A 52,785-nucleotide genomic window follows, 5' to 3' on the forward strand; every position below is an offset into this window, starting at 1 on the left:
TCGATAGACGTGCGCGAACTGATGATCGAAAACCTGTCGATGATCCCCGGGATCGTCGTAACCGGCGTATCCGAGTCCGAAGGCGACGCACTCAGTCAGCTGAACTCGCTGCCGTGCGATATATTGATCGTTGATATCCAGCTGAAAAAAGGAAACGGCATCAATCTGCTGCGTCAGATCTCCGAAAAGAAAAAAGCAGCCAATGCGTTAAAGATCATTTGCAGCAACAATGCGACCGATGTCTTCCGTCGTGTCGGCATGCAATATGGCGTCAACCACTTCTATGACAAGACGTCGGAATTTCCGCAGCTATTCGAATTCCTTAAAGGCCTGAGTCTGGATCAGAGATGTAAAAATCCGGCCTGAATAGCCGGCCGAACGCACTTCCTTACCTTCAGTATTTGATCCTTCCCTGGCAAGCGCCGCCTCCCTGCGCTCTTCGCGTAGTGTTTTCTCCTGTACTGAACTTCCGTTTCGGTTTCACCTGACGATCAGTCGTTGCCTTCTTCCGTGGTTTCTTCCGTCTTTGCGGCCAGGTTGGCATCCGTCTTCGGTATCGTCACCACAATCGTCGTACCACTGCCCTGCGCACCTGACACCTTGACCGATCCGCCCAGATAGGCGGCGCGTTCACGCATGCCGCGCAAGCCGTGCGTCATCACGTTGGTCAGTCTTTCCGGTGCAATGCCGATGCCGTTGTCGCGGATCGTGAGCATGATTTCATCGTCGGTATCGTCGAGAATCACATCGACGCGCGTCGCCTGCGCATGCTTGGCGATGTTGTTCAGCGATTCCTGCACCATGCGGAACAGCGCGATATCGACACGTGGCGCATAGGACAACGCATCATCCGGCAGGCTTGCGTTGCAGGCCATGCCCGAATATTTTTCGAACTCCAGTGCCTGCTCGGCGATCGCCACCTTGATGCCGAACACGTCAAGCTTGTCCGGCCGCAAACCGTTCTGGATGCGGCGCGTGGCATCGGTAATTGAACTCAGCAACGCCTTGATCTTGAGTGAACGTTCAGTGAATCGCGGATCCGCCGGCATCTGCTGGAAGATCAGCGACAGATGCATGTTCAACGCCGTCAGTGCGGACCCCAGATCGTCATGCAATTCGCGTGCAATTGCGCGCTTTTCTTCCTCGCGCGTGGTTTCCAGGTGACCGATCAGTTCGCTGACTTCTGCCGTGCGTGCGGCCACCAGCGCTTCGAGTTGCGTCTCGTGCGCCTTCAGCGTGTCTTCCATGCGCTTGCGCTCGGTGATATCGGTGCTGATGCCGACCAGTCCCATGATCTCGCCTCGCGCATTCAACCACGGCGCCTTGGTCGAATGCAGCGTGCGCACACCGCCGGGGAAATTGACCGTTGTTTCAAACACGCGCGCCCTGCCGCTTTCGAGCACGCTCTGATCCTCCATGCTGACACGTTCGGCGTCGGTCGGATCGGGATACAGGTCTGCATTGCGGAAACCGAGGACCTCAGCGCGCGACTTGTCCAGCAGGCGCAGATTCGCGGGATTGGCAAACACCATGCGTCCTGCGGTGTCCTTGACGAAAATGGCGTCGGGCGTGTTGTCACTGACCGCGCGCAACAAGGCATTGCTTTCTGCCAGAGCCGCTTCGCCTTGCTGGCGTCCTTCATATTCACGGTTAAGCAGGCCGGCAGTGCGGCAGAACATGATGAACAGCAGCGAACTCGCCAGCAGAATCAGAAGCGGCGAAGTCTTGTCCGCATCGTACAGGCCGTACTGCACGCCCCATTTGACGAGGAAATCGAGAATCACGAGCAACAGCAAACTGTTCGGCAACAGGCGCCGCAACAACGGGCCTCCGGGCGATTTGCTGTTCCACAGACTCATCAGGCGATGCGATGGCCGCGCCGACAGAATGCCGAGTGCAATGATCAGGAAGATCACCGATGTAAACGGCATCATCGCCTGCGACGATGGCAAACCCTCGATGGAGATGACGTTGTACAGATGGCCGATCAGCGGGATGCCGGTGACGCCGACAAGAATGAAGGCGCCATATTCCGCCGGATAATGATCGCGCGCCGTACGGTAATCCAGGAACAGCAGGCAGAATCCCGCCAGCATGATGCTGAAAGCGGCAAGCGGCGGCATGTAACGGACATGGGTCTGCACGAACTCTACGGCGAATGCGGGCAATGACTGCAGGTCGATATCGAGATCGAGCAGATAGTGCGACAAGGTCGGCAACGCAATCGCAATTACCAGGCCCGCAAAGATGAAGGCCAAAACGTTCAGCGTGGTTTTCAACCCGCGACGCGAAACACGGAATGCACGCAGTGCCAGTGCGATGCCCACCAGCAGGAATGCCAGTCCGGCATTCGACTTCACGGGCAGAATGTCTGAAAGCCGGTAATCCAGTATCCAATATTGCTGATGCGCGTTGGCGATGGAAATCACGCCCACTGCGACGATAAAGACGGCAGCAAAAAGCGGTGCCAGCAGCACACGATATCCCAGGGATCGGATCATGAATTTGGACTCCGCGGAAGATGAAAATGGATCGCTGAACCGGTTCAACCATCTGGCAATGTGTGCATTACAGTGCCGACAATGCTGCCAGATGCGTCTATATTACACAACGCACATGGCCGTCATTGTCTGCTTTTTCATGCTGCATGCCTACCACCAATACACGCCTTGGCCTTGATATCGGTAGTCAGGAAGCCGTCTGGTTTTTGTCTGTACGACAGAACGTCGAAAACAAGCGTGCATGCCGTCCCGACATTTGTCTGGCCGCCATGCACGCAAAAGGAATCGTCAACCGTAACCGCAATCAGATATTGATTGAGTGAAATGGTTCCTGCCGACGCAAAGGAGAGAGAACCCGCTTCAGAAAATGAAGTAGATCAGAACCAGAACAAACAGGGGAACACCCAGTAGCCACGCAAGAAAATATTTGCCCATCATAATCTCCTCATAAAATTGCCGGGCCGATCGAATTGCGTTAATCGCCTGCGTCGACCTCGACAGAACTGAGCCTCATCGTAACAATCGGCCCGGCAACACGATATAGGAGCGCAACTGATATCGGTGTAGGAAAGCAGGCTGGTTGCGTAGCGGCAATAAACGCACGGGCATTAACGAGATCGACGGCAACTTTCGTCATGGAAAAGACTCTTTACGGATATGCCCGGACCGTGCATCTTTGGTCCATCCAGAAAAGCGGACGGCATCGTGCAATTCATTTCTTCCGATCGGCGCCATGCAGAATTTTCCATCCGCACCCGTTGAGCAATTTTCCGTCTGGCGACGCATGCGTATCGTGGCGACCTGTTCGGTCATGGAATGGTTTGCGCAACGCGGCGGCAGCAAAGGCGCGGCAGTTGCCTTCTACACGCTGTTCTCGATGGCGCCGATTCTGGTGCTGGCGATCGGGATTGCCGGCGCTGTCTTCGGCACGCAAGCGGCACGCGGAGAAATCTTCACCCAACTGCACAGCCTGGTCGGACCCGCCGGCGCACAGGCAATTCAGATGTTGCTCGCCAACGCGCACAGTCCCGACGTCGGCTTTGCGCCGACTCTGGTGGCGATTGGCGCACTGCTGATCGGTGCCACCACCATCTTCGCCGAACTGAAGGACAGCCTCGACCAGATATGGCATGTGCCGATGGCGCGGCAGAACGGCTGGCTCGATGTGCTGCGCGTGCGACTGCTTTCGTTCGGCCTTGTACTTGTACTCGCGTTCCTGCTGCTGGTATCGCTGGTGATCAGCGCAGGTCTCGCCGTGCTGGAACGTTACTGGGACGGCTTCTGGCAGGAGGCTGCATTTCTCCTGCAGCCTTTGTCGAACCTCGTGTCGTTTCTTGTGATCGCCAGCCTGTTCGCCGTTATCTACAAGATGCTGCCGCAGGTCAAACTATCCTGGCGCGATGTATCGATCGGCGCGCTGGGTACCGCTGCATTGTTCAGTCTCGGCGGCAGGTTCGCTGGTGGTGTTGCTGTTGTGGGTGTATTACTCGGCGCAGATTTTCTTTCTCGGCGCGAGCTTCACACGACAGTACGCATTGTGGTTCGGCACGTTGCGACATGACGAAGCAGCCCATAGATCGAACGGTTCACAACCGACCGGTTGACTGCGCAGCACGTGACCACATTGCCTGCATCACGCCTCCTTTTGTCTTTCACGACCTCTCTTCTTTTCTCACATGTAGTGTTTGCAATGACACGTAAATTATTTACACAAAAATAACTAATTATTTTTAAGTCTTTGATTTTTATAGACAAAAATCCTGGCCCTCGTATTGCATAACGATAGGCAGGCATTTTTGCCGCAATGAAAAACGACTTAAGGAGAATCTCATGAATTGGGACGTTATCGAAGGCAACTGGAAGCAGCTTAAAGGCAACGTCAGGGAACAGTGGGGCAAACTCACTGACGACCAGCTCGATACCATTGCCGGCAAGCGCGAACAGCTCTCGGGCAGGATTCAGGAAGCGTATGGCGTGAGCAAGGATGAGGCCGAAAAGCAGATTCGTTCGTTTGAAGAACGCAATCGCGACGACCCGCGTTTCTTGTGATCCGAATCTCTACTCAGATCAACCATAGTTCAGCAACACTTACCCGCATCATTTTCACCACAACAAAAAGGATATACATCATGAAAAAAGCACTCTCAATGATCGTCATCGCTTCGGCAAGCTTCGGCTTCATGACCGCTTCGCACGCTGCTTCTGCAGAGAGCAAGGCTTCGTACGACGCTGCCAAGAAAAGCGCCGACGCCGATTACAAGGCTGCACGCGAAAAATGCGACACGCTGAAAGACAATGCCAAGGACGTCTGCCAGGCAGAAGCCAAGGCCGCTCGTGTGAAAACCACGGCTGAAGCCGAAGCCGCATACAAAGGCACCGACAAGGCACACCAGGAGGCACGCAAGGACATTGCTGATGCCAACTATGAAGTCGCCAAGGAAAAATGTGACGATCTGAAAGGCAATGAAAAAGACGTCTGCCAGAAAGAAGCAAAAGCAGCCAAGGAATCCGCTATTGCTGATGCCAAGGCAGCCAAAAACGTTTCCGAAGCACGTCATGATGCAGCTGCAGACAAAAGAGATGCCAACACAGCCGTGCAAAAGGAAAAATGCGATGCACTGAGCGGTGAAGAGAAATCGCGTTGCATCGGCGCTGCCAACAACATGAAGCGCTAAGCAACACGATTAGCGTGCAGTTTTCACCTGCGGCGTTTTTCGGTACTCACCGCGACGTCTTCAGGTGAACATGCGGCCCCGGCGGATTTCTACCGGGGCCGCATGCATTTCCGATACCGATTTATTTATGCGTCGACATTTGTGCATCAACCAATGCACGGTAAAACGCACTACTGAATTTTCGTCATGAATCTATTGATCTGGATCGCCACCGGTATTGCACTGGGCGGCATCATCGGCTATTTCGCCACAAGTGATCGTCTTGAATATCTGTTGAATGTGGTTTCCGGCATTGTCGGCGCGGTATTGGGCGGTTGCGTGCTGGCGCCGATGTTCGGCACCGGCGCGATCGACATCAACAAGTTCAGCAGCGGAAAACTGATTGCCGCCATTGTCGGCGCATCGATCCTGCTGGCGCTCATCAATCTGGCACACGCGAAAAACGGAGTCGATCGTACTGACTGATCTGCATCAGCCCGGATGAATCATGTCCTTCGGCTGCACCCAGCGATCGAAGTCCTCGCTGCTGACCAGACCCAGCGCCAGTGCGGTTTCCTTCAGGTTGGCTCCCTCCTTGTGCGCCTCTTTCGCAATCCTTGCCGCATTGTCGTAACCGATATGCGGTGCCAGCGCCGTCACCAGCATTAACGAACGCGCCATCAGGTCATCGATGCGCTCACGGTTCGCGGCGATGCCATGCGCACAATGTTCATCGAAACTGTCGATGCCGTCCGCAAGCAGACGCACGCTCTGCAGGAAGTTATGCGCCATCAACGGCTTGAATACATTCAATTCGAAATTGCCGGACGCACCGCCGAAATTCAGTGCCACGTCGTTGCCGAAAACCTGGCAGCACAGCATCGTCACCGCTTCGCTCTGTGTCGGGTTGACCTTGCCCGGCATGATCGAACTGCCCGGCTCGTTTTCCGGAATGCTCAATTCGCCCAGGCCGGAACGCGGACCGGAAGCCAGCCAGCGCACATCATTGGCAATCTTCATCATCGCCGCAGCCAGCGTCTTCATTCCGCCGTGCACCGAAACCAGTGCGTCGTGCGCCGCCAGCGATGCAAACTTGTTGGTCGCGCTGCTGAAGGCAATGCCGGTTCGCTTCGATAATTCGGCTGCGATACGGGTGCCGAATTCCGGATGCGTATTCAAGCCGGTACCGACTGCCGTGCCGCCGGCCGCAAGTTCCTGCAATGGCGGCAGCAACGCGGCAATGCACATTTCGGCATGCGCAAGTTGTGCGACATAGCCGGAGAACTCCTGCCCCAGCGTCAACGGTGTTGCATCCTGCAGATGCGTGCGCCCGATCTTGACGATGTCTGCAAATTCTTCGGCCTTGCCGTGCAGGGTGCTGCGCAATTTTCTGATTGTCGGCAGCAAGCGATTGCTTACGCCAAATGCTGCAGCGACATAGATCGCCGTCGGGAAAATATCGTTCGAAGACTGGCCGAGATTGACGTCGTCATTCGGATGGATCAGACGCTTGCTGCCGCGCTCGCCGCCCATCAGCTCGGACGCACGATTCGCCAGCACTTCATTCATGTTCATGTTGCTCTGCGTACCGGAACCTGTTTGCCAGACTGCCAGCGGAAATTCCTGCGGATGCTTGCCGGCGATTACCTCGTCGGCCGCCGCAATGATGGCTTCCGCCTTTTTCTCGTCCAATCGTTTCAGATTGCGATTCACCACCGCCGCTGCACGCTTGACCTCCGCCAGCGCAACAATCAGCTCCGGCGGCATCTTCTCCGTCGAAATCCGGAAGTGCATCAGCGAACGTTGCGTCTGCGCTCCCCACAGGCGATCGTTATCGACCTCGATCGGTCCGAAAGTATCGCGTTCGGTGCGTACGGCCATGACTGTCTCCTCATGCGGTTTTTTGCACAAGATAGCAAACAATCTGCACCCATGCCGGAAGCGACGTTTTTCATGTCCGTCAACGCTTGTGAAGTGACAGCAAGTGCGACCGCATCGCTGAATTACAGAGACAAAAAAACCGGCGTTACGCCGGTTTTTTATTACGCAAATTACATAGAAACGTACAGCTTTTTAACCGCAACCTCTAACGCAACGCCAACATCGACTCCTGCAGTTTGAACACACTGACGACCTGCGCCAGATTGGCAGCCTGATCCTTCATCGAATCGGCCGCAGCCGCCGCTTCTTCAACCAGTGCAGCATTCTGCTGCGTGACCTGATCCATCTGCATGACTGCCTGATTGACCTGTTCGATGCCGGCGCTCTGTTCCTGACTGGCCGCCATGATTTCGCCCATGATATCGGTCACGTGTCTGACGCTGTCGACAAGTTCATTCATCGTGACGCCGGCTTCCTGAACCAGTTTGCTACCCGTATCGACTTTTTCGACCGAATCGCCGATCAGCGACTTGATTTCCTTCGCAGCAGCGGCCGAGCGCTGTGCGAGGTTGCGTACTTCGCTGGCGACAACGGCAAAGCCGCGCCCCTGTTCGCCGGCACGCGCCGCCTCGACTGCGGCATTCAACGCGAGAATGTTGGTCTGGAATGCAATGCCATCGATAACACCGATGATGTCGACGATCTTCTTCGACGAGTCGTTGATCGATCCCATCGTGACCACGACCTGGGAAACGACATTGCCGCCCTTGACCGCAACTTCGGAAGCCGACACGGCAAGCTGATTGGCCTGGCGTGCGTTGTCCGCATTCTGGCGGACGGTGGAAGTCAGTTCCTCCATCGACGACGCCGTTTCTTCCAGCGAACTTGCCTGTTCTTCGGTGCGGCTGGACAGATCCAGGTTACCGGTGGCGATCTGTGTCGATGCCGTCGCAATCGTTTGCGTACTGGTGCGGACCTCGGACACGATACGCACCAGACTTTCCGTCATTCTCTTCAATGCGTGCAGCAACTGGCCGATTTCGTCGGTGGAACGGATCGTGACGACATGCGTCAGATCGCCTTGTGCAACGCGTTCCGCCAGATTCAACGCCTCGCGCAACGAACGTCCGATACCGGTAATCAGCCAGATGCCGAAAGCGGCACCGATCAGCACACCAACAACAATTACCGAAATGGAACCGATGCGCACCTTGGCATAGCGCGACTGAGCGTTATCGTATTCACCTTTGGCAACCGTCAATTGCAGCTGCACCAGCGCTTTCATGTCCTGATGCGCTGCCGCATACGAACTGTTCATCGGACCGTGCAGAATATCCGATGCGGTTTTGACATCGCGTGCGCGCATGGCAGCGAGCGCCGGTTTCAATCCGGTGTTGACGAATCGGGTACGGCTCTCGATGAATTTCTCCGCCAGCGCCTTTTCGTCAGGCGTCAGGTAGGTGCCCATATAGACCTTCCACAGACCGCTGATGCTTTCTATGCGCTTGTCTATGTTGGCAACGGCGGCATCGAACTTCTGCGGATCATCCGTCAATGAAGAAGCGATCTCGATCTGATTCTGCTGCATCAGGATGTTGATATCACCCAGTTGCTGCAATGGCACCACACGATCTTCGTAGACGGTTTCCAGCGACGCATTGCTGGCGGAAAGGTTGATGAGTCCGAGTACGCCCATCGCAACAGAGAGCAGGCATAGAAAGCCAATGACGAAGATCAGGCGTGCCTTGATCGTAATGTTATTCAGCATGGAAGGTTCCGTATGAAGTTAAAAACGCTATCAGATCGGCAATGAGCGCTTGATCGATGCGACATGCCACACTGTCTTGTATCGACAGAAGGCGAACTTCCTTGAGAACATTTTCATTGCATGACGCATCGTCAATTTTGTTGTCAATTGACCGCACAATAACAGTGCAATGGCCATGTGAAAAAGACAGATCAACGTGATTGGATGATCGCCAGTCCGCTTAATTTTTCGACAGCGTGATCCAGGAACGCACGCAATTTGGGTGCCATGTGACGCGTGCCGGAGACAACCAGTTGCACCGGCAGCGGTGCAGGTTCGTATGCAGACAATAATCGCACCAGCGTGCCGTTCGCGAGGTCGTCGGCAACCTGATACGACAACGCACGCGTCAGGCCACGCCCCGCTTTTGCGGCGAGCAGCGCCGCGTCGATTTCGTTGACGATCAGACGCGGCGTCAGTTGCACCGGCCGCTCTTTTCCTTCATGTCGAAAACGCCATTCGAGGGCAGTCAATCTACCGGATGTAAAAATCACATCGTGCTGCGGCAGATCGGCCGGTGTTTTCGGCTTGCCGCGACGTGCAAGATAATCGGGACTGGCAACCAGCATCCGGCGTACCGAGCCGACACGACGCGCGACGAGTGTTGTGTCGGCCAGCGCACCAATTCGGAGCGCGACATCCAGACCTTCTTCGATCATGTCGAGATTGCGATCGCTTAACACCATCTCTACCTGCATCTCCGGATACAGATCGAGATAACTGTTCACGATCGGCGCCACGTGACGACGACCGAAAACCAGCGGCGCCGTCACGCGCAGACTGCCGCGCAATGGGGCATTTGCATCTTCGCGCACGGCGTTTTCGTAATCCGTCAGCACCTGGCGCGCCAGACCGGCCAGGCGCATGCCGGCTTCGGTCGCCGCCAGATGACGCGTCGTTCGCTCAACCAGCCGCGTACCGACGCGTTGTTCAAGCGACGACAGCAGGCGTGTTACCGCAGGCGGTGAGCGACGCAGCTTGCGGCTGGCACCGATCAGGCTGCCGGTATCGAGAATCGCGATAAAGACTTCCAGTTCGTCGAGACGATCCACAATTATTCCTTTTTATGAAATAGTGAATTGCATATTTACGTAATTTACTTCATTTACTGGAATATATACGATGAGGTCTGTTCTTCACAAAAAGGATTTTCGCCATGAATACCATCAAGCTGTACGGCACACCGCTCTCCGGCCACTGTCATCGCGTGTCGATGCTGCTCGACATGCTGCAACTCTCGTATGAATACATCGAGTCCGCCGGCGCACGCCAGACCCCGGAATTTCTGAAACTCAATCCGCTTGGCCAGGTTCCGGTTCTGACCGATGGCGATCTGGTGCTGTGCGACAGCAACGCGATTCTTGTTTATCTTGTCAAACGTTATGCGGCAGACAGTGCCTGGCTGTCCGCCGATACGGTGGAGGCTGCGCACATCCAACGCTGGCTGTCGATTGCCGCCGGCGAAGTGCGATACGGCCCGGCCAGTGCACGCATGACCAGCCTGTGGAAGCTGAAGGGTGAAGTCGATATCGAACTGGCATCGGCCATCGCCGCAAAATTGTTGCGTGTCATGAATGCGCATCTCGCCGATCGCAACTGGCTGGCTACTGCACAGCCGACCATAGCCGATCTCGCCTGCTATTCCTATATCGCTCACGCATCTGAAGGTCGTATCTCGCTGGAGCCGTATCCCGCCGTACGCGCCTGGCTGAAACGCGTGGAAGGCTTGCCGCAGTTTCGCCCAATGCCGACATCCGTCGTGCCATCCGCATCATGAGCACGCCTGCGGTCAAGCCTGCGCCATTTCATTCCGGCGAACTGCTGGCACAACAACTCGCTGGCGGCGGCCCGCGCGGATTTGCCATTCGCGACGCGATGCCGGATCAGCACCGCGATTTTTTTGCGATGCTGCGCTACATGCTGGTTGCCACACTGGACAATGATGGATGGCCGACAGCCGCCATTGTGACTGGACAACCTGGCTTCATATCATCTCCAGAAATCGATCAACTGTCGATCGGCAACGATGCCAATTGGCTGGAGGGCATCAAGCCCTTGCTGACGCAAGGAAAACCAGTGGGCATGCTTGGCATCGACTTGAGTAATCGTCGACGCAATCGTGTCAATGGCGTGATCGATCATATCGATGACGAGGGCATGCATCTGCGTGTCACCCAATCGTTTGGTAATTGTCCAAAGTACATACAAGTGCGCGAGGTCGAAGACGCAATCAATGCCACGTTGATCGAGAGACAGCCGTTTGTCTCGCTTGATAACAAGGCACACGCCATGATTGCCAATGCGGATACGCTTTTTGTTGCCACTGGTTCTGGTACTGACGTGATGGCGGAAGGCGGTATTGATATATCGCATAAAGGTGGCCGCCCCGGATTCATCCGGATCGACCATAACGTGTTGACGATTCCGGATTTTATCGGGAATCGGTATTTCAACACCCTCGGGAACATATTGATTGATCCACGCAGTGCAATCCTGATCGTAGATTTTGCCAGCGGTGATGTATTACACCTGCAAGGTCGAGCCGAAGTACTGTGGCATTCCGATGAAACGCAACAAATTATCGGTGCACAACGGCTATGGCGTTTTCATATAGAACGTGGCTGGCATGCTGAACGCGCAGTAGCACTGCATTGGCACCTGAAAGAATTTGCATCGACAACAGAAGCAACAGGAATCTGGACAAAAGCAAGCACAAATATTTGAACAATTAAAATAAAAGTTGACTTTGATTTCTGAATGATCTTTAATTTCTGTAACAACAGAAATTAAAGAAATCATGGAACTCAGCTCAACAATGCAAAAGTACGTGCTTCACTGGGGCGAAATGGGTACCCGTTGGGGTGTCAATCGCACCGTCGCGCAAATCCATGCATTACTCTTCCTCTCCAACGTTCCGCTGCCAGCCGAAGATATCGCCGATACACTTGGAGTTGCACGCTCTAATGTCAGCAACAGTCTGAAAGAACTGCAAAGCTGGAACCTGATTCGTATCACCCATCTGGCAGGTGACAGACGTGATCATTTCACCGCCCTGCAGGACGTGTGGGAAATCTTTCGCGTCATCATGGAAGAGCGAAAACGCCGCGAAATCGATCCCACCTTGACGGTGCTGCGTGAATGCATGATCGACGCCGAGAAAGACAAATCCCTGGAGGCTCCCACTCGTGCGCGCATGGAACAAGCGCTGGAGTTCATGGAAATGCTGACCGATACCTACGACGATTACAAGCACCTTTCTCCCGACACATTGAAACGATTCTTGAAGATGGGCGGTAAAGTTGCCCAACTCCTCGGATCGGACAACAAGGCGAAGAAATCATGAGCACTCCTGAATTAACACTTTTTTATGACGGGCAATGCCCGTTTTGTGCAGCAGAGATGAAACGCCTTCGTAGTTGGAATAAATCAGGAAAACTTGGTTTCGTCGATATCTCATTACCGCATTTCGATGTCACTTCCGTTGGCGTAACGATGGAAGCATTGAATCGTGAGTTGCACAGTCTGACCGTCGACGGCAAGCTCCTGGTCGGCATCGACAGCATGCTGGCCGCCTACACACTGGTGAATCGAAGCTGGCTTGTTTTCCCTCTCCGAATCAAACCATTACGTCCGCTACTGTCCACGCTATATCGTCAGTTTGCCCGCAACCGCTATCGTTTTTCGGCGCTGTTGGGCTACAAGCCAATTCCACGCTGCGAGAACGATGTATGCCGCCATACCGGAAATCCTTTTTTCGATAAATAGACAATCCGATGGAGACGGCAATGCATTCAATCAATGGAAGAACATGGGTTGTCAGATGGATGTATGCAGTGGCGATCGTTCATCTTCTGGTCGGATTCGCTTTACCGTGGATAGGAAACCTGCCGGTTTTCGACTCCTATCACCGCACAGTCGAAAACGTTTTCTGGACGAACGGTGCGCCTGAAAGTGCGCGCGCTCAACAAATCTGGTGGATCAGCCTGTTCGGGCCAACCATACAAGGATTGTCACTCTGGATGTGGGCGCTAATCTACATCGGCGATCGTCATTGCAGTCGCTTTGCATGGGGCTCGCTATTTATCGGCATTGCAGTTTGGGCACCGCAAGACATGTTAATTTCACTACGCGCAGATGCATGGATCCACGTATGGATCGATTGTTTTGCGTCCATGACGATGCTGCCGCCACTGCTTTGGCTATGGTGGCACGATCGTACCGAATAACCATCACTGCTTCTTCACAGGAGTTCCGCATGAAACAACAAGAAAAAAACGCATGTGTTTCAGAGGGTGAATTATTTCGCAAGATACTCGGCACGGAATGGCAAAAACTGCATCCGGATATTCGTACCCGATTTGTTAAGAATCCCGCACTTGGTAAACTTCTACAATACTCCGGCACCCTGCGCGAACTGACCTGCTCACGGATCGGCAAGCTGCTCGGTTTCATAACGATGCCGATGATCAAGGGTGCCTTGATTCCCTATTCCGACACACATTTCCGGTCGACATCGAGGTGTATTCCAAACCGGGCAGTCCCGCGATTTTCAAGCAGCGCATCTACCATCTGAATGGCCGAAAACCAATTCAGTTCACATCGTATATGCGTGAAAGCCGCAAAGGAGAGGTTCTGGAATATGTCGGCATGGGACTTGGCATGAAACTGCTGATATCGGTGGATGGCAGCGATCTTCACTTCGCCAGCTATGGATATTTCTGGGAAATTTTTGGGATACGCATTCCCTTGCTCGGCATTTTCACGCCAGGAAAAACCTTCCTCTGGCATCGCAATGACAATCCTGATGAGTTCAACATTCGCATAGAAATCAAGCATGCATTGTTTGGCACTACTTTTACACAAGCCGGTACTTTTCAAGATGTTGGCGAACGCATCAAATCGACAAAAGAAATTTTAGAGAAAGAAATACAGATCGTATGAATACGCATCTACTCGCATTGCAATTGATGGCTGCACAGGGATTACTTGGCGCATTCGATACCTTGTATCACCATGAGTTGACCGAGGCATTACCTCAACGATCTAGTGCGCGCCGGGAACTGGCAATCCACGCAACGCGTGCAACCATTTATAGCCTGTTGTTTATCGGCCTCTCTGCATGGCAATGGCACGGAATATGGACAGCAGTCTTGATGATTGTGTTCGCAGTTGAAATTGTATTGACGTTGTGGGATTTCGTCATTGAGGACCGGACACGTCTGCTACCTGCCAGCGAACGCATCACGCACACGATCCTTGCAATCAATGGTGGTGCGTTTATCACTTTATTGGCAATCAATACGCCGACATGGTGGTCGCAGCCAGCCGGTCTGGTATGGACGCCCTATGGATTTCTCAGTATTTTTCTTTTCCTGTGTGGTGTTGGCGTCGGCCTTTCAGGTATTCGCGATGCATTTGCATCAAAGAAAATCTCTCGCAATGATGCGCTTGAACAAAGCACACCAAAAATTCATTTCAGCGATCGCCGCCAGAACGTTCTCGTTACTGGCGCAACCGGATTCATTGGCCAGAATTTGATTCGTGCATTGCTGGCCAATAATCATCACGTCACGATCTTGACTCGTCACCCCAAACAGACGGCATGGTTGTTTGATGGAAAAGTACAATGTGTAGAACACATGAAATATCTACTCTCTAGCGATCGCTTCGATGTCATTGTCAATCTCGCGGGTGCAAGAATATTAGGTTGGCGTTGGACATCTGCGCGCAAAAATGTGTTGCGCAACAGTCGCATCGAATTGACCCAAACAATCATCGATTGGATTGCACGTTCCGAAGTCAAACCGTCACTAATGCTTACTGCATCCGCAATCGGTTATTACGGTATTCAAGCCAAAAACGATAATGCCCCGCTCAGCGAAAGCAGCCCGCCACAATCCATCTTCATGTCAACGCTGTGTCAGGAATGGGAATCGACCGCCGCCAAGGCAGAACAATATGGTGTGCATGTCATTCGGATGCGTTTTGGACTTGTGCTCGGTCATCAAGGTGCGCTGCCGATGATGATGTTGCCAATCAAGCTTGGGATAGGTGGGCGATTAGGTAGAGGAAGTCAGTGGTTCTCATGGATACACGTACAGGATCTGATTCGCGGTATTGCACACCTTTGGCAACTGCATGAGTCCGGCCAACCACAACCATTGGCCGACGCATTTAATTTCACGTCTTCCCAGACGGTTACACAAAAAGAGTTCAACCAGATTTCAGCAAAGACTCTTCATCGTCCGAATTGGTTGCCAACTCCTGGCATATTGATACGTCTGATTTTGGGAGAGCAAGCAGATCTTCTTCTGGAGGGGCAGCGTGTCATTCCAATGAAATTGAATGCGACTGGATTTTCATTCAATTATCCGGATCTGCAATCAGCATTAAAAAGTCTGATTTAAAAACCGATTACTTGATACGCTGTTTTTCCAGCTTGCGCGCCAGCGTGCGGCGATGCATGCCGAGACGACGTGCCGCTTCCGAAATATTGAAATCGGTTTCCGCCAGCACGGCGTGAATGCGCTCCCATTCCAGCGTCTTGATCGACGTTGAACGGTTGGTCACCTCGACATCCGCATTGCCGGCCACATGGCCGAAGGCGGCTTCGATGTCATCGGTATTCGACGGCTTTGCCAGATACTGGCAGGCGCCAAGCTTGATTGCTTCGACCGCGGTATTGATGCTGGCAAAACCGGTCAGTACGACGATCAGCATGTCGGGATTGTGCTGATGCAGCATCTGCACGCAGGCCAGGCCGGATGTGTTGCCGTTCAGTTTGAGATCGACCACCGCATAGCCGGGCGAATGTTGTTCAAGTAGCGTAGCGACTTCATCCAGACTTGCCGCATGCAGCACGCGATACTCGCGCCGCTCGAAAGAGCGAACCAGTGTGCGAGCGAAAGCGGCATCATCCTCGATGATCAGCAACAGGCGTTCATTCTCCATGTTCGTCATCCTCTTCAATCGCAATCGTTGCAAGCGGCAACGTGATTTTTACCAATGCTCCGCCCTCTTCGCGATTCGTTGCAGTGACAGTGCCGCCAAGCGTGCGCGCGACATTGAGCGACAGGAACAGACCGAGTCCGCTACCTGGGCGTCCCTTCGTCGATTGATACGGCTTGCCGAATTGCGACAGCATCGACTGCGCAAAACCCGGGCCAGCATCCCTGACCGTCAGCGTCAGCGAATCGGCTTCGCATTCTGCCTCCATCGACAGCCATTGCGGCGATGCTTCGAGTGCGTTGTCGAGCACGTTGCAGATCATCTGTTTCAATGCAGAGTCGAACACGACGGGCATGTCGCGTTCAATGCGATTGTCGTAGTCGAAAGAAATCACCGGCCTGCTGGCACGCCATTCTTCCGTCAGATCATTGAGGAAGGTATTGATCGTGGTCTTCACCGACGATTCGCCGCGCGCCTCACCGGCCGACAGCAGAATCCCGCTGACGATGGATTTGCAGCGCAGCACCTGCGTCTGCATCTCGCCGATCTCTTCGCGCAGTTCGGCGTTGTTGGCAAATTCCGGCATGCGCCGCCAGTCACCGAGAATCACCGACAGCGTCGACAACGGCGTTCCCAGTTCATGTGCGGCGCCCGACGCCAGCAAACCCATGCGCACGATATGCTCTTCTTCCGTCGCGCGTTGCTGAAGATTTGCCAGTTGCGCATAACCGGTACGCAGATTGCGGCTGATGCGCGTGACGAAGAACACCACCAAGGCCGCATTGATCGCAAAACACAGCAGCGTTCCCTGCACGTAAAGACTGAAATAGCTGTCGCTTTGAGCGTGCGACAACACCAGCGGATCGGAAAATTTCGACAGGCCGGCGAGACAGAGACTCGTAATGGCGACGATGGTCCAGGTCGACCAGGCCTCCAGCAAGACCGCACTGAGAATGACCTGCAGCAGATAGAGGAATGCAAAGGGATTCGTCGTGCCGCCACTAAGGTAGAGCTGGATCGTCAGGCTGGCAACATCGATCAGCAATGCGAGGAAAACTTCGTTGTTGGTAACGACGCGGCGTTCGTGCCAGCGCAACTGGCTGCCGATGTTGAAAGCGATCAGGCAAACCAGCACTTCCAGCATGTGACGCACTGGAAGATTGATGCCGTAGACCATTGTGACGACAGCAATCGTCGTGATCTGACCGATCACGGCAATCCAGCGGAGCTGGATCAATTGCTGCATGTTCTTGTGGCCTGCCGCGGTTTCACCGTGCGCGGCGTTCCACCGTGTTGTCACTTCAGTCGCTGGAATGTCGGTTGTGACTGCCATCTTCGGTTTTCCGGTCTGTCCCATTTGCGCGACGTCTTGCATCACGCATTACCCAAAAAGCGGCACCTGCCACCATCAAGGCTAGAGCATACCAAGTAAGTGCATAAACCAGATGGCTATTGTGAAACGCGATGACCGTCAGCCCGCCGACCGGGCGCACGGTTGATCCCGGTACAACAACCTCACTACCCGCATCCGCGTCGACAAAATAAGGCGCGACCGATTGCAGCTTGCGTGCCGCGGCAATGGCTTGCACGTCGCGCGAATACCAGCGCTCGGCAGTTGGATCGTTGTGACGCAGGAAGCCGCCGCCTGGTTCGCTGATGCGCAGCAAGCCGGTGATCGATACTTCCGGCGAACTTGAGGATGGATTTTCTGCGGAGATATCCGTTGTCGGCAGAATGAAGCCGCGGTTGATCAACACGATACTGCCATCGCGCATGCGCATCGGCGTCAGCAGCCAGTAACCGCTACCGAGATCGGTTACGGCCTGCACTCTTGCGGAAAATTCGGGGAGAAGGGTTCCCGTCAGACGAACGTGCCGGTATTCATCGGATGCTGCAGTCACCTGCGGCCAGAGATCGGGGCCGGGAACCGGCACCGGTGCGGCATGCACGCGTTGTTCAACACGTTCGATCAGCGCCAGTTTCCATTGCAGGCGATAAACCTGCCAGGTTCCCAGTGCAATGAAGCCGGCAAAAAAAACCAGGGCGACAACAGCCAGGCCAACTTTTACAGCAGAGGAACGCGAGTGGTCGGCTTCTGCTGAAACCGTACCGCCCTCACGTTCCCGGCCTATCACGGCATGTCGCTCATCTGATGTGACGGGCTGCTGCCCGACGGCATGTGCATTTCATGCGTCGGATCGGACATCATGCCCGGCATCATGTTGTGGTTCAGGTGATACATGACCCAGATCGAACCGGCCAGCATGATGACCACGACGACGATCGTGAAGACCATGGCCAGCATCGACCAGCCGCCTTCCACTTTCGTGTTCATGTGGAGGAAGTAGATCATGTGGACGACCACCTGCACCGCAGCGAAACCGAGAATGACGATCGCCATCGTGCTCGATTTGTCGATGACCTTGCCCATCACCAGCCAGAATGGAATCGCGGTCAGGATGACGGACAGTACGAAACCGATTGCATAGCTTTTCAGCGAACCATGATTGGCGTGGTCGTCATGACCGTGATGGCCGTGTGCATGATCGGCGTGAGTGTGAGGCGCGCTCATGGCAGGACTCCCATCAGATAGACAAAGGTGAAGACGCCGATCCAGATCACGTCCAGGAAGTGCCAGAACATCGACAGGCACATCAGGCGACGATGGTTTTCCTGAATCAGGCCGTGACGCTTCAACTGGAACAGCAACGTGACGAGCCAGACGATACCGAAGGTGACGTGCAGACCGTGCGTCGCAACCAGTGCGAAGAACGAGGTCAGGAACGCGCTGCGCTGCGGACCGGCACCTTCATGGATCAGGTGATGGAATTCGTACAGTTCCAGTCCCAGGAAGGCCAGACCGAACAGACCGGTGATGACCAGCCAGACCATCGTGCTCTTCAGGTTGTTGCGTTGCGATTCGAGCATCGCGAAGCCGTACGTGATCGACGACAGCAGCAGGAAGGCAGTGTTGATTGCCACCAGCGACAGGTCGAACAATTCGGCACCGGTCGGGCCGCCGGCATAATTGCGTCCCAGCACCGCGTAGGCGGCGAAGAGGCAGGCAAACACCAGGCAATCGCTCATCAGGTACAACCAGAAACCCAGCAGGGTTCCCTGTTCCGGATGATGCTCGTGCACATAGAAACGTGCGCTCGGGTCAGCGCTCATGGCGCCGGCGGAATGTGCAGTAATTTCAGACATGGCTTTCCAGCATACGAGTGCGAAGATCTTCGGTGCGAATGACGTCTTCGACCGGGATGTAGTAATCGCGTTTGTAATTAAAGGTATGGATGATGATTGACGCCAGCATCACGAGGAAACCGGCAGCGGCCACCAGCCACATTTGCCAGATCAGTGCAAAGCCGACACCCGCGCTCATTGCAGCGATGATGAAACCGGCTGCCGTGTTCTTCGGCATGTGGATCGCGGTAAAGCCTTCTTTCGGACGCTTGTAACCCTGCTTCTTCATGTCGGCCCAGGTATCGGCTTCATACACTTTCGGCGTGAACGCGAAGTTGTAATCAGGCGGCGGCGATGACGTCGACCATTCCAGCGTACGGCCATCCCACGGATCGCCGGTCACGTCGCGCAACTTGTCGCGGCGCAGGAAGCTGACACCGAACTGGATGATCATCGAGGCGATACCGCCTGCGATCAGCACCGCACCGACGGCAGCGATCTGGAACCAGATCTGCAGCGACGGATCGTCGAAGTGGCTCATGCGGCGCGTCACACCCATCAGGCCGAGTACGTACAACGGCATGAAGGCGAGATAGAAACCAACAACCCAGCACCAGAACGAGCACTTGCCCCAGAACACGTCGAGCTTGAAGCCGAAGGCTTTCGGGAACCAGTAGTTGATCGCGGCGAACACGCCGAACACCACGCCGCCGATGATCACGTTATGGAAGTGCGCAATCAGGAACAGCGAGTTGTGCAGCACGAAGTCGGCTGGTGGAACCGCCAGCAGCACGCCGGTCATGCCGCCGATCACGAAGGTGATCATGAACGCGATGGTCCACATCATCGGCAGTTCGAAACGGATACGACCGCGGTACATCGTAAACAGCCAGTTGAAGATCTTCGCGCCGGTCGGGATCGAGATGATCATCGTCGTAATGCCGAAGAACGAGTTGACGCTCGCTCCCGAACCCATCGTGAAGAAGTGATGCAACCAGACCAGGTACGACAGGATCGTGATGACGACGGTTGCGTACACCATCGACGTGTAACCGAACAGGCGCTTGGCCGAGAACGTCGACACAACTTCCGAGAACACACCGAACAACGGCAGGATCAGGATGTATACCTCAGGGTGACCCCAGATCCAGATCAGGTTCACGTACATCATGGCGTTACCGCCGAGATCGTTGGTGAAGAAGTTGGTATCCAGCACACGATCCAGCGACAGCATCGCGAGAACGGCGGTCAGAACCGGGAACGCAGCAACGATCAGCACGTTGGTGCACAGCGAGGTCCAGGTGAACACCGGCATCTTCATCAGATCCATGCCAGGGGCACGCATCTTGACGATCGTCACGATCAGGTTGACGCCGGACAGCAAGGTACCGACACCGGCAATCTGCAATGACCAGATGTAGTAATCGACGCCGACGTCCGGGCTGTGCAGGATGCCGGAAAGCGGCGGATATGCCAGCCAGCCGGTCTTTGCAAATTCACCGACGAACAGCGACACCATCACCAGCATTGCACCGAAAGTCGTCATCCAGAAACTGAAGTTGTTCAGGAACGGGAACGCCACGTCGCGCGCACCGATCTGCAGCGGCACCACGTAGTTCATCAGACCGGTCACCAGCGGCATCGCGACGAAGAAAATCATGATCACGCCGTGCGCAGTGAAGATCTGGTCGTAGTGATGCGGCGGCAGGAAGCCGGCGTTGTCACCGAAAGCGATCGCCTGCTGCGCACGCATCATCAGCGCGTCGGCAAAGCCGCGCAGCAGCATGACAAGACCGAGGATCATGTACATGATGCCGATTTTCTTGTGGTCGATGCTGGTGATCCAGTCGCGCCACAGCGGGCCCCAAAGGCGGAACTTGGTAAGCAGCGCGAGAACTGCAACACCGCCAACCGCAACACCGAGGAAGGTGAAGATCAGAATGGGTTCATGGAGTGGAATCGCCTCCCAGCTCAGGCGACCGAAGATGAGCTTCGTCAGATCAGTTTGCATCGTTGTTCTTCAATGAATTGGAAGACGTGCACAGTTGCGCATCGATTTGAGCGATACGTGGTGCGGCCTTGTTATCGAGGAAATTGCGTGCCTCGGCATCGATCTTGATACGGTTTGCGTCGTCGGACATCATCTTGTCCATGCAAACGGTACCTTCCGCTACGCAGCGATTCACGATTGCCTTGTACAGGTCGGAAGCAACCGTACCGTAATAGGTTATCGGTTCACGTTCGCTCGGTTTTTCCAGCTCCGTGTAGATCGCGCGATCCAGGGTACCGCCGTTCGTCCTGGTTTCACTGACCCAGCGATCGAAGTCGGCGACATCCATGCCGTGATACTTGAAGCGCATGTGCGAGAAGCCTGCACCGCTGTAGTTGGCCGAGAAACCTTCGGATTCGACTGCCTTGTTGATGACGGCGTTCAACGTTGTTTCCATGCCCGGCATCGCGTAAATCTGGCCGGCCAGTTCAGGAATGTAGAACGAGTTCATGACTGAAGAAGCCGTGATCTTGAAGCGCACCGGCACGTCGACCGGCATTGCCAGTTCGTTCACCGTTGCAATGCCTTGTTCCGGATAGATGAACAGCCACTTCCAGTCAAGTGCAACGACCTGGATCGTCAGCGGTTCTGCCGCAGAAGAAATCGGACGGTTTTCATCGATGCGATCAAGCGGACGATATGGATCGAGCTTGTGGGTGCTGACCCATGTAACCAGGCCGAGCACGATGATGATCAGCAGCGGAGCGCCCCAGATCACCAGTTCAAGCTTGGTGGAGTGGTCCCAGTCCGGCTCATATTTAGCCGATGTATTGTTTTTCCTGTAGCGCCATGCAAAGATGACTACCAGGGCGATGACGGGAACAATGATCAGCAGCATCAGCAACGTGGAAATCACGATGAGGTCTGCCTGCTGAGCGGCAATATCGCCGGATGGATTCATTACCACCGTGTCGCATCCTGCAAGCAATGCAAGTAGTGGCAAGAGTAACAATCCGCGACGAGTTATCAGAGAAATCATGCGGGCGCATTAACAGAGGTTGAAGGATCGTGCTACTGTAACGTCAATGACGTGTTTTGCCGATTGGACGTTTTGTCCTACCCCGGCCGAATCCGTTGAGCAGCAACGGATTCGACGCGTTGATCATAAAAAGATTGGAGGCGAATACCATGGCTACTACCTATGATGCAGGACATCCTGCCGATAACGCACCACATTCAATCGGCGACGGTCTCCGGAACATCAATGCCCGAGACACACATATCGCCCCAGGTGAAATCGCCATTGGCGTCGTTATCGGACGCACTTCCGAGTATTTCGACTTTTTCGTCTACGCCATCGCATCCGTGCTGGTGTTTCCGTCAGTCTTCTTCCCGTTTGCCGACAAGCTGGAAGGCACGCTGTACGCATTTACCATCTTTGCCTTCGCGTTCATTGCGCGACCGATAGGTACCGTTATCTTCATGACAATCCAGGAACGTTTCAGCCGGGAAGCAAAGCTGACCCTGGCATTGTTCCTGCTGGGCGGCTCCACCGCCGGCATTGCCTTCCTGCCGTCCTATTCCCATATGGGTGTGGCGGCCATCGTCATGTTGTCGGTGCTGCGTATCGGTCAGGGCCTCGCACTTGGCGGATCGTGGGACGGGCTTCCTTCGTTGCTGGCGCTGAACGCCCCTAAAAACAAGCGCGGCTGGTACGCGATGCTCGGCCAGCTTGGCGCCCCGACCGGGTTCATCATTGCGGCCGGCCTGTTTTCGTATCTGTTGCTGGCGCTGTCGAAGGAAGATTTCCTCGACTGGGGCTGGCGTTATCCGTTCTATGTGGCTTTCGCCATCAACGTGGTCGCACTGTTTGCCCGTCTGCGCCTGATTTCGACGCCAGAATACACCCATTTACTGGATGAACGCGAACTGCAGCCGACCAACGTTGTGGAGATGACAAAATCGCAAGGCCGCAACCTGATCATCGGTGCGCTCGCCGCGCTAGCCAGTTATGCGTTGTTCCATGTGGTAACGGTATTCCCGCTGTCGTGGATCAACCTGTATTCGACGCGGTCGCTGAGCCACTTTCTCGTCATTCAGATGATGGGAGCAGGACTGGCAATGGCCGGTATCGTCCTGTCCGGACTGATTGCCGACCGCTTCGGTCGCCGCACCACGCTCGGCACGCTGGCCGCAGCGATTGCGGTATTCAGCGGCTTCGTGCCGACCTTGATGGACGGTGGCGATCTGGGTCAGAACATTTTCATCCTGGTCGGCTTCGCGTTGCTGGGCCTGTCCTACGGTCAGGCTGCGGGCGCAGTGTCCGCCAACTTCCCGGCTCGCTTCCGCTATACCGGCGCGGCGCTCACCTCCGATCTAGCATGGCTGGTCGGTGCCGGTTTTGCGCCGCTGGTCGCACTGGGACTGTCGGCACACTTCGGTCTAGGCTACGTCAGCCTCTACCTGCTGTCGGGCGCGGTCGGCTCACTGGCGGCACTGAGCCTGAACCGGGCACTGGAAATTCGCAACTAATAGATAACAGTAGTAACAACAGTAGAAACTTCCAATAAGTAAGGGCGTTGCAGCAATAACTGCAACGCCCTTTTCTTTTAATGTTTCTACGTTACTTGATCGATCGAATCGGTCACTTGCCTTTTGCCACGCCTGCCTTCAGCTCGATCACCGCATAACCCAGCACGGCCAACGCCAGCGGAATCAGATAATAAATGGCGCGGTACATCAACAAGGCGGCCAGCAATTCGCTGGACGGCATGCGATGCGAAAGCAGCGCGACAAAGACGGCCTCGATCACACCCAGGCCCGCAGGCACGTGCACGATCAGACTGGCAACGACGGTAATCAGGAATACGCACAAGACATCGGTGAATGCGATTTCGCGCTCAAGCAGCAGATAAATTACACTCGCAATGAGCAGCCAGTTCGCGCAGGACATCAGAAGCTGCAGCAGCGCGAAACGCAATCTTTGTATCGTCAGTACATGTCCGCGGACTACCAGGCGCCGCTCGCTGAAAAAGATGCACATCACCAGATAAGCCACGACGGTCGCAAGCAATATCCCGCCCAGCACATGCAGGCCGAGACTGTCGATCTTCCATTGCGGAGGCATTTGCAACGGACTCCACAAAAAGATGAAGCCGGCCACCGCCAGATAACCAAGCCAGTTGGTAAAGATGCTGGTGCCGATGATGCGCGCAATCGCATCCGCATTCAGCCCGTGCCGCGAATACAGCCGATAGCGCATGACCGCCGCGCCGATCAATGAACCCAGATTGAGATTGAACGCATAACTGATAAAAGTGATGCCGGCCACCTCACGCCATCGCAACGCATGCCGCGTCAGATGACGGCCAAGCAGATCGAAACTGCTGTACAAGGCGTAACTGGCGGCTGCCGGAATGGCGGCCAGCCACAAACTCTGCAACGGTCGTTTGCGCACGGCGTCGAACACGTCGCCCCATTGAATTGCACGTGCCTGCGTTACAAGCAGGTAGGCAACCAGCACAAAAAAAGCGGTCTTCGCCACGCGTACCAGCCACGGCCACCACGGCTGTGCTGTCAGACCCTTTCCCTTGCGCGGCCGAATGACGGCTTTGACGCGATCGATGGAGTTGGACGCGCCGCTCATCGGCATGCTTCCCCATCCATCTTTTCCAAATCGATATTCGGGAGCATCTCCTGTGCGGGCGTGACGCGCTGCTGGTGTGCCGGAAGCCAGCCGATCCATGCCGGGTAACGCCGCAGAAAATGAAACAGCACAAAGCTGCGCATCAGGCGCCACCAGCTCGATTCTTTCAGATCATGAATATCTATTTTCTTGCAGCTCTCATCCATCAGACGCTGCAGTTTTTCCGCCAGATGCGCGTTGAATCCGCGATCGCGAATCATCAGGTTCGCTTCCAGATTCAACGACAGACTCAGCGGATCGAGATTGCTGGAACCGACCGTCGCCCATTCGTCATCGACGATCGCGACCTTGCCGTGCAAAGGCCGATCACAGTACTCATAGATTTGCACACCCGCACTCAACAGATAGTGGTAAAGCATGCTGGCCGCGGTTTGCACGATCGGCATGTCTGGATTGCCTTGCAGGATCAGCGACACCTGTACACCCCGCCGCGACGCCTTGCGCAGGTCCTTGAGGAAGGCATAACCGGGAAAGAAATACGCGTTCGCAATCGTCACCCGCTGGCGTGCCAGACGAATCGCCATTCGATAATGCCGTTCGATGTCCGTGGTGTTGCGATCGTTATCGCGCCAGACGAAAGCGGCGAGCGCGTCGCCCGCCGTCGCAGACGATACCGGTGCCGCCGCCTGGCGACGAAACCAGCGGCGCCGCTCTTTTGTCTTCCGGACCGCTGCCAGTGCAAAGTTATGCATGTGCTCGACGATCGGCCCATGGACTTCAACTGAATAATCCTGCTTGGCTTCGGGTCCGAAGTCGGCCAGATGATCGGCGGAAAAATTGATGCCGCCGACAAACGCCACTTCTCCATCGATGACAATCAACTTGCGATGCAAACGGCGGAACAGACGCAAGCGATGAAAAATGCCCGGCGCCGGATCGAACACATGGACGCGCACACCGGCGGCGATCAAGGTAGAAAGAAATTCCTCGGACAAATCCGGCGAACCCCAGCCGTCGATCGTCATGTCCACCTGCACGCCACGTTGCGCGGCTTTCACCAGTGCTGCATGCAAACCGCGACCGACCTTGTCGTCGAACAGGATGAACGTTTCCAGCAGGACTTCGTTGCGCGCAGCGGCAATCGCCTCGAACACGCGCGGGAAAAATTCCTCGCCGTTTTCCAGCAGTTCAATGCTGTTGCCGCTGATCCATCGCTGCTTCAATCCGGTCTCCTGATGTTTTTCCGGAATTATCCGGAATCATCGTGTTGAATCTAATGGCAGGCCGATGAAATGTATGTGCGCTGAGTAACAATGACCGGCACCGGGATGGCTGAGCTCCCGGATTGAGCACTTATACAATCATATTGTTGCCGTACTGAATTTCACTCCTTCAGGCGTCGCGCGCAAGAATTGCGCCCGCCTGTTGCAGTGCATCGATTTCCGCTTGTGCATAACCGAGGTCCACCAGCACTTCATGCGTGTGTTCGCCCAGCATTGGCGGTGGGCGGTGCGACAAGCCGCTGCCGCCGGAAAAACGGATCGGCAATCCGATGCCGTTAACCTTGCCGGCGACAGGATGCTCGGTCTGCACCGTCATCCCGCGCGCAACCGTCTGCTCATGCGACAACGCTTCCGCAATTCCCAATACCGGTCCGGCGGGCAATCCGACGGCGTCGAACTCCTGCATCCATGCATCCGTGGTGCGCGTCACCAGTTTTTTGGTCAGCAGTTGCACCAGCGCTTCACGATTGGCCATGCGTCCTGCATTGTCGAGAAAACGCGGATCGGCGGCCAGCGACGGCATCTGCAATACATCCAGCAACCGTTCGTAATTGCTCTGGTTTGCCGCACCGATATTGATCCAGCCATCGCTGGTCGGAAACACCTGATAAGGCGCGCTGGTGGAATTGGCCGAACCCATCTTCGGCAGAATGGTGCCGTCGGCAAAATAATTGGCGGCGGGCCAGTACATCTGCTGCAGTCCCGCCTCGAACAACGAGGTATCGACAATCTGTCCGTGGCCGGTGCGCAGCTTGTTCGCATACGCGGCCGCAATGCCGAGCGCTGCGAGGATGCCGGCGTTGATATCAGCCACCGGCGAGCCGGCCTTGACCGGCGCACGCCCCTCTTCGCCGGTCATGCTCATCATCCCGCTCATGCCCTGTGCAATCAGATCGAAGCCGCCCTTGTCTGCATACGGGCCGGTGCGGCCGAAGCCTGAAATCGAACAGTAGATCAAGCCGGGATTCATTTCCTTCAACGCGTCGTAACCAAGACCGAATTTTTCCATCGTGCCGGCGCGATAGTTTTCGATGACGACATCGGCGTCCTTCAGCAATCGACGCAACACGTCGCGCCCGCCTTCGGTTTTCAGATTGAGGCCGATGCCGCGCTTGTTGCGATTGACGATCATGAAGGATGCCGACTCGCCACATTCCAGCAATGGGGCGAAGCGACGCGAATCGTCGCCATCCGGCGTCTTCTCCACCTTGATCACATCGGCGCCCATGTCGGCCAGCATCATGCCGCAGATGGGGCCGGACATGATATGCGCCAGCTCGATGACGCGCATGCCTTGCAAGGGTCCGCTCATGTCTTGTTCTCCGTTCGATTGTTTGCCGCTTGTCTGCGCTGAGCGCGCACCTGCCAAACCTGTCCAACCTGTCTACTCACCGCTCCAATTCGGCCGCTGTTTTTCCAGGAAGGCTTCGACGCCGATCTTGAAGTCGCGACTGCCGTAGCACAGACGAATCAGATCGCTGCCGTCGGGCAGTCCTGCCTGTGTGACACGACGTATCGCCTCTTTCGACACCTGCATCGTCACCGGCGCGTTGGCAGCCAGCTTCGCGCAGATTGTCGACGCGGCAGCATCGATCGCATCGGCTGCAACGACTTCGGTCACGTAACCTGCTGCATGCAGCTCATCTGCCTGCAGCGTTTCAGCCAGGAGCAACATGCGCTTGGCGCGACCGATACCGAATGCCGCTGTCACGCGTGCGATATTCGCCATCGACAGACAATTACCCAGCGTGCGTGCGATCGGCAGGCCGAAACGCGCGTTCGGTGTGGCAATGCGGAAATCGCAGGCCGTCGCAATCGCCAGACCGCCGCCGATTGCCCAGCCTTCGACGATCGCAACGGTCGGCATCGGCAACGCTTCGATCTGTCCGATGCGTTCATCGACAACGCGCTCGTACGCGACGCCGTCTTCGCCGGTACTGAAACTGCGGAACTGTTCGATGTCGGTGCCGGCCACGAATGCTTCGCCGCCCGCTCCGCGAAACGTGACGACGCGCACCGTGCGGTCGCTGCGCAGGCTTTCGCAAATCGCGCCCAGTTCCGTGTACATCGCCCAGGTCATCGCGTTGCGCGCCTGCGGCCGGTCGAACACGACGGATGCAATGCCGTCGTCGATCGAAAGATGCACACGCCCTGCTTCTGCCGCTCTCTTCTGTACTTGCTGCTCAATCATGGTGCCCCTCTTTGCATTAAGACCACTGCTGTTTGCTTTACGAATCGAACCGTTCGGCCGGTCACGCTTACCGGCTCAATCCACTGGCATCGATCTCCCAGACCGCTTCCACGGTTTCGCCACGGAAGCCGATGTACTGCCGATACAGATTGGCCGTCGGATCGCAATGTCCGGGAATCAGCAGCACCCTGTCGCCGAGGCGATCGCACCGATCGTCGCCAGCAATGTTCAGAATGCCGTGCTCGTCGTTGGCAGCGGTGTAGGTCAAATCGTCAGCGCCGCTGTCCGGCCTCACGATCGGCAAACCCGAATCCACCGCCACGCCCTTGAGTCCGACATCGCACACCGCCATGCCCTTTTTCGCCGTGCTCATGATCGTGGTGGCGATGAACAGGCTGTGCCTCGGAACGAAGCTGCCGGCCCACTCGTTCGAACCGTAAGCAGCGTCCATGAATATGTACGAGCCCGGTTGCAGTTCGGTAAACACGCCGCTCCTCACATCGAATTCAACCGTACCGGTTCCACCGCCGGTCACGACCGGGCAGGCGATGCCGCGCGCCTCCAGAAACTGCACATGCCGTGCCGCCAGTTCCGCCGAACGTCCCGCCGCGGCATGCCGCTCTTCCCATGTCGCCACATGCTGAATGCCGCCGTGATAGGCCTGCACGCCACCAAAACGCAAACCGCCGTAACGCGCCAGCCGGTCGGTCAACGTAACAAGCTCGTCGCTGGTCGATACGCCGCAACGGCCCTGACCGATATCGACTTCCGGCAAGACCGTGATTGCCACGCCGGCCTGCGTCGCTGCCATACCCAATGCGTCGATCTGCGCGATATGATCCACACAGACACTTAATCTGACATGGCGCGCCAGCTCAATCGCCATTGCGACTTTGTCGGCACCGACGAATTCATTACTAATATGAATGTCGCGTATTCCCTGCCGAACGAAGGGGTAAGCCTCACTGGGCTTCTGGCAGCAGATACCGACCGCACCGGCCGCAATCTGTGCAGCCGCAATGGCAGAGCATTTATGCGCTTTTGCATGCGGTCGCAACGCCACATCATGCGATCGGGCCAGTTTTGCCGTTTGCTCTATATTGAATTCAAAAGCATTCAGATCCAGCATCAGGGACGGCGTCCCGACCTGCCGCAACGAATCGCCGATGCGCGTCGCGGGTGGGACCTGGATGCCTGAATATTCCGCCATGAACGACTCCATCAAGAGGTAAGAACAATGCCGCGATCCCGTTTCGGACAAAAGAAAACCGCCATCCGATCGTTGATCGGGTACCGAAGATGACTTTCCGCTTCGACGATTGACATTTTTTTCAAAGTGTATATTGTATTCAATATTCTAAATGCTTTATTTGGAATAGCGGTAACGAAAATGTTTTTCATGAATGCGGATATGCGGAGCAACGGCACGCCAGATGCCATTTCGCCCGTCCGACGCCGACGCGGGATGCAGGCCGGGAGCCACGCATGCCGATGCCGCCGGTGGTCAAAGGATTTGCCCACACAAAAGGAGACAAGCATCATGCAGAAAAATCTTATCCGCCAGCCGATCAAGGTCGGCCTCTTCCTGACAACGATGTGCTGGGCATTAAGCGCAGCAGCCTGGGAGCCGACCAAACCGGTCGAACTGGTTGTGCCGTTCAGCGCCGGCGGAGCCTCCGACCAGATGGCACGCTCGATCCAGGGCATCATCGCCAAACACAATCTGATGAAGCAACCGATCATCGTGACGAACAAGGCCGGTGCCAGCGGAGCCGAAGGCCTGCTCGACATGAAAGCGTCGCCGGGCGATGCCAACAAGATCATCGTGACCTCGTCATCGCTGTATACAACACCGCTGACCACCAACCTGCCGTTCAACTGGCGCGACCTGACGCCGATCGCCGTGGTCGGCATGGACGCCTTCGTGCTGTGGACGAATACGCAGGCGGGCTACAAGACGCCAACCGACTACATCGATGCCGTCAAGAAAAAACCTGAAACCTTCAAGATGGGCGGCACCAGCTCCAAGCGTGAAGATCACATGATCACCACGATGATCGAGAAGAAGACCGGTGCCAAGTTCCTCTACATTCCCTATAAAGGCGGCGGCGAGGCAGCGACGCAATTGTCCGGAGGCCACATCGATTCCAACGTGAACAACCCTTCGGAATCCGTCTCGCAATGGCGTGCGGGCGAACACACTGCCCTGTGCGTGTTCGCGGAAAAACGCATCACCTACACGACCAAGGTGACGGCAACGCAATCCTGGGCCGACATCCCGACCTGCAAGGAAAAAGGTCTCGACGTCAGCTATGAAATGATCCGTATCTTCCTGCTGCCGGGCGGCGTGAAACCGGATCAGGCGCAGTTTTACGTCGACCTGCTGAAGAAGGTCACCGATACGCCGGAATGGAAAGCCTACCTGGAACGCAATGCACTGACGCCGGCGTTCATCACCGGCAGCGCATTGACGGATTTCCTGACCAAGGATGAAAAGCTGCATCGCACCATCATGCAAGACGCTGGCTTCCTCGCCACGAAGTAATTTCTTTTCACCCGGATGCGGCGCGTCTGCGGACGCGTCGCTTCGTACACCAGGAACGCGAACATGAATCATCCTGAACAATCCGCGGAAGAACACGCTTCCTCTTCATCTCCTGCAGTCATCACCGTCCGCTCCATGGAAATCATCGTGGCCATCGCACTCGCATTGGCATCGGCGACGACCATGTGGAGCAATTACCAGTTGGGCGCCGGCTGGAGTTCCTACGGCCCCGAGCCGGGCTATTTTCCGATGCGCCTGGGCGGCATCGTCATGATCGCCTGCTGCTTCGTCCTTTTTCACGCCTTCCGCGACAACGATCGCACACCGTTCCTGGAAGTCGAGCAGGCCAAGCTCGTTGCCGTGATCCTGCTGCCGCTGATCGTCTATGTTTTTGCAATCAAATGGCTGGGCATCTACGTATCGTCCGCGATCTTCATCGGCACCTTCATGTTTTTCCTTGGCAAATTCACGTGGTGGAAATCGATCGCCGTCAGTTCACTGACGATGCTCGCCTTCTTCTACATTTTCGAACTTCAGTTCCGCGTGCCGTTGCCAAAAGGTCCGCTGGAAAGCTGGCTGGGCTATTGAGGAGAACCACATGGAAGAACTCAACTCGCTCATGAACGGCTTCGGCCACGTCCTCAGCTTTCAGAATATCGGCCTGATGTTCGTCGGCATCCTGCTCGGCATCGTCGTCGGCGTGCTGCCGGGACTTGGCGGACCAAACGGCGTCGCCATCCTGCTGCCGCTGACGTTTTCGATGCATCCGACCTCGGCCATCATCCTGCTCTCCTGCATCTACTGGGGCGCATTGTTCGGCGGCGCGATCACGTCGGTGCTGTTCAACATCCCCGGCGAGGCATGGTCGGTGGCCACCACCTTCGATGGCTACCCGCTGGCGCAACAGGGCAAGGCCGGTCAGGCGCTGACGAGTGCCTTCACCGGTTCGTGCTTCGGCGCATTGTTCGGTGTCGTCATCATTACCTTTCTCGCCCCGCTGGTTGCGAAGTTCGCCTTGCGTTTCGGTCCGCCGGAATTCTTTGCGGTCTACTTCCTGACTTTCTGCAGCTTCATCGGCATGGGCAAGGAACCGAAGTCCAAGATCATCATCTCGATGTGCATCGGCTTCATGCTTGCCGCAGTCGGCATGGATACGGTGTCCGGCCAGTTGCGCATGACCTACAACTTCCCTGAACTGCTGCGCGGTTTCGATTTCCTCGTCGCCGTGATCGGGTTGTTCGGTATCAGCGAAATTCTGCTGACGATGGAAGAGGGCCTGGCGTTCAAGGGCAAGAAGGCCGCGATCGATCTGAAGGTCGTGCTGAAAACCTGGGCGATGCTGCCGCGCTACTGGCTGACCCTGCTGCGTTCGTCGATCATCGGTTGCTGGCTCGGCATCACACCGGGTGGCGCAACCGCGGCATCGTTCATGGGCTACGGCATGGCGAAGCGCTTCTCGCGCGATCCCGACTCATTCGGCAAGGGCAATATCGAAGGCGTGCTTGCACCGGAAACGGCCGCGCATGCTGCCGGCACCAGCGCCCTGCTGCCGATGCTGGCGCTCGGCATTCCAGGTTCGGCGACCGCGGCCGTACTGCTCGGTGGCCTGATGATCTGGGGCCTGCAGCCTGGACCGATGCTGTTTGTCGAGCAGAAGGATTTCGTCTGGGGCCTGATCGCAAGCATGTATCTCGGTAACATCGCCGGCCTGCTCGTCGTGCTCAGCACCGTGCCGCTGTTCGCCGCAATCCTGCGCATTCCGTTTTCGATCATCGCGCCGTCCATCATGGTGGTCTGCGCAATCGGCGCCTACACGGTGCACAACGCGCAGTTCGACATCTGGCTGATGGCGATCTTCGGCGTGATCGGCTACATCTTCAAGAAACTGAACTATCCGCTGGCACCGCTGGTGCTTGCGCTGGTGCTTGGCGATCGCGCGGAAGATGCATTCCGTCAGACGATGGTCGGTTCCAGAGGCGCGATGGGCATTTTCTGGAGCAACGGACTGGTCGGCACGATCATGACACTGGGCATGATCGCCCTCCTGTGGCCGATCATCAGCGGCGCGATCGCCATGCTGCGCCAGCGTGCGCACAATAAGGCGCACGCCAACGCCTGACGAGATTCAATGCAAAAAAGCCCGGAGCGATCCGGGCTTTTTTTATTTGACGACTGTGAAAATTATTTCCTGGCTGCTGCAGCGCGCTCTGCTGCTTCGCGTACATCCGCCATTACTGAATCGCGCTTGTCCAGCAAATGCTGGCGCAGGATCGCCGCCAGGCGCTTGCCGTCGCGCGCTTCCAGCGCCTGGATCATTTCGTCATGCTCATGAATCGCGCGATCCCATTTCGATTCCTTGAAATTGGATTTGAAACGCAACGCCAGCAAACGCCGGTTGATCGACAGATAGATTTGGCGCAGCACGGAATTACGTGCCGCTTCATTGATCTTGTTGTGAATCGTCTGGTTGCGGCTGTAGTAACCCGGCAGATCGTTCTGTGCACGGCAGACGATCATCGCGTCGTGCAGTGCCTTGATTTCGGCAATCTCCGCCGGCGAAATGCGTTCGGCCGCCAGTTCTCCGGACAAGGCTTCCAGCCCGCTCATCATCTCGAACGCTTCCCAGATTTCCGTATCGCTCATTTTCGAGACGAAGGCACCGCGATTCGGTTCGATATCGATCAGGCCTTCCGATGCCAGCACCTTCATCGCCTCCCGCAACGGCGTGCGCGAGATGCCGAGACGTTCGCATACTTCGCGCTCGTTGAGCTTCATGCCGGGTGCCAGCACGCCTTCAATGATCAGATTTTGCAAATGTTCGACAACGGTGTCGTGCAGGCGCTGACGCTCCACGCGCGGGAACGCCGGTCCGTTATTGTTCGTTTCGCCACTGGTCAATGTATTTTGCATGCTAAGTCCGGTTTTTGATTTGACATATTTTAATCCAATTACCTTGGCACAACCCAGTTCGTCTGTGGCGTTGGCGATACGGCCTTTTAGCGCCACATATGCCGCATTCCTTCAAGAAAACAAGATGTTTGCCGCAGTTTCAAACCTTGCCTGAGGGACCTTGCAACACAAATAAACCCGCGAGAACCCTTTACTAATCAAAATCCATTTGTTAAAGTATTTTGTATGCAATATTCAATTGTACGCAGTTTCCCTTCAGGAGAATGAAATGTTGAAGCTCGATTTCCATCCCGCCGGTCGCCACTTCCTGCAGATCCCGGGACCAAGCCCAGTACCTGATCGCATCTTGCGTGCAATGAGCTATCCGACCATCGACCACCGCGGACCGGAATTCGGCGCACTTGGCTTGAAGGTCCTGTCCGGCATTCAAAAGATTTTCAAGACCACGCAACCGGTCGTCATCTATCCGGCGTCCGGTACCGGCGCGTGGGAAGCTGCATTGACCAATACGTTGAGTCCTGGCGATCACGTGCTGATGTATGAAACCGGCCACTTCGCCACGCTGTGGAAAAAAATGGCTGAAGCGCTTGGACTCAAGCCGGAATTCATCGGCCTGCCAGGCATTGAAGGCTGGCGTCGCGGTGTACAGGCGGACATGATCGAAGCGCGTCTGCGGGAAGACAAGAACCATGCGATCAAGGCTGTCTGCGTCGTGCATAACGAAACCTCGACCGGCGTCACCTCCAACATCGCTGCCGTGCGCAAGGCGATCGATGCCGCCGGCCACCCTGCGCTGCTGATGGTCGATACCATTTCCGGACTTGCCGCCGCCGATTATCGTCATGATGAATGGGGCGTGGACGTCACCGTTTCGGGTTCGCAAAAAGGCCTGATGCTGCCGCCCGGCATCAGCTTCAACGTGCCGTCGAAAAAAGCGATCGCTGCAGGCAAGAGTGCAAAACTGCCGCGTGCGTTCTGGGACTGGACCGACATCATCGAGATGAACAAGTCAGGCTACTGGCCGTACACGCCGAACACCAACCTGCTGTACGGCCTGCATGAAGCACTCGACATGATTCTCGGCGAAGGCCTCGACAATGTTTTCGCGCGCCATAACCGTCTCGCAGCCGCCTGCCGTCTCGCCGTAAACGCGTGGGGACTGGAAGTGCAATGCGCCGATCCGGCCGTCTATTCGCCTGTGCTGACCGGTGTAATGACGCCGGAAGGCATCGATGCGGACGCGGTGCGCAAGACCATCTACGAACGCTTCGACATGTCGCTCGGCACCGGTCTCGGCAAGATGAAGGGCCGCATGTTCCGCATCGGTCATCTCGGCGAGGCAAACGACCTGACGTTGATGGCGACGCTCGCCGGTTGCGAAATGGGGCTGAAACTCGCCGGCGTGCCGGTCGCCGCCAGCGGCGTTGCGGCCGCGATGGATTATCTGGCACACCAGAAAGTCCCGCCGCTGAAAATCGCTGCCTGATTCGCGACAAACCCTCACGCCCAAGGCGAATCGCATGCTTGCGAAACCTTCACCCGATAGCGCATTGAGCGCGCTGCTGGCGCAATCGCATCGCTCGGGTCGGCCAGTGCCGATCCCGGCGGATCTTGCACCGCCGAATACCGCAGCCGCTTATGCCATTCAGCATGAAGTATTGCGCGCATGCGGACAAACGGTTGCGGGCTGGAAGGTCGGATCGAAATCGCCGAACGGTCATGTACAAGGTTCGGCTCTGCCATCCGATTGCGTGGTACCGGAACCGGCCTATCTGTCGCGCGGCGACTACGCCGTGCTCGGCCTCGAGCTGGAAGTCGCCTTCACCTTCTCCCGCACATTCGAACCGCGCGCAGAAAATTACAGCGATGAAGACGTCATGGCAAGCCTGTTGCAAATGGGTGCTGCGATCGAAATCGTCTGCAGCCGCGTAGCTGGCTGGCCGGATACCGACAAGCTGATCCAGTTGGCCGACATGCAGAACCACGGTGCGCTGATCGTTGGCGAAATGGTTGATTACGATCCAACCTTTTCCTTTCTCTCGCAACCGGCGGAATTGCACGTCGACGCGCGCACCGTCTTTTCCGGTGCCGGCGCCAATCCGGCAGGCGATCCGCGTCGCCTGCTGCCATGGATCGTCAATCACTGCAGCAGGCAGGGCATTGCGCTGACTGCCGGCCATCCTGTCACGACCGGTTCGTACGTCGGCATGCATTTTCCCGATCATGCGGAAACCGTCACAGGTCGTCTCGGCCAGCTGCCGCCCGTACGCCTGATGCTGGTGTGAATGAGGAACGTACGACCGCCACGATTGCCTCGCGACCATTTTCATTTTTTTGCATGCACGTGAATTCGCCGGTTTCATAAAAGGATTACCGCAACATGCCCGTCAAACCCATACACTTCACACCCGGCAAACGTCCTGACGCCAGCCCGCTCGCGCGTCGTCTCGCTGCGGAACTGCGCGGCGACGTCCTGTTCGGCAAGGCCGATCGCGGCCGTTATGCAACCGATGCGTCGATCTATCAGATCATGCCGATCGGCGTCGTGGTGCCGCGCGATCAAGCCGATCTGTTGTTGTGTCTGGATATCGCCCGTTCGGAAAACGCACCGGTGTTGGCGCGAGGCGGCGGCACCAGCCAGTGCGGGCAAACCGTGGGCGAAGCACTCGTCATCGACAGCAGCAAGTGGCTGAACAACGTCATCGATTTCGATCAGCAGAATCGCACGGTTACGGTCGAACCGGGCCTGGTGCTTGACCATCTGAACGCGTGGTTGAAACCATACGGATTATGGTTTCCGGTCGATGTCTCGACCGGTGCGCAGTGCACGATCGGCGGCATGGCGGCGAACAATTCCTGCGGTTCGCGCTCGATCGAGTACGGCAACATGGTGCACAACGTGCTGGCAATCGATGCCGTGCTGGCGGACGGCACGCAAGGACGTTTCGAATCGATCGACGACATGGCGCAAACCACGCGCCTGCAATCTATCGTCAAGAACCTGCAGCGCATTGCGCAGCGCGAGCATGATGAAATCGTGGAACGGGTACCGAAGGTTCTGCGTCGCGTGGCCGGCTACAACATCGACCTGTTCGACTGCCAGAACCCGCTGTCCTACACCGATGACGGCAAGGCCAATCTCGCCCACATTCTGGTCGGCTCCGAAGGTACGCTTGCCTACAGCCGCCAACTGAAACTGAAGCTGTCTCCGCTGCCGAAACACAAAGTGCTCGGCGTCATCAACTTCCCGACCTTCTATCGTGCGATGGATTCGTCGCAGCACATCGTCAAGCTGGCGCCGACCGCTGTCGAACTGGTCGACCGCACGATGATCGATCTGTCGCTGAACAATCCGGCCTTCCGCCCGGTGATCGAGAAAGCATTGATCGGCGATCCGCAGGCGATGCTGCTGGTGGAATTTTCCGGCGACGACAAGGCACAACTCACCGAGCGACTCGCCGCACTCGACGATCTGATGAACGATCTCGGCCTGCCGGGGCTGATTACCGGCATGACGGATGCAGGCGAACAAAAGGCGTTGTGGGATGTCCGCAAGGCCGGCCTCAATATCATGATGAGCATGAAAGGCGACGGCAAGCCGGTTTCCTTCATCGAGGATTGTGCCGTGCCACTGGAACATCTGGCCGAATACACAAGCCGCCTCACCGAAGTCTTCAGCAAATACAAAACCAAAGGTACGTGGTACGCCCATGCCAGCGTCGGCACGTTGCACGTGCGTCCGATTCTCGACATGCGGCGCGACGGTGCCGCCAGCATGCGCGGCATCGCCGAAGAAGCCGCTGCGCTGGTGCGCGAATACAAGGGTGCCTACTCCGGCGAACACGGCGACGGCCTGTGCCGCGGCGAATGGGTGGCGTGGCAATACGGTCCGCGCCTCAATCGCGCCTTCGGCGAGATCAAGGATCTGTTCGATCCCGACAACCGCTTCAATCCCGACAAGATCGTGCGTCCACCGAAGATGGACGACAAGGGTAACTTCCGCTTCGCGCCCGGCTATCGCGAATTGCCGATCGATACGAAGATGGACTGGTCAGCATGGAACGTCAAACGCGATCCGGTCACCGGCGTCGAAAGCGTAACCGGTAGCGGCGAGGATCTGAGCGGCGGCCTGGCGAAGGCAGTCGAGATGTGCAACAACAACGGCCACTGCCGGAAATTCGACGCCGACACAATGTGTCCGAGCTATCGCATCACGAAGGACGAGCGGCACGTCACGCGCGGGCGCGCCAACACATTGCGACTGGCGGTCTCCGGGCAACTCGGCGAGGAAGGTCTGGCCAGTGCCGACGTGAAGGAAACACTCGACCTGTGCGTCTCCTGCAAGGGTTGCAAGCGCGATTGTCCGACCGGCGTCGACATGGCACGCTTCAAGATCGAGGCGCGCGCTGCGTGGGCCGATCGACACGGCCACACGCTGCGCGACAGGATGGTCGCCTTCATGCCGCGCTATGCCCCTTACGCGAGCCGCATTGGCGGTCTGATCGCGCTTGGCGACAAACTGCCCGGCATTTCGGGCCTGTTGAAGAAATGTCTGGGGCTGGCACCGCAGCGTGCCTTCCCCCGCTTCAAGCGATCGTTCCTCGCCGCACATGAACAAGATGCGCAAGAAAATTCAAACGGCAAGGAAGTGCTGTTGTTCGTCGATACGTTCAACAATTACATGGAACCGGAAAATGCCGCCGCCGCCCAAGCCGTGCTGGAAGCGGCCGGTTATACCGTGCGCTTCAATACCCGCAAGGGTGAGCGCCCGTTGTGCTGCGGCCGCACCTATCTGTCAGCCGGCATGGTCGAACAGGCGAAACAGGAAGCACGCCGGACACTGGACGCGCTGATTCCGTATGTTGAACGTGGGGTGGCAATTGTCGGACTGGAACCGTCCTGCCTGCTGTCGCTGCGCGATGAATTCCTGAACTACGGTTATGGCAACGAAGCGCGCAAGCTGGCCGACAATGCTTTCCTATTCGAGGAATTCCTGGTGCGCGAACATGCAGCCGGGCGACTGAAGCTCGACCTGCAACCGTTGACGGCGCAGAAGGCGATGCTGCACGGGCACTGTCATCAAAAAGCGTTCGACGCCGTGCGTCCGGTACAGGCCGTATTGAAATGGATTCCACAACTGGAAGTTTCGCTCATCGAATCCTCGTGCTGCGGCATGGCCGGCAGTTTCGGATATGAAGCGGAACACTATGAAGCGTCACAGGCGATGGGTGAACTGTCGCTGTTCCCGGCCATCCGCAAGGCCGAGGCAGGCACCGTCTTCGTCGCCGACGGCACCAGCTGCCGCCACCAGATCACCGATGGCACGCAACAGAAACCGTTGCATGTCGCGCGTGTGCTGGCCGATGCATTAAGCGTAAAGTAGAACGCACACGCAGCCTCTACCGTCATGGCGCCAGGCCGGAATGTGCCGGCATCACGGCGATATGCGTCTCGGTTCAGGAGCCGCGTGACTCTGCCAGCGCAATGGTCAGATGCTGGACCTTTTTTTTCAGTTGGTCCCGCTCCTCGGTGAGCTCGATGATCCGCAGATTCAGTCGATGAATCGTGAGTTGTTCGGGACTCGCATCGTCTGGCGGTGGCGGCAAGGTCGGTTTGGGTGGCAATTTCGCCTCGCGCACCTGGCGCGCAACCTGACGCAACTCCTTCTTGCCGCCAGCCACCGCGGCTTTTTGCTGTTCTTCCGGCAACGACGAGATGACTGCCGCTGCATTGATCGATACGGCCCCTGCCTTCACCGCACTGACCAGTTCCGGCGTTGCGGTTTTCCGGATTTTTTCGATCTGACCAAGGGTCGCACTGCTCACGCGTGCCGCGCGGGCGATGACCTCTCGCTTCAGAGGCAGTTCTTCAGAAGATTGTGCTGCCGCATTTTCCGGCGACTCGGCGGAAGATTCCTTCGCCTGCGCCAGACGCGCGGCCAGAATTTCCTTCTTGCGCAACGCCAGTACGCCACGCTGAAAATCCGATACGCTACGTCGTCCCAGGTGATTATCGATCATCCACAAATGGACATCCTCCATCGATTTGAACGTTTCGTTCTGCACGGTATTGAACGCGATGCCATGCTTCTGGCAGATACCGTAACGATTGTGCCCGTCAATCAGCAAATCGTTCCATAGCACCAGCGAATCACGGCAACCTTCGGCAAGCAGGCTGCGCTCCAGAGCCGCGTATTCATCGCTGGTAAGTGGATCGATATAGGCACGCAATTCTTCGTTAATGGTAATGGTCATGATCTAAACAAAAAAAGTAACGCGGCAGTGTACACATAGAACCAATGTGAACAAAGTTAGGGACGCACCGGGAAATAAGGACGAATCAGGTCTGAATATCAGGTCTGAACATCAGCCCTGTAACACGTGGACAGCATTGCGCCCTTTTCCCTTCGCCATGTAAAGCGCTTCATCGGCACGTTTAACCAGCCTGTCTGACGACTGCCCCTGCTGCGGCGCGAGAATGCCGACGCCGACACTGATGGTCACGACGCCATGGGCGGAACCGCCATGAGGAATGCCCAACGATTCAATGGCGATGCGTAACCTGTCGGCGACAACCACCGCTCCCTCAGCCTCGGTCGTTGGCAAAATCATCGCGAACTCTTCGCCGCCATAACGCGCGACAAAATCGCCAGGCCTCGCCGCGCCTTTGGCAAGTGCAGCCGCGACCTTGCGCAAACATTCGTCGCCCTCCAGATGCCCATAGGAATCGTTGAATTTCTTGAAGTAATCCACGTCGACCATCAGCAACGCAATGGATTTGCCATTCCGGATCGCGCGGCTGAATTCTGTATGCAAGACCGTGTCAAACCTTCGCCTGTTTGCAAGGCTTGTCAATCCATCCTGCAGCGCAATAGAGGCAAGCTCTTCATTCTTCTGCTCCAGCTTTTCTTTTGCCTCCCTGAGCGCCTGACTGTTTTCTTCATGCAGCTTCATTTGCATCAACAAACGTATGCCGACCATCCACAACAATAAAATCGCAATCAGCGCGAAAGCGGCGCTGCGGATGGACTCGGCCCGCCAGGATGCAAATATCTCTGTTTTGGACAGACCGACCGCCACCAGCACGGGATAGGCGGGAAGATGACGATAGGCATACAACCGTGTGACATTGTCCATGCGCGACGTCAGCATCGCACTGCCTGCGGGACCGTTGGACAGGTATTCCTGGAAGACCGGCCCGTTTCTGATGTCAGTCCATCCTTTTCCCTGATCGAACGGGCGTCTTGTCAGTAATTCGCCGGCATCGGTCGCAAGGAAAATTGCGCCTTCGTCTCCGATATCGAATGTTTCATAGAAATCCTTGAAATACAGCACCGAAATCGTGGCCAGCACGACGCCGGCAAAGTTGCCGTCGGCATCGTTCATGCGGCGGGAAACGGTAATGATTCTTTCGCCGGTGGAACGGCTCATGATCGGCGGGCCGACATGCGGGCCCCGGTCCGCGAACGTGCGATGGAACTGAAAATATTCCCTGTCGGCGTTGTTCAGGCTGGCCGGCACGCGGCTACGGGAATTCACCACCCAGCGCCCTTCACGGTCATAAATGAACAAGCCGTGCAGCTCAGGATGCTCAGACTGGTTGAGAGACAGATAGCGATACATCCGGTCCAGATCGATTTTTCCTCTGCGCGATTCGACCATTTCGACAATACCGGCGATCACGCTGTCCGCATTGTTGATGGTGTCTTCGGCATGCTGGGCGACCGCCTTGCTCATGTTGGTGACCGATATGGTCGTTTCCTGCTTCCTCAACTCGTATTGGTGCCGGATATTCCAGGTAACGGCAGCAATCAAGGCTGCAGTGATCAAGACCAGCAAAGCCATCAGGCTTTTTTTCAGTGACCTCTGTCGATTTTTTGTCATTCGGTATCGGATGGATCAATTAACGGGGGAACGGAGTTCACACAAATCTAACATTAGTGAGCAGCACTCCGGCCGCAAATGACAAATGATGAAAATCAAACCATTGCCATAACAACATGACTTTACGACGTCACTTGAATTATCAGACAACCATCCATATACTTAGCACTCGCCGGGGTAGAGTGCTAACAAAGCCTTTGCCCCGATCCACTTTTCCAGTGCGGCATGAATGCACCGTAAAGCGCGTCTTGCAGCAGTCATGCCGCAGAAACAATTCTAACCTACTGATAACTAAGGAGTTTGTATGAACCTTCGTCCTTTGCACGATCGCGTCATCGTCAAGCGCCTCGACCAGGAAACCAAAACTGCGTCCGGCCTCATCATCCCTGAAGCAGCAGCAGAAAAACCGGATCAAGGCGAAGTCCTGGCAGTCGGCAACGGCAAAATCCTCGAAGACGGCAAAGTACGTCCGCTCGACGTCAAGGTCGGCGATCGCGTCCTGTTCGGCAAATATGCCGGCCAAACCGTCAAGGTCGACGGCAACGAAGTTCTCGTGATGCGCGAAGAAGACATCATGGCAATCGTCCAAAAGTAATTCGCACCGCGATTTCTTCGCACAGCGAATTTTCTTTTCAGTGATCACTCGCTCAACGCGAATCACTTAACGAACAATCAGGAGCAACAACATGGCAGCTAAAGAAGTAATTTTCGGCGACGCAGCGCGCGCCAAGATGGTCGAAGGCGTCAACATTCTGGCGAACGCCGTTAAAGTCACCCTGGGCCCTAAAGGTCGTAACGTCGTGCTGGAACGCTCGTTCGGCGCACCAACCGTCACCAAGGACGGTGTTTCGGTCGCCAAGGAAATCGAACTGAAAGACAAACTGCAGAACATGGGCGCGCAGCTCGTGAAAGAAGTGGCTTCCCGCACCAGCGACAACGCAGGCGACGGCACCACCACTGCAACGGTTCTGGCACAAGCGATCGTGCGCGAAGGCATGAAATACGTCGCAGCCGGCATGAACCCGATGGACCTGAAGCGCGGTATCGACAAGGCTGTTGCGGCAACCGTCGAACAACTGAAAACCATTGCCAAGCCATGCACGACGACGAAAGAAATCGCGCAAGTCGGTTCGATTTCGGCAAACAGCGACGCATCGATCGGCGAACGCATTGCTGAAGCAATGGAAAAAGTCGGCAAGGAAGGCGTCATCACCGTTGAAGACGGCAAATCCCTGAACGACGAACTCGACATTGTCGAAGGTATGCAATTCGACCGCGGCTACCTGTCGCCGTACTTCATCAACAACGCAGAAAAGCAGACCGCAATTCTGGACAACCCGTTCATCCTGCTGTTCGACAAGAAAATCTCGAACATCCGTGACCTGCTGCCGGTACTGGAACAAGTCGCAAAAGCAGGCCGTCCGCTGCTGATCATCGCTGAAGACATCGAAGGCGAAGCACTGGCAACCCTGGTTGTGAACAACATCCGCGGCATCCTGAAAACCTGCGCAGTGAAAGCACCTGGCTTCGGCGATCGCCGCAAGGCAATGCTGGAAGACATCGCGATCCTGACCGGCGGTCAAGTCGTTGCAGAAGAAGTCGGCCTGACGCTGGAAAAAATCACGCTGGAAGAACTGGGCCAGGCAAAACGTATCGAAATCGGCAAGGAAAACACCACGCTGATCGACGGTAATGGCCAGGCTGTTGCGATCGAAGCACGCGTCAAGCAAATCCGCGCGCAAATCGAAGAAGCAACGTCGGACTACGACCGTGAGAAACTGCAGGAACGCGTCGCCAAGCTGGCAGGCGGCGTTGCAGTGATCAAGGTCGGCGCAGCCACCGAAGTTGAAATGAAAGAGAAGAAAGCACGCGTTGAAGATGCACTGCACGCAACCCGCGCAGCTGTTGAAGAAGGCATCGTGCCAGGCGGCGGCGTTGCCCTGCTGCGTGCACGCGCTGCGATCAACGTCAAGGGCGACAACTCGGATCAGGATGCTGGTATCCGTATCGTGTTGCGCGCGATGGAAGAACCACTGCGCATGATCGTGCAAAACGCCGGTGAAGAAGCATCCGTCGTCGTCGCTAAAGTACTGGAAGGCAAAGGTAACTTCGGTTACAACGCTGCCAACGGCACCTACGGCGACATGGTCGAAATGGGCGTTCTGGATCCAGCCAAGGTGACCCGTTCGGCATTGCAAAATGCGGCTTCGATCGCTGCATTGTTGTTGACCACCGATTGCATGGTTGCCGAAGTCGTTGAAGACAAGGCAGCTGGCGGCATGCCTGACATGGGTGGCATGGGCGGTATGGGTGGCATGGGCGGTATGATGTAATTGCCGGCCTTCCGGCATCGCGTCGCGGTGTCGGAGCCATGAAAAAAGCCCGCAAGGTTCAGCCTTGCGGGCTTTTTGTTTTCTGTCTCTGGCGGTGAATCGTCTACAAGCCGCGATCCGCGCACATCAGCGTTTGCGAAGCGGCCGGCCCTCTTCCTGCTCTTCTTCATCTTCCTCATCGTCCGTCCGTACATCGCTCAGTGACGGCGGCGGCTGGTAACTTGCAAGCAAGGCAACACGACTTTCCGGCGTTTCCAGACTGACGCGACCGATTGCACCGGTGCGGTAATCCTGCAAAAACGTATGTGCCGCTTTTTCAAGATCAAGATCACCGCCCTTGATGCGGAATGCGCGTTTTGTCGCCACACCCTCGATCACGCTCACGCCATCGATGCCATCCGTCTTGAAACCATAACGCGCAGTCAGCAGTTGCGGATAATGCATCAACAGAATATCGGCGAGGAAGGTCGCGACCTCTTCCTCGATCAGCGCATTGCTGCCGATCGCATGACTAGCTGCCAGCATCAGGCCGTCGCTCGGATGTTCGATCTTCGGCCACATCATGCCGGGTGTATCGGTCAGCACGATGTTGTTGCCGAGATAAAGACGCTGCTGCGATTTGGTGACCGCCGGTTCGTCGCCGACTTTTGCCACGCGTTTTTTCAACAGCGCATTCATCAATGTCGATTTGCCGACGTTGGGAATGCCCATGATCATGATGCGTAGCGGCTTCAACGCCGTGCCGCGATGCGGCGCGATCTTCATGCACAGACCTGTCACCTTGGCGACATCCGACGGTTTCTTGCAACTGAGCGCGACGGCGTGCACGCCCTTCTGCTTGTTATAGAAGTCCAGCCACTTCTGCGTTGCTGCCGGATCGGCCAGATCGGCCTTGTTCAGGATTTTCAGGCAGGGACGCTGGCGAAACGTGCGCAGCTCTTCGATCATCGGATTGCGACTGGCCTGCGGCACGCGCGCGTCCAGCACTTCGACGATCATGTCGGTCTTTTCCATGGCTTCCGCCGCCTTCTTGCGGGCGGCGTTCATGTGACCTGGGAACCATTGGATGGACATGCGGAGGCTTTATCTGAGGTGAAGCGAGCCGCTATTTTACTCGCTCTACCCTGTCGACCGGCTGCAATCGCGCGCGTGGCGCATCGGATGTCTGTTTTGACAATTGATACCGTCCCTGCACGTCCATGACATTTGTCATACACGCGTCATATCGAGGTTGCAGAATACTGACGGTAGCGCCAACGGGATCTGGCGCGAAAAGGATCCCGACCAATTCCGTTGCGTCCTGTTGATGACGGGTTTGCAAAAGCCGACCGCTGTGTGCGCGTTTTTATGCGTTTTCGTCAAGTTGATTTCCTCATCGATGCCGTCATCCGCATCGCAGCCATTGAATCCTGTCCATGTCCACTGCTGAACTCGGCAATTACGGTTCGGATCAATCCGGACTGATCTGGGGTTTTCTGTTCGGACGCGAATCGCCTACCGCTCCCTCGCGTACGATCCAGATCAATTCTGCCGAGGCGGCGACATGGTTGCGCACGCCGCCAACACCTGACAGCGCGGAATTCGTCTGGCTGCACTTCAACCTCAGCAATACCGCCAGCGAAAAATGGATGACCGAACATGCAAACGTCGCTGACGAATTCGGCGAGGCGCTGCACGACGGTTCGCGCTCGACACGCATCGAACTGGCCGACAGTACACTGATCGCCGTCGTCAACGATGTACTGCACAATTTCTCGCTGGATTCCGCCGACATTGCCACCTTGTGGCTGAATGTGACGCAGCGCGTCGTCATCAGCACGCGGCGCACGCCGCTCAAATCGATTGAACGCTTGCGTCAGGCGGTTATGGGCGGCGACACCATACGTTCGTCGGTCGAACTGCTGATCCACCTGTTCCGCGATCAGGCCGACGTGCTGGTCAACATCGTGCGCGATGCGGTGGCGCGCGTCGACAAGGTAGAAGACAATCTGCTCGCCGGCCGCCTGACGCAGCGTCGCGCCGATCTGGGCGCGTTGCGTCGCGTGCTGGTGCGACTGCAACGGCTGCTGGCACCGGAACCGGCAGCACTGTTTCGCCTGTTGCAACGTCCACCCGAATGGATGGCCGAACTCGACATGCAGGAACTGCGGCAAGCCACCGAGGAATTTTCCGTCGTGCTGAGCGACATGAGTTCGCTGCAGGAACGCATCAAGCTGCTGCAGGAAGAAATCGCCGCACAGGTCAACGAAGAGAACAACCGCAGCCTGTACCTGCTGACCATCGTCACCGTGCTGGCGCTGCCAATCAACATCATCGCAGGCCTGCTCGGCATGAACGTCGGCGGCGTGCCGCTCGCCCAGCACGAACACGGCTTCTGGATCGTGGTCGGCATCGTGGTCGCCTTCACGGTAGTCGCGTTCTCGATCGTATTCCGTCGAAACAAGCAGGATTGATTTCCATCGCACTTCTCTGCTTCTCGACGCTTTCATTCGCCCTACACACGTTCGTCCCTTAAGGCCGGCGCAGGTCGAACTGTGCATGCATTCCCGAACTGCCCGATCTCGCATAGAATGCGACAGCTTCAGGATTCTTGCCGTTTCCGTCGTTCCTCGCTGTTCGCTGCTGTTCCCCGCTGTTCCATTTGACATTGCGTGCCCACGGCGCGCTTTTTTACGGAAGATCGCATGTTCGCCAAACTGCATGGAGTCGCCAAACAAGTCGGCACAATCGTCGTCGGCAAGGATTTGCAGATTCGTCAGGCGCTGGTCTGCCTGCTGGCCGGTGGCCATTTGCTGATCGAGGACGTACCGGGTGTCGGCAAGACCACGCTGGCCCATGCCTTGGCGATTTCTCTCGGCCTGCGCTTCAATCGCCAACAGTTCACCAGCGATCTGCTGCCGGCCGATGTGGTCGGCATTTCGATTTTCGATCGCGAGAAAAACGGCTTCGTATTTCATCCCGGGGCGATCTTCACGCAGGTTCTGCTGGCCGACGAGATCAACCGAGCCACGCCGAAGACGCAATCTGCATTGCTGGAGGCGATGGAAGAACATCAGGTCACGTCCGATGGCGTGACACGTGCACTGCCGGAACCTTTCTTCGTCATCGCCACGCAGAATCCTTCGCACCAGATCGGTACCTTCCCGCTGCCGGAATCGCAAATGGATCGCTTCCTGATGTGCCTGTCGCTCGGCTACCCGGACGCCGCAGCAGAACGCGCATTGCTGATGGGAGAGGATCGCCGTGCGATGCTGAAGTCGATGCGCACGGCAATGCAACCCGCGGACCTGATCGCCGCACGCGCCGAACTGAAAAACATCCACGTCGCCCCATCGCTGATCGACTACATCCAGGCGCTGGCGCTCGCTTCGCGCCAGAACGGCATGTTTGCCGAAGGCCTGAGTCCGCGCGCCACGCTTGCATTGCTGCAGGCAGCGCGCGCCTGGGCGGCAATGGAAGGTCGCAACCATGTGATTCCCGAAGACGTGCAAGCCGTGCTGGTGCCGGTTACCGCGCACCGTCTGCGTTCACTGAAATCGTCTGCCGGCAGTGCGATGAACAGCCGCGATCTTGTCCTGCAGCTGATGAAGTCTGTCAGCGTTTGACGCGCATTTTTCTCATCCCGTCATGCGCGCTGCCGCCATGAATTTTCGCCAACGGATTGCAAGCCGCATGTTTCGGCTGCGCGATGCAGAACCCGGCGAGGTGTTTCTCGGCCAGCGCCGTGTGTTCATCCTGCCGACGCGTGCCGGACTGATGTTCGGCCTCATGCTGGCGGTACTTTTTGTTGCGTCGATCAATTACAACCTGAGCCTCGGTTTTGCATTGACCTTTTTGCTTGCCGGATGCGCAGTCATCGACATGCATCTGACACATCGCAATCTGGCGCATCTTTACCTGTCGCCGGGACGTGCGGCGCCGGTGTTCGCCGGCGAGGAAGCGCAGTTTTTACTGCATGTGGCCAATCGCCGCCATCACGATCGTTTCGCCATCCTGCTGAACTTCATCGATACCGCAACGGCCGAACTCGAACACGCAACCGACATCGCCGCCAACGCAGTCAGCGATGTCACGCTCGGAGCACCGACGCTGGAACGCGGCTGGATGCCGGCACCGCGCATTCGACTGCAAACGCGTTTCCCGCTGGGACTGATGCGCGCATGGAGTTACTGGCATCCCGACATGCGCGTGCTGGTGTATCCGCATCCGGAAGATGATGCGCCGCCGCTGCCGCTACTGGAAGGTGCAAACGAAGATGGGCGCGGCAGTGTCGGCCACGACGATTTTGCCGGCATCCGCGCTTATCAGTCCGGCGATTCGCTGCGCCAGCTCGCATGGCGCCAGATTGCGCGTACCGAAGGCAGCGCGCTGATCACGAAACAGTTTGAAGGCGGCGCGACCAGCGAATTGTCGCTCGACTTCGCGCGACTGCCGCGCACGATGGACGTCGAACTGAAATTGTCGCGCATGGCACGTTGGGTATTGATGGCGGAAGAACGCGGCCAGCCTTACGCATTTCGTCTGGATAGTTTGTACTTCCCGCCGGCGAGCGGTCCCGCGCATCAGGCCGCCTGCCTGCAGACATTGGCACTGTACGGACAAACGACATGAAGCTCTTCGGCCTTTCGCTTTCCAGTCGCCATGCGCGACCGATGTCGCGCGACAAGGCCGATACCTTGTTATTGCTACTGGCTTGCGTGCTGGTGCTCGCACCTCACACAGCACATTTGCCATTGTGGGTGACCGGTATCGGCATGGCCCTGCTGTTCTGGCGCAGCTGGATTACTTTCCGTGGCAATCGCCTGCCGCCACGCTGGTTGTTGCTGCCGATTGCCGCGGCATCGATGGGCGGCGTCTACATGAACTTCAAGACCATTCTTGGTCAGGATGCCGGCGTTTCGATGCTGGCCCTGCTGCTGATTTTCAAGCTGCTGGAAATGCATGCGAGACGCGACCTGTTTGTCGTGGTGTTTCTCGGCTTTTTCCTGATGCTTGCAAATTTCTTCTATTCGCAAAGCATCATGACCGCAGTACTGATGATTGCCGCTGTCGTCGTCATGCTGACTGCGCAATTGTCATTCCAGTACACCGGTGTCGTGCCGCCGCTTGCCAGACGACTGCGGTCCGGCGCACTGATCGTAGGATTGGCGATACCGCTGACCATCGTGCTGTTCGTTTTGTTTCCACGCATACAGGGGCCGTTGTGGGGCATGCCGAGCGATGCCGGCAGCGGTCGCAGTGGCCTGTCGGACCGCATGACGCCCGGCAATATCGCCAAGCTGGCGTTATCGAACGACATCGCATTCCGTGCCAGGTTTACCGATGCCGTACCGCCCAATCCGAAGTTGTACTGGCGCGCCATTGTTCTCGATCAATACGATGGTCGGGCATGGACACGCAGTCCGTCGCAACGCGACCTGTCCGTCCCTGCGACACTCGCCACCCGCGGCATGCCGGTGCGTTACCAGGTCACCCAGGAACCGGGATCGCAGCCGTGGCTGTTCGCACTCGACATGCCGCAATACGCACCGCAGTTGAACGACAATCCTGTACGGCTCACGCAAGACAGACAGGTACAGTCGCGACGGCCGATCGATGCGCGCGTGCGTTACGACGTTGTTTCCTATCCCGATTACACGCTCCATGGCGATGCCAATCCTGACGACCTGCAGAACTGGTTGAGGTTGCCGTCGGGTTACAACCCGCGCACGCTGCAGCTCGCTGCCAGCCTGCGCAAAAACATTCATGACGACAACGAGAAAATCGCTACCGTCCTGACCTTCTTCGGCAACAAGAATTACAACTTCATTTACACGCTGGAGCCGCCATTGCTCGGGCGCGATAGTGTCGATGAGTTTCTGTTCGTCACTCGCGCAGGTTTCTGTGAACATTATGCCGGTGCCTTTGTCGTACTGATGCGCGCGATGGGCGTACCTGCACGCGTGGTCACCGGCTATCAGGGTGGCGAGATCAATCCGGTCGACGGCTTCATGACGGTACGACAATCGGATGCGCATGCATGGGCCGAAGTCTGGATTGCACAACACGGCTGGATACGTGTCGATCCGACAGCGGCGGTTTCGCCGGATCGCATTCAGCGCAGTGTGGTCGTTGCCGCAGCGACAGAACCTGTGTTCGGTGGATTGATCAATTTGAACATCGGGCATGATTCCTTTGTCGGCAGGTTGCGCTTCCGCTGGGATGCAATCAACAACGGCTGGAATCAATGGGTGCTGAATTACACGCCGGAAAGACAAAAGGGTTTGCTGCGTTCGCTTGGCTTCGGTAACATCGACTGGCAGACAATGACGCTGCTGATGTGCGCAATCGGCGCGATAGTCATGCTGGCGATTGCTGCTCCGTTGCTTGCCGATCGCCGCAAGGTCGATCCGGTCGATGCCGTGTATGTCGCATTGTGCAGGCAAATGGCTCGCCGCGGTTATCCGCGTCACCCGCATGAAGGGCCGCGAGCCTATGCCAGACGATTGCTGCGCGTCGATGCGACGCTGACAGAAGAGAAAAAACAGGCGCTGCGGAATTTTCTGGCGCTGGTTGAACAAAGCCGTTACGGCCGTCCGGCATCGTCACGCTCGGACGTGCTGTCAAAACTCAAATCATTACTGAATCGGATCCGATGAAATTTTCGCTTTCCAGAAGAAACGCTTCCCTGCTGGCCCTGTCTTCCATTCTCGCTCTTGCCGGTTGCGCATCCGCGACCGAGCCCGGTAAAAAGCCCGCTTCCGCGGTCAAGAAGAAAAAGGCCGTCAAGCCGGTACAGGGAGACGAGTTCGCCAACTTCGGCCAATGGAGTGAGGTCAACGCGTTCATCGACGAGATGGTCGCGAGGAACGGTTTCGACAAGACGGAGCTGCAAGCCACACTCAACAAGACTCACTATGTCGATAGCGCGATCCAGTTGATGAAACCTGCCCCGCCCGGCAAGCCGAAAAACTGGGCTGCTTATCGCAGCCGCTTCGTCGAACCGGTACGTATCGATGGCGGCGTCGCATTCTGGAATACGCATGCAGATGCGCTCACGCGCGCCGAAGCGCAATATGGCGTGCCGGCAGAAATCATCGTGGCCATTCTCGGCGTCGAAACCATTTACGGCCGCAACACCGGCAATTTCCGTGTCATGGACGCGATCACGACGCTGGCCTTCTCGTATCCGGATACACCGAACCGCACCGCACGCATGGCGTACTTCCGCGGCGAACTGGAAAATACCTTGCTGTTCGCGCGTGACTCACACATCGATCCGTTCTCGCTGCTCGGCTCATACGCAGGTGCCATCGGCTGGCCGCAGTTCATGCCGGGCAGCATCCGAAAATTCGCTGTCGATTTCGATGGCGATGGCCGCATCGATCTGCGCAATTCGCCGGTCGACGCCATCGGCAGCGTGGCTCACTTTCTGGTTGAACACGGATGGCGACGCGGCGAACCTGTGACATTCGCTGCCACGGTCGATGCGTCGCGCATGGACTGGCAACGCTTCATCGGACAAGGTCTGGAAGCGAAATTCAGTCTGGAGGAATTGAAGGCTGCCGGAGTCACGCCGGCAGTCGAACCGCCGGCCGGCATGCCTTTCGGGCTGGTCGATCTGCAAAACGGCGACATGCCGACCGAATACTGGCTGGGTGCCGCCAACTTCTTTGCGATTACCCAGTACAACCGAAGTTTCTTCTATGCGATGTCGGTCTACGATTTGAGCCGCGCGATTCGGGCCGCCCGCAATTATTGAATCAAGCTGGCGAAACGGTCGCAGTCTTAACGTATCGCTTCGTCCGCTGTTTTCAATGCCGTCAGATCGATTTGTACCGATGATCCTTCATCGCTGTTGATCCACAATTGCCCATCCTGAATCGTGCACTGCAGTTGCATACTGCGTTTGGCCAGCGCCGCCAATGACTGGCTGGTCGCTGCCGGCAGATTGAATACCGCCAGGTTCTTCGCCCGCGCAACCTTCGATGCAATTTGTCCCCACCAGATGGAACTGGTGCTGCTGTAGCTATAGACGATCACTCTTGCCGAGCGGCCGCATGCCTTCAGCAGGCGCTTCTCGTCCGGCTGGCCGACTTCGATCCATAAATCGATTGCCCCGGTCAGGTCCTTTTGCCACAGATCCGGCTCGTCGTCCGCGCTCAGTCCCTTGCCAAATGCCAGCGCCTGGTTGGCATGCAGGATGAACGCCAGAATACGCACCATCATTCGTTCGTCGGTTTCGGAAGGGTGACGGGCGATGGTCAGCATGTGGCCGTCATAATACTGACGGTCCATGTCGGCGATTTGCAGATCGGCTTTGAAGATGGTGGACTTGAGTGCCATTGAATGCTGTCGTAGGTAATAAAGCGACCGCAAGAATAGCCGATTAGCGAGTTCGCAGATAGTGCGACGTTACAATAGGCAGTCCAACGAAATGATCCCTATGCCAACATCTTCCCGCATCGAACCCGCTGCAGAATCCGTCAGGGAATCTGCCATTGCGGCGGTCCAGACCTGGATCGAGAAAGCCGTCATCGGCCTCAATCTTTGTCCGTTCGCCAAAGCGGTGCATGTCAAAAAACAGATCCGTTATGTTGTCAGCACGGCGACTGACGAAGATGCATTGCTCGAAGAACTGGCCGCCGAGTTGCACACATTGCACATGATCGATGCGGAAGTAACCGATACAACATTGCTGATTCTGACCGGCATGCTGGCGGATTTTCTCGACTACAACGATTTCCTGGATTCAGCCGATGAGCTGATCGAAACACTGGAATTGGATGGCGAAATCCAGATTGCCAGTTTTCATCCGGATTATCAATTCGCAGGAACACAAGCAGACGATATCGAAAACTACACGAATCGATCGCCTTACCCCATCCTCCATTTATTGCGCGAATCCAGCATCGATCAGGCAGTCGCCGCCTATCCGGATGCAAAAAACATATATGAAAAAAACATGGAAACGTTGCGCAGAATCGGCCACTCAGGATGGCAGGCCCTGAATCTCAATTCCCGCAAGCAATAAACCGACTGTTGCCTGTT

At 56.4% G+C, this 52,785-nt stretch carries 48 protein-coding genes and 1 pseudogene; 28 read left to right on the forward strand and 21 right to left on the reverse strand.

All coding sequences use genetic code 11. The features are described 5' to 3' along the window. The coding region (locus VN114_RS00145; protein WP_325510762.1) for a response regulator at positions 1–366 on the forward strand (366 nt) is incomplete at its 5' end. Between the two features lie 125 nt (positions 367–491). On the opposite strand, the gene VN114_RS00150 is transcribed toward VN114_RS00145, so the two are convergent. Beyond that, positions 492–2,501 carry a PAS domain-containing sensor histidine kinase gene (locus tag VN114_RS00150; RefSeq protein ID WP_325510764.1) on the reverse strand — a complete coding sequence of 670 codons (2,010 nt, stop codon included), beginning with the start codon at positions 2,499–2,501 and terminating at the stop codon, positions 492–494. A gap of 733 nt (positions 2,502–3,234) precedes the next feature. Between VN114_RS00150 and VN114_RS00155 the strand changes: the two are divergent. The 4 genes and pseudogenes from VN114_RS00155 to VN114_RS00170 all read left to right on the forward strand — a co-directional run bounded on the left by VN114_RS00155 (position 3,235) and on the right by VN114_RS00170 (position 5,641). After that, positions 3,235–4,105 (forward strand): annotated as a pseudogene (locus VN114_RS00155) (YihY/virulence factor BrkB family protein). A 226-nt stretch (positions 4,106–4,331) separates the two neighbouring features. After that, a complete protein-coding gene (locus VN114_RS00160; protein WP_325510769.1) occupies positions 4,332–4,550 on the forward strand; it encodes a CsbD family protein in 219 nt (72 codons plus the stop codon). 80 nt (positions 4,551–4,630) lie between these two features. Next, positions 4,631–5,176: a hypothetical protein gene (locus VN114_RS00165; RefSeq protein ID WP_325510771.1), complete on the forward strand. Its 546-nt coding sequence runs from the start codon at positions 4,631–4,633 to the stop codon at positions 5,174–5,176. A 186-nt stretch (positions 5,177–5,362) separates the two neighbouring features. After that, on the forward strand, positions 5,363–5,641 hold the full coding sequence (locus VN114_RS00170; protein ID WP_325510773.1) for a GlsB/YeaQ/YmgE family stress response membrane protein: 279 nt from the start codon (positions 5,363–5,365) through the stop codon (positions 5,639–5,641). A gap of 6 nt (positions 5,642–5,647) precedes the next feature. On the opposite strand, the gene fumC is transcribed toward VN114_RS00170, so the two are convergent. The 3 genes from fumC to VN114_RS00185 all read right to left on the reverse strand — a co-directional run bounded on the left by fumC (position 5,648) and on the right by VN114_RS00185 (position 9,895). After that, positions 5,648–7,036 carry a class II fumarate hydratase gene (gene fumC, locus VN114_RS00175; protein ID WP_325510775.1) on the reverse strand — a complete coding sequence of 463 codons (1,389 nt, stop codon included), beginning with the start codon at positions 7,034–7,036 and terminating at the stop codon, positions 5,648–5,650. A 205-nt stretch (positions 7,037–7,241) separates the two neighbouring features. After that, positions 7,242–8,804 carry a methyl-accepting chemotaxis protein gene (locus VN114_RS00180; protein WP_325510777.1) on the reverse strand — a complete coding sequence of 521 codons (1,563 nt, stop codon included), beginning with the start codon at positions 8,802–8,804 and terminating at the stop codon, positions 7,242–7,244. Between the two features lie 191 nt (positions 8,805–8,995). Next, positions 8,996–9,895 (reverse strand): LysR family transcriptional regulator, encoded by a 900-nt coding sequence (locus VN114_RS00185; protein ID WP_325510779.1) that lies wholly within the window; start codon positions 9,893–9,895, stop codon positions 8,996–8,998. A 104-nt stretch (positions 9,896–9,999) separates the two neighbouring features. On the opposite strand from VN114_RS00185, the gene VN114_RS00190 reads away from it, so the two are divergent. The 8 genes from VN114_RS00190 to VN114_RS00225 all read left to right on the forward strand — a co-directional run bounded on the left by VN114_RS00190 (position 10,000) and on the right by VN114_RS00225 (position 15,250). Then, the gene (locus VN114_RS00190; protein ID WP_325510781.1) at positions 10,000–10,620 is read left to right on the forward strand and encodes a glutathione S-transferase; all 621 of its coding nucleotides are present in this window, start codon (positions 10,000–10,002) and stop codon (positions 10,618–10,620) included. Continuing rightward, positions 10,617–11,567 (forward strand): pyridoxamine 5'-phosphate oxidase family protein, encoded by a 951-nt coding sequence (locus VN114_RS00195; protein ID WP_325510783.1) that lies wholly within the window; start codon positions 10,617–10,619, stop codon positions 11,565–11,567. The genes VN114_RS00190 and VN114_RS00195 overlap by 4 nt, the downstream gene beginning before the upstream one ends. Before the next feature lie 73 nt (positions 11,568–11,640). Further along, positions 11,641–12,186 carry a GbsR/MarR family transcriptional regulator gene (locus VN114_RS00200; protein WP_325510785.1) on the forward strand — a complete coding sequence of 182 codons (546 nt, stop codon included), beginning with the start codon at positions 11,641–11,643 and terminating at the stop codon, positions 12,184–12,186. Then, positions 12,183–12,608: a DUF393 domain-containing protein gene (locus VN114_RS00205; RefSeq protein WP_325510787.1), complete on the forward strand. Its 426-nt coding sequence runs from the start codon at positions 12,183–12,185 to the stop codon at positions 12,606–12,608. Before VN114_RS00200 ends, VN114_RS00205 begins: the two co-directional genes overlap by 4 nt. Before the next feature lie 20 nt (positions 12,609–12,628). Continuing rightward, a complete protein-coding gene (locus VN114_RS00210) occupies positions 12,629–13,069 on the forward strand; it encodes a cell division protein (protein ID WP_325510789.1) in 441 nt (146 codons plus the stop codon). 29 nt (positions 13,070–13,098) lie between these two features. Next, entirely contained in the window at positions 13,099–13,416 is a 318-nt protein-coding gene (locus VN114_RS00215; RefSeq protein ID WP_325510791.1) for a hypothetical protein, read from the forward strand. Beyond that, positions 13,362–13,784: a DUF4166 domain-containing protein gene (locus VN114_RS00220; protein WP_325510793.1), complete on the forward strand. Its 423-nt coding sequence runs from the start codon at positions 13,362–13,364 to the stop codon at positions 13,782–13,784. Before VN114_RS00215 ends, VN114_RS00220 begins: the two co-directional genes overlap by 55 nt. Continuing rightward, positions 13,781–15,250, forward strand: a complete 1,470-nt coding sequence (locus VN114_RS00225) for a TIGR01777 family oxidoreductase (RefSeq protein WP_325510795.1) — start codon at positions 13,781–13,783, stop codon at positions 15,248–15,250. The genes VN114_RS00220 and VN114_RS00225 overlap by 4 nt, the downstream gene beginning before the upstream one ends. A 7-nt stretch (positions 15,251–15,257) precedes the next feature. On the opposite strand, the gene VN114_RS00230 is transcribed toward VN114_RS00225, so the two are convergent. The 7 genes from VN114_RS00230 to cyoA are packed head-to-tail and all read right to left on the reverse strand — an operon-like array spanning position 15,258 to position 22,003. Then, positions 15,258–15,794 carry a response regulator transcription factor gene (locus VN114_RS00230; protein ID WP_325510797.1) on the reverse strand — a complete coding sequence of 179 codons (537 nt, stop codon included), beginning with the start codon at positions 15,792–15,794 and terminating at the stop codon, positions 15,258–15,260. Then, on the reverse strand, positions 15,784–17,124 hold the full coding sequence (locus VN114_RS00235; RefSeq protein WP_325510799.1) for an ATP-binding protein: 1,341 nt from the start codon (positions 17,122–17,124) through the stop codon (positions 15,784–15,786). Before VN114_RS00235 ends, VN114_RS00230 begins: the two co-directional genes overlap by 11 nt. Then, positions 17,093–17,926 (reverse strand): SURF1 family protein, encoded by an 834-nt coding sequence (locus VN114_RS00240; protein WP_325510801.1) that lies wholly within the window; start codon positions 17,924–17,926, stop codon positions 17,093–17,095. Before VN114_RS00240 ends, VN114_RS00235 begins: the two co-directional genes overlap by 32 nt. Then, on the reverse strand, positions 17,923–18,363 hold the full coding sequence (gene cyoD / locus VN114_RS00245) for a cytochrome o ubiquinol oxidase subunit IV (protein ID WP_325510803.1): 441 nt from the start codon (positions 18,361–18,363) through the stop codon (positions 17,923–17,925). The genes VN114_RS00240 and cyoD overlap by 4 nt, the downstream gene beginning before the upstream one ends. After that, complete coding sequence (cyoC, locus tag VN114_RS00250; protein WP_325510805.1) at positions 18,360–18,995, reverse strand: cytochrome o ubiquinol oxidase subunit III; 636 nt, start codon at positions 18,993–18,995, stop codon at positions 18,360–18,362. Before cyoC ends, cyoD begins: the two co-directional genes overlap by 4 nt. Then, entirely contained in the window at positions 18,988–20,985 is a 1,998-nt protein-coding gene (gene cyoB, locus VN114_RS00255) for a cytochrome o ubiquinol oxidase subunit I (RefSeq protein WP_325510807.1), read from the reverse strand. The genes cyoC and cyoB overlap by 8 nt, the downstream gene beginning before the upstream one ends. Next, positions 20,975–22,003 (reverse strand): ubiquinol oxidase subunit II, encoded by a 1,029-nt coding sequence (gene cyoA / locus VN114_RS00260; RefSeq protein WP_325510809.1) that lies wholly within the window; start codon positions 22,001–22,003, stop codon positions 20,975–20,977. The genes cyoB and cyoA overlap by 11 nt, the downstream gene beginning before the upstream one ends. 149 nt (positions 22,004–22,152) lie before the next feature. On the opposite strand from cyoA, the gene VN114_RS00265 reads away from it, so the two are divergent. Continuing rightward, positions 22,153–23,496 carry an MFS transporter gene (locus VN114_RS00265; RefSeq protein ID WP_325510811.1) on the forward strand — a complete coding sequence of 448 codons (1,344 nt, stop codon included), beginning with the start codon at positions 22,153–22,155 and terminating at the stop codon, positions 23,494–23,496. 112 nt (positions 23,497–23,608) lie between these two features. Here the strand turns inward: VN114_RS00265 and VN114_RS00270 are convergent, their stop codons facing one another. From VN114_RS00270 to VN114_RS00290, 5 genes are all read right to left on the reverse strand, one after another. Continuing rightward, complete coding sequence (locus VN114_RS00270; RefSeq protein ID WP_325510813.1) at positions 23,609–24,610, reverse strand: lysylphosphatidylglycerol synthase domain-containing protein; 1,002 nt, start codon at positions 24,608–24,610, stop codon at positions 23,609–23,611. Beyond that, on the reverse strand, positions 24,607–25,833 hold the full coding sequence (gene clsB / locus VN114_RS00275) for a cardiolipin synthase ClsB (protein ID WP_325510815.1): 1,227 nt from the start codon (positions 25,831–25,833) through the stop codon (positions 24,607–24,609). Before clsB ends, VN114_RS00270 begins: the two co-directional genes overlap by 4 nt. Positions 25,834–26,002: 169 nt before the next feature. Beyond that, positions 26,003–27,205 carry a CaiB/BaiF CoA-transferase family protein gene (locus VN114_RS00280; RefSeq protein WP_325510817.1) on the reverse strand — a complete coding sequence of 401 codons (1,203 nt, stop codon included), beginning with the start codon at positions 27,203–27,205 and terminating at the stop codon, positions 26,003–26,005. A gap of 72 nt (positions 27,206–27,277) precedes the next feature. Then, on the reverse strand, positions 27,278–28,084 hold the full coding sequence (locus tag VN114_RS00285; protein ID WP_325510819.1) for an enoyl-CoA hydratase/isomerase family protein: 807 nt from the start codon (positions 28,082–28,084) through the stop codon (positions 27,278–27,280). A 67-nt stretch (positions 28,085–28,151) separates the two neighbouring features. Next, the gene (locus VN114_RS00290) at positions 28,152–29,306 is read right to left on the reverse strand and encodes a DSD1 family PLP-dependent enzyme (RefSeq protein ID WP_325510853.1); all 1,155 of its coding nucleotides are present in this window, start codon (positions 29,304–29,306) and stop codon (positions 28,152–28,154) included. Positions 29,307–29,624: 318 nt separating this feature from the next. Between VN114_RS00290 and VN114_RS00295 the strand changes: the two genes are divergently transcribed. From VN114_RS00295 to VN114_RS00305, 3 genes are all read left to right on the forward strand, one after another. Continuing rightward, positions 29,625–30,629 (forward strand): tripartite tricarboxylate transporter substrate binding protein, encoded by a 1,005-nt coding sequence (locus VN114_RS00295; protein WP_325510821.1) that lies wholly within the window; start codon positions 29,625–29,627, stop codon positions 30,627–30,629. Positions 30,630–30,692: 63 nt separating this feature from the next. After that, positions 30,693–31,217, forward strand: coding sequence for a tripartite tricarboxylate transporter TctB family protein (locus VN114_RS00300; protein ID WP_325510823.1), 525 nt, complete (start codon positions 30,693–30,695; stop codon positions 31,215–31,217). A gap of 10 nt (positions 31,218–31,227) precedes the next feature. Continuing rightward, positions 31,228–32,748 (forward strand): tripartite tricarboxylate transporter permease, encoded by a 1,521-nt coding sequence (locus VN114_RS00305; protein ID WP_325510824.1) that lies wholly within the window; start codon positions 31,228–31,230, stop codon positions 32,746–32,748. Between the two features lie 62 nt (positions 32,749–32,810). On the opposite strand, the gene VN114_RS00310 is transcribed toward VN114_RS00305, so the two are convergent. Beyond that, positions 32,811–33,539, reverse strand: coding sequence for a GntR family transcriptional regulator (locus VN114_RS00310; protein WP_325510826.1), 729 nt, complete (start codon positions 33,537–33,539; stop codon positions 32,811–32,813). Between the two features lie 268 nt (positions 33,540–33,807). On the opposite strand from VN114_RS00310, the gene VN114_RS00315 reads away from it, so the two are divergent. The 3 genes from VN114_RS00315 to VN114_RS00325 all read left to right on the forward strand — a co-directional run bounded on the left by VN114_RS00315 (position 33,808) and on the right by VN114_RS00325 (position 38,922). Then, positions 33,808–35,025, forward strand: a complete 1,218-nt coding sequence (locus VN114_RS00315; RefSeq protein WP_325510828.1) for a pyridoxal-phosphate-dependent aminotransferase family protein — start codon at positions 33,808–33,810, stop codon at positions 35,023–35,025. Positions 35,026–35,059: 34 nt separating this feature from the next. Next, positions 35,060–35,824 (forward strand): 2-keto-4-pentenoate hydratase, encoded by a 765-nt coding sequence (locus VN114_RS00320; protein ID WP_325510830.1) that lies wholly within the window; start codon positions 35,060–35,062, stop codon positions 35,822–35,824. 95 nt (positions 35,825–35,919) lie between these two features. Continuing rightward, a complete protein-coding gene (locus VN114_RS00325; protein ID WP_325510832.1) occupies positions 35,920–38,922 on the forward strand; it encodes an FAD-binding and (Fe-S)-binding domain-containing protein in 3,003 nt (1,000 codons plus the stop codon). A 73-nt stretch (positions 38,923–38,995) separates the two neighbouring features. Here VN114_RS00325 and VN114_RS00330 read toward each other — a convergent pair whose 3' ends face one another. Together VN114_RS00330 and VN114_RS00335 are read right to left on the reverse strand one after the other, a co-directional pair. Then, positions 38,996–39,793 carry a hypothetical protein gene (locus VN114_RS00330; RefSeq protein ID WP_325510834.1) on the reverse strand — a complete coding sequence of 266 codons (798 nt, stop codon included), beginning with the start codon at positions 39,791–39,793 and terminating at the stop codon, positions 38,996–38,998. Between the two features lie 111 nt (positions 39,794–39,904). Further along, a complete protein-coding gene (locus tag VN114_RS00335) occupies positions 39,905–41,383 on the reverse strand; it encodes a diguanylate cyclase (protein WP_325510836.1) in 1,479 nt (492 codons plus the stop codon). Positions 41,384–41,726: 343 nt separating this feature from the next. Between VN114_RS00335 and groES the strand changes: the two genes are divergently transcribed. Together groES and groL are read left to right on the forward strand one after the other, a co-directional pair. After that, positions 41,727–42,017, forward strand: coding sequence for a co-chaperone GroES (gene groES, locus VN114_RS00340; RefSeq protein ID WP_325510838.1), 291 nt, complete (start codon positions 41,727–41,729; stop codon positions 42,015–42,017). Positions 42,018–42,108: 91 nt separating this feature from the next. Continuing rightward, the gene (gene groL, locus VN114_RS00345; protein WP_325510840.1) at positions 42,109–43,755 is read left to right on the forward strand and encodes a chaperonin GroEL; all 1,647 of its coding nucleotides are present in this window, start codon (positions 42,109–42,111) and stop codon (positions 43,753–43,755) included. 126 nt (positions 43,756–43,881) lie between these two features. Here the strand turns inward: groL and ylqF are convergent, their stop codons facing one another. Continuing rightward, positions 43,882–44,829, reverse strand: a complete 948-nt coding sequence (gene ylqF, locus VN114_RS00350) for a ribosome biogenesis GTPase YlqF (protein ID WP_325510842.1) — start codon at positions 44,827–44,829, stop codon at positions 43,882–43,884. A gap of 341 nt (positions 44,830–45,170) precedes the next feature. Here ylqF and VN114_RS00355 point away from each other — a divergent pair, with 341 nt between their 5' ends. From VN114_RS00355 to mltB, 5 genes are all read left to right on the forward strand, one after another. Next, positions 45,171–46,208, forward strand: a complete 1,038-nt coding sequence (locus tag VN114_RS00355; protein ID WP_325510844.1) for a transporter — start codon at positions 45,171–45,173, stop codon at positions 46,206–46,208. Positions 46,209–46,439: 231 nt separating this feature from the next. Beyond that, the gene (locus VN114_RS00360) at positions 46,440–47,360 is read left to right on the forward strand and encodes a MoxR family ATPase (RefSeq protein ID WP_325510846.1); all 921 of its coding nucleotides are present in this window, start codon (positions 46,440–46,442) and stop codon (positions 47,358–47,360) included. A 67-nt stretch (positions 47,361–47,427) separates the two neighbouring features. Continuing rightward, positions 47,428–48,366 (forward strand): DUF58 domain-containing protein, encoded by a 939-nt coding sequence (locus VN114_RS00365; RefSeq protein WP_325510847.1) that lies wholly within the window; start codon positions 47,428–47,430, stop codon positions 48,364–48,366. Further along, positions 48,363–50,393, forward strand: a complete 2,031-nt coding sequence (locus VN114_RS00370) for a DUF3488 and transglutaminase-like domain-containing protein (RefSeq protein ID WP_325510848.1) — start codon at positions 48,363–48,365, stop codon at positions 50,391–50,393. Before VN114_RS00365 ends, VN114_RS00370 begins: the two co-directional genes overlap by 4 nt. Beyond that, on the forward strand, positions 50,390–51,496 hold the full coding sequence (gene mltB / locus VN114_RS00375) for a lytic murein transglycosylase B (RefSeq protein ID WP_325510850.1): 1,107 nt from the start codon (positions 50,390–50,392) through the stop codon (positions 51,494–51,496). Before VN114_RS00370 ends, mltB begins: the two co-directional genes overlap by 4 nt. A 26-nt stretch (positions 51,497–51,522) precedes the next feature. On the opposite strand, the gene VN114_RS00380 is transcribed toward mltB, so the two are convergent. Further along, positions 51,523–52,080 (reverse strand): YaeQ family protein, encoded by a 558-nt coding sequence (locus VN114_RS00380; protein WP_325510851.1) that lies wholly within the window; start codon positions 52,078–52,080, stop codon positions 51,523–51,525. A gap of 100 nt (positions 52,081–52,180) precedes the next feature. On the opposite strand from VN114_RS00380, the gene VN114_RS00385 reads away from it, so the two are divergent. Next, positions 52,181–52,768, forward strand: a complete 588-nt coding sequence (locus tag VN114_RS00385) for a DUF1415 domain-containing protein (protein WP_325510852.1) — start codon at positions 52,181–52,183, stop codon at positions 52,766–52,768. Positions 52,769–52,785 lie beyond the last annotated feature (17 nt).

Origin of the sequence: Oxalicibacterium sp. (assembly GCF_035565035.1) — a bacterium.
GTDB lineage: Bacteria > Pseudomonadota > Gammaproteobacteria > Burkholderiales > Burkholderiaceae_D > Oxalicibacterium.

Coding starts and splice junctions, on each gene's coding strand:
- VN114_RS00295 (WP_325510821.1), top strand. CDS start 29,625: ATGCAGAAAAATCTTATCCGCCAGCCGATCAAGGTCGGCCTCTTCCTG.
- groL (WP_325510840.1), top strand. CDS start 42,109: ATGGCAGCTAAAGAAGTAATTTTCGGCGACGCAGCGCGCGCCAAGATG.
- VN114_RS00280 (WP_325510817.1), bottom strand. CDS start 27,205: ATGAGCGGACCCTTGCAAGGCATGCGCGTCATCGAGCTGGCGCATATC.
- cyoB (WP_325510807.1), bottom strand. CDS start 20,985: ATGCAAACTGATCTGACGAAGCTCATCTTCGGTCGCCTGAGCTGGGAG.
- VN114_RS00235 (WP_325510799.1), bottom strand. CDS start 17,124: ATGGCAGTCACAACCGACATTCCAGCGACTGAAGTGACAACACGGTGG.
- VN114_RS00335 (WP_325510836.1), bottom strand. CDS start 41,383: ATGGCTTTGCTGGTCTTGATCACTGCAGCCTTGATTGCTGCCGTTACC.
- VN114_RS00190 (WP_325510781.1), top strand. CDS start 10,000: ATGAATACCATCAAGCTGTACGGCACACCGCTCTCCGGCCACTGTCAT.
- VN114_RS00365 (WP_325510847.1), top strand. CDS start 47,428: ATGTTTCGGCTGCGCGATGCAGAACCCGGCGAGGTGTTTCTCGGCCAG.
- groES (WP_325510838.1), top strand. CDS start 41,727: ATGAACCTTCGTCCTTTGCACGATCGCGTCATCGTCAAGCGCCTCGAC.
- VN114_RS00215 (WP_325510791.1), top strand. CDS start 13,099: ATGAAACAACAAGAAAAAAACGCATGTGTTTCAGAGGGTGAATTATTT.
- VN114_RS00205 (WP_325510787.1), top strand. CDS start 12,183: ATGAGCACTCCTGAATTAACACTTTTTTATGACGGGCAATGCCCGTTT.
- cyoC (WP_325510805.1), bottom strand. CDS start 18,995: ATGTCTGAAATTACTGCACATTCCGCCGGCGCCATGAGCGCTGACCCG.
- VN114_RS00210 (WP_325510789.1), top strand. CDS start 12,629: ATGCATTCAATCAATGGAAGAACATGGGTTGTCAGATGGATGTATGCA.
- ylqF (WP_325510842.1), bottom strand. CDS start 44,829: ATGTCCATCCAATGGTTCCCAGGTCACATGAACGCCGCCCGCAAGAAG.
- fumC (WP_325510775.1), bottom strand. CDS start 7,036: ATGGCCGTACGCACCGAACGCGATACTTTCGGACCGATCGAGGTCGAT.
- VN114_RS00165 (WP_325510771.1), top strand. CDS start 4,631: ATGAAAAAAGCACTCTCAATGATCGTCATCGCTTCGGCAAGCTTCGGC.
- VN114_RS00200 (WP_325510785.1), top strand. CDS start 11,641: ATGGAACTCAGCTCAACAATGCAAAAGTACGTGCTTCACTGGGGCGAA.
- VN114_RS00315 (WP_325510828.1), top strand. CDS start 33,808: ATGTTGAAGCTCGATTTCCATCCCGCCGGTCGCCACTTCCTGCAGATC.
- VN114_RS00320 (WP_325510830.1), top strand. CDS start 35,060: ATGCTTGCGAAACCTTCACCCGATAGCGCATTGAGCGCGCTGCTGGCG.
- VN114_RS00370 (WP_325510848.1), top strand. CDS start 48,363: ATGAAGCTCTTCGGCCTTTCGCTTTCCAGTCGCCATGCGCGACCGATG.
- VN114_RS00160 (WP_325510769.1), top strand. CDS start 4,332: ATGAATTGGGACGTTATCGAAGGCAACTGGAAGCAGCTTAAAGGCAAC.
- VN114_RS00150 (WP_325510764.1), bottom strand. CDS start 2,501: ATGATCCGATCCCTGGGATATCGTGTGCTGCTGGCACCGCTTTTTGCT.
- VN114_RS00270 (WP_325510813.1), bottom strand. CDS start 24,610: ATGAGCGGCGCGTCCAACTCCATCGATCGCGTCAAAGCCGTCATTCGG.
- VN114_RS00325 (WP_325510832.1), top strand. CDS start 35,920: ATGCCCGTCAAACCCATACACTTCACACCCGGCAAACGTCCTGACGCC.
- VN114_RS00195 (WP_325510783.1), top strand. CDS start 10,617: ATGAGCACGCCTGCGGTCAAGCCTGCGCCATTTCATTCCGGCGAACTG.
- VN114_RS00230 (WP_325510797.1), bottom strand. CDS start 15,794: ATGGAGAATGAACGCCTGTTGCTGATCATCGAGGATGATGCCGCTTTC.
- VN114_RS00180 (WP_325510777.1), bottom strand. CDS start 8,804: ATGCTGAATAACATTACGATCAAGGCACGCCTGATCTTCGTCATTGGC.
- VN114_RS00355 (WP_325510844.1), top strand. CDS start 45,171: ATGTCCACTGCTGAACTCGGCAATTACGGTTCGGATCAATCCGGACTG.
- VN114_RS00310 (WP_325510826.1), bottom strand. CDS start 33,539: ATGCAAAATACATTGACCAGTGGCGAAACGAACAATAACGGACCGGCG.
- VN114_RS00225 (WP_325510795.1), top strand. CDS start 13,781: ATGAATACGCATCTACTCGCATTGCAATTGATGGCTGCACAGGGATTA.
- VN114_RS00385 (WP_325510852.1), top strand. CDS start 52,181: ATGCCAACATCTTCCCGCATCGAACCCGCTGCAGAATCCGTCAGGGAA.
- VN114_RS00265 (WP_325510811.1), top strand. CDS start 22,153: ATGGCTACTACCTATGATGCAGGACATCCTGCCGATAACGCACCACAT.
- VN114_RS00170 (WP_325510773.1), top strand. CDS start 5,363: ATGAATCTATTGATCTGGATCGCCACCGGTATTGCACTGGGCGGCATC.
- VN114_RS00380 (WP_325510851.1), bottom strand. CDS start 52,080: ATGGCACTCAAGTCCACCATCTTCAAAGCCGATCTGCAAATCGCCGAC.
- VN114_RS00300 (WP_325510823.1), top strand. CDS start 30,693: ATGAATCATCCTGAACAATCCGCGGAAGAACACGCTTCCTCTTCATCT.
- cyoD (WP_325510803.1), bottom strand. CDS start 18,363: ATGAGCGCGCCTCACACTCACGCCGATCATGCACACGGCCATCACGGT.
- VN114_RS00305 (WP_325510824.1), top strand. CDS start 31,228: ATGGAAGAACTCAACTCGCTCATGAACGGCTTCGGCCACGTCCTCAGC.
- cyoA (WP_325510809.1), bottom strand. CDS start 22,003: ATGATTTCTCTGATAACTCGTCGCGGATTGTTACTCTTGCCACTACTT.
- VN114_RS00290 (WP_325510853.1), bottom strand. CDS start 29,306: ATGGAGTCGTTCATGGCGGAATATTCAGGCATCCAGGTCCCACCCGCG.
- VN114_RS00360 (WP_325510846.1), top strand. CDS start 46,440: ATGTTCGCCAAACTGCATGGAGTCGCCAAACAAGTCGGCACAATCGTC.
- VN114_RS00330 (WP_325510834.1), bottom strand. CDS start 39,793: ATGACCATTACCATTAACGAAGAATTGCGTGCCTATATCGATCCACTT.
- VN114_RS00285 (WP_325510819.1), bottom strand. CDS start 28,084: ATGATTGAGCAGCAAGTACAGAAGAGAGCGGCAGAAGCAGGGCGTGTG.
- mltB (WP_325510850.1), top strand. CDS start 50,390: ATGAAATTTTCGCTTTCCAGAAGAAACGCTTCCCTGCTGGCCCTGTCT.